We start from the raw sequence: 57,671 nt of genomic DNA on the forward strand, positions 1-57,671 counted from the left end.
TGTCGGTGGCACCGGATGCGCCACTCACGGCACGTCGTCTGCGGCTGGTGACAGGGACTGGGGCGCCGGTCAGTTTCGCAATGCCGGACGTGCCGCGCATCGGTATTGGCGCCATTCCGACGCTGACGTCCCTCTCTCCGATCGTGCTTGAGCAAGGCAAGCCTGCTGCCCTGGTCGTGCGCGGCGCCAAGCTCAAGGGTGTGCTGATGGTCCAGTTCGAGCCTGCCGATGGCTTGGAAGCGGGCAGCGGACTGGTCTGGTCTCAGGACAACCTGGGGGAACTCCTGACGGTGCCGGTCAATGTGGCGCGGGGGGCGCCTCTCGGCCAACGAGTGTTGCGCCTGGTGGTGCCGGGCGGCTCCACCTCCGCGTCGTCGACGGCCGCCAACACGATCACCGTGGTCACCCCGAATTAGGGCCCCTGGGAGCTACGCATGTCTGATTTCCTTCGCATTGACACCTTGACCGCTGCGCTGCGGCTGTCCGGTGCCGACGCCGTTTCTGATTCAACCGAATTTCATCCTGGTACGAGGAGCCTTTCCATGAACCCTTCCACTTCAAAGCCCTGGGCTGCGAGGCATGGCGCCTCGGCTGTTTTTGCAATGGCCACGTTGGCATTGGCGTCTGCGCATGCAGCCGTCAACAGCGGTAGTACCGGTGCGGACGGTGCGCTAAGCCCGACCGTCAACGTTGAGATTCAGTTGCCGCCGTCGGGGGTGTTGAATTACACGTCCGTGAACATCCCGGCCGGTGTGACGGTGAAGTTCAAGAAGAACACGACGAATACCCCCGCCTTCATCCTGGCCAGCGGTGACATCACCGTGGCGGGCACGATCGACGTTCGCGGCGCCGATGCGTCTCCCACCGGGACTTACAGCGACGGTGCTCTAGGGGATGACGGGTTGCCGGGTCTTGGCGGACCAGGCGGTTTCGACGGAGGACGGGGAGGACGCGACGATCAGCAGCAGCGGCCTGAGGTGATTCGTGGCGGCACGGGCCTGGGCCCTGGGGGCGGCCCCGGTGGCATGGAGGGCGGCGACGGCTGCAACAACGTTGGCTACTTCAAATACCTCGGCATCGGCGGCGGTTACGCCTCCAAGGCCTACCAACCCTACGGGGAAGGCTACTACTGCGGTGCGGGCACGGTGACGGTCGTGGGCAAGGCCTACGGTTCTCCGCTGCTGCAGCCCTTGCTCGGAGGCTCTGGTGGTGGTGGTGGCCGTGGAGGTTTGACCTTCCCGGGTTCCGGCGGCGGCGGTGGTGGCGGCGCCATCTTGCTGGCTGCTTCTGGAACCGTGCGGGTCACCGGCACCATCAATGCCCGTGGCGGCGACGGCGGCGGTCTGTCCGGCGCCAATGTGGGCGGGCAGGGCGCTGGCGGTAGTGGCGGCGCGATTCGTCTGGTGGCTACCACGGTGACCGGCAATGGCGCGATTTTGGCGGACGGTGGTTGCATCAACGCCAGCAACAACCTGCGTCAGAATTGCGGCGCCACGGGCTATGCCGGTCAGCACGGCGGTGCTCCGGGACGCATCCGGATCGAAGCGGAGGCCGTGACCTTCAGCGGAACCTCAAGCCCGGCTTACGTGGCCGATGTACCGAGCCCCATCTTCATTGCGGACACGCCGAGCCTGCGGATCGCATCTATCGCCGGTCAGACGGTGCCGGCAACGCCGACTGGCATTGCGGACGTGACCTTGCCCGGCACCACGACCGGCCCGGTCGAGGTGGTCTTCCAGACCATCAACGTGCCCGTCGGCAACACCGTGCTGCTGCGAGTGGTCCCCGCCTACGGGCAGCCTGTGGAGGCACTGAGCCCTGCAATTGCTGGGACCAGTGCGAGCGGCACGGCCAGCGTTTCCGTGACGCTGCCTGCAGGCCCAAGCGTCCTGCAGGCCACGACCACCTACACGGTGGTGGTGGCCGGCACCCTGGACCTGTCGCACTTCGCTCAGAACGAGGAAGTGGAAAAGGTGGAAGTGACCATCGCCATGGAAGGTGAGGCCAAGGCTCGCGTGGTCACGGCCAGCGGAAAGGCCTACGACGTCTCGTATGCGGCACTGCGGGCCGCCGGATTCCGGGGCTAAGCCACCAGGCGCTCCTCCACCCCCAGACAAGTACTCGGTTTCAGGAACCCGTGATGACGAGAGAACGCCCTCATCAGCCGTCGGCTGTGTCGCGCCTGCCTGGCTGCCTGCGGCAGATGGGCGCGCTCTCGCGTCTGGGGGCTTTTGTGGGTGGCATGAGCGTCTTCACGCCGCGTCGTGGTGGCGTGCGCCGCCTTGTGGCGGCGTTCACGGCAGCCTCTCTTGTGCTGGGGGCCATGCCTGCCCGCGCGGCCGATCTGCAGATCGATGAAGGCGTGGTGGTCAAGTTCGGCCCCGATGCTCAACTGGTGGTGCGTGACAAGCTCACCGGTGGCAAAGGTGTCACGCTGACCAGCCAGAAGGACGATCTGAACGGTGGCCAGACGGGTGCCACCCCGCAGACCGCAGCACCGGGGGACTGGCGCGGCGTACGTTTTGAAAAGTCCGCAGGCAACTACGGACTCCTCTCCCTGACTGACTGGGCCATCCGCTTTGCGGGCGCGGAGCAGCAACCGGCACTGACGCTGCGTGCGCTCAACCCCACGCTGCAATACCTGCAGATCACCGACAGTTTCACCGGCCTTCGCCTGGTGGAGGGCGCATCGCCCGCCATCACCGGCTCCAGTTTCCTGCGCAACCAGACCGGCATCCTGGCCGAGGGCAATAGCGCACCGACGATTGCCAGCACGCAGCTGGTGGGCAATACCGCACTCGCGATTCAGAACACCACTCCTGCCACACCCATCCTGGCCACCGGCAATTGGTGGGGGCATCCGAGCGGCCCGCGTGAGGTCGCTGGCAATCCGCAAGGGCAGGGTGATGCGGTCTCCAGTGGCGTCACTTACAGCGGCTACCTCGCCAATGCGCCGCTGATTGCACCGTCGATCCGACTGGCCGCACCAGCCTCCTATTTCGAGCAACGGACCGTGACGCTGGAGATTGCCTGCGTCAACGCGACCGAATACCGCCTGGCTGAAGGCACCGGTTTCGCCGGGGCGAACTTCCAGCCCTTGAACAATGGCCGGGCCACCGTGGACTTCACCGTGTCTGAAGGCGACGGTCGCAAGCCGATCGGGGTGCAATTCCGCAATGCCGGCGGCACCGTCACCACGGCTATGCTGGCGGATGGCGGCGTGCTGATCGACACCCAGGCGCCTGGGGTGGCCATCAATACGCCTGCCGCAGGCAGTGTGGTGAGCGGCCCCATCACCGTGGAGGTCACGGCCACCGACGCCTCCGGCATTGCCGCAGTGCGCATCTATCTGGATGACCAGTTGGTGGCCACTCGGACCAGCAGCCCTTACACCTACGCCTGGACGCTGGATGGCACGGCCGACGGCAGCCATGTGCTGCGGGTGGTGGCTCAGGATCCTGCCGGCCGCACGACTGAACTCAGCCGCAGCGTGACCGTCAACCGGGCGCCGGTGCTGCCGGACACCGAAGGTCCGCAACTGAGCGCACTGACCGTGGGCGGTAGCGTGCTCGCCAACGGCGCCACACTCACCCGCAACACCACGCTCACGCTGCAGGCCAGCGACCGCAGTGGTGTCTCGCGTGTGGAGGTGCTGCTGGACGGCAACGCCCTGGCCACCGCCAACGGCAGCGGCACGTACAGCGCCACCCTGGACATCAGCCAGGTGCCCAATGGGGCCCATGTGCTCGCACTCCGGGCCACGGACTCGCTCAACAACGTGTCGACCAGCAGTTTCAATATCGTTGTGGCGCATGCCGTGCCGGACGCACCGGTGATCAGCAGCCCGGCCACAGGGATCATCACACGCACGTCCAGCCTCGGCGTGACCGGCTCGGCCGCCCCCAGCACCAGCGTCCAGTTGATCCAGAACGGTCAACCGGTGGGCAGCGCTGTGCCGGTCGGCAGCGATGGTCGCTTCTCCAGTACCGTCACGCTGGTGGCGGGAAGCAACCGGCTGCAGGCCACGGCCAACGATGTTTGGGGCACCAGCGCGCCGTCTGCGGCCGTGCTGGTCACGCTGGATGTGACCGTGCCCGCCAGCCCGGCCAATCTGACCGCAGCGGCGCAACCGCAGGGCAAGATCCGGCTGTCGTGGACCAAGTCCACCGACGCCAATGTGGTCGGCTACGACGTGTATCGCGCCGCCAATGCCTTCACCGGCACCGGTGAGGCCGTGAAGGTCAACAGCAGCCCGGTGACGGTGGCCGCCTGGGACGATCTGCCGACGGTGGATGGTGTCTGGTATTACCGCGTCGTCAGCCTCAATGCCGCAGGCACGGCCTCCGAGCCGACCAACCAGGTGCAGGCCACCTCGGACAACACGCTGCCGCGTGCGCTCTCCATCGTCTACACGCCGCTGGGCAAGGTGGATGCGGCCACCGGGCGCATCGGCCAGGGCCGGGTGAATCTGGTGGTGACCGTGAGCGAGAGCCTGCAGGCCACGCCTTACCTGTCCGTGGTGCCACAAGGCGGCAGCCCGATCACGGTGGAACTGGCCAAGACCGGCCCCACCACCTACGCGGGCAACTTCCTCATCGATGCCAACACGCCATCCGGTCTGGCCAACGCCTTGTTCTCGGCCAGGGATCTGGTGGGCAACCGCGGCACCGACATCGATGCCGGCGCCACGCTGCAGATCGACACCGATGGCCCGGCCTTGTCGGCCATTACCCTGGCGCCGTCCTCCCCCATCAAGAACGACAGCGCTCAGCCGGTGCAAGCCACCTTCAGTTTCAGCAAGGCGCCGAAGAATGGTGTGACGCCGACAGTGACCTATCTGCTGTCCGGTCCGCTGCGTTCACCGATCACGGTGGGCGGGCTGACGCAGGTGAACGCCACCACCTGGCGTGCCACCCTCACGCTGCCGTCCGATGCCGGTGCGGCCGGGCCGGAGACGCTGATCTTCTCCAGCCGCGCGCAGGATGAGCTGGACAACGTGTCCACCCGCGTCGTTGCCTTCAACCGCTTCCAGGTTTATCAAGGGGAGCTGCCCCCGCTGGCCGTGCCGTTCGGCTTCACCGCCAAGGCGGTGCCGGGTGGGAAGGTGCAACTGGCCTGGCAGGCCGTGGCGGATGCGACGAGCTACCAGATCTATCGCCAGGGCCCCGGTCAGGATGCGCTCCAGCCGCTCATCCGCGCGGGCGGCGAGGCCATGGTGGACCAGACGCCGCAGGACGGCACCTACCGCTACGCCATTGCGACCGTACGTCAGTCCAATGGACAGGAGTCGGTCTCGGGCCAGAGTGCGGTCGTTGAAGTGGTGGCCAGTGCCACCGCGCCTGGCGCGCCGCAGAACCTGCAGCTGCAACTGACGGGGCAGGGCATCGTCGCCAGCTGGCAGCCGCCGCTGGCCAGCACCGTGACCAGCTACAACCTCTACCGGGCCAGCGGCACCGTCATCACCACGGTGGCCGGTCTGACGCCGCTGAAGACGGGCATCAAGCAGCCGATCGCGCTGGACCCGGCCCCGTCGCCGCAGCAGGGCGCCTACGTCGTGACCGCGTTGGATGCGGCCGGTAATGAATCGCCGATCTCCAATTCGCAGTACCTGAATGCGAGCCTGCTGCCGGTGTCCAACCTGCGCATTGAGCAACTGGGCAACGAGCTGCCGGTGCTGCGCTGGAACGCGCCCAACGGGAACGTGGCCGGCTATCTGGTCTATGTGGGGCCGGACAACGCGCGGGTGAAGCTCACCAGCAGCCCCATCACGTCCACCACCTTCACCGACACCGGCTACACCAGCGGCGAGCGCCGCTACACCGTGGCCACGGTGGATGCCAACGGCGTGGAGATGCCTCGCAGCCTGGTGATGCCGGCCGTGTCCTCCCAGGTGGTCTCCGGTGTGCCGGTCAAGCGCGGTGTGATGAACAAGCTCCAGCTTCAGGTCAGCAACACGTCTGCCAGCGCGCTGGAGGGGGTGCGAGCGGTTGTGCGCTTGCCGGTGAACAAGGACGGCACGCAGTTCAAGGACCACAAGTCCGATCTGCTGAGCCTGGCGGCGAACGAGACCCGGCTGGTGCCGGTGATTGTGGGCGGCTACACCGACATGCCCTCGTTGGCCAATGCGGACGTGGGCGTGGAAGTCGTGCCGGCCGAAGGCGAGTTGGTGAAGCTCTCGCGCCCGCAGCGGATCGAAGTGGGTGATGGGGGGCTGGTCGTTGGCATGGCCACCGAAGAATTCACTCGCGGCGGGACCGGCAAGCTGCGGCTGACCATCGAGAACACCTCGGAGGTGGATGTTGAACTGCTGACCGCCACCAACAACGGCAACAACGATTCGACGGAGCTGCGTTTCAAGATCGTCGACAACGACGGCAACGTGCTGGCCACGCAGTCCTACAAGCAGGCCCTGGGTGCCAATGTGGTGACGCTGACCAATGGTCAGACCGTGGCGCGGATTCCGGCGGGGGCCAGCTACACCTCGGATGTGTTCGATCTGAATGTGCCGGGCTCCAGCCCGAACAGCATCCGGGTGCGTCTGGAAGTGGACAAGCTGCGCTATCACAGCGGGCAAGAGGACGAGATCGTCATTGCAGGCCGTGGCTCGGAGAAAGTGGTGTCCCTGGTGGATACGGCCTACTACGGCGAGGTCACCCATGTCAGCCCGATCACGTCCTTCGGTGACGAGGATGTGGTGATCACCGGTCGGGCGCTGGATCGGCGTGATGGCAAGACACTCCTGGGCAACACACGTCTGAAGCTGATCCTGAATCAGCAGGGCTTTGAACGCACGGTCAGTCTGCTGACCGACAGCAGCGGTCAGTTCACCTATACGTTCAAGCCGACAGTGACCGATTCGGGCCTGTATCGCGTGTCTGCGGTGCATCCGGACATCACCGATCGCCCCGAGCAAAAGGCCTTCACCATCAATCGGGTGACGGTGACCCCGACGCCCTACAAGCTTGACGTTCCGCGCAATTACCCCTTCAGCATTCCGCTGGTGGCTCAGGCCGGTGCGGGCACCTCGGCCAGCAACCTGCGTCTGGTGCTGGTGGCGGCCAGCCAGCCCACGGGTCAGATGCCCGAAGGCGTGCAGTTGGAACTGCCGGCACCCGTGAGCCTGTCGGAACGCCAGCGCTTGAATCTGCCGGTCGTCTTCACGGCCAACAATGCGGCGGTGGCGAGCGGGTCGCTCATCCTGGATGTGATCAGCGACGAGCATCCGCTCGCCCCGATCGGCAAGGTGACGGTGAACTACACCTTGTCGGAGGCCAAGCCCTTCTTGACGGTAGCGCCGAGCTTTGTGGAGACCGGCCTGGCACAGGGCAGCAGCCAGATTGAATCGGTGGTGGTGCAGAACAAGGGGCTGCAGGATGCCATCAACCTGAGGTTCAGCCTGACGCGGCCGGATGGCTCGGCGGCGCCCTCCTGGGCGACCATCACCAGCACGCCGGACGGCACGATGGCCGTCGGCGACCAGAAGAGCATTGACCTCGCCTTTGCGCCTCCGGCCAGTGTGGCGGAAGGGGTGTATGAATTCCGTCTGTCTGTGGTGGGCGACAACGTGCCGCAACAGTCGATCAGCGTGTTTGCCAGCGTCACCCAGAGCGGGCAGGGCAACGTGCTGTTCAAGGCCGCGGACATCTACACGGCGACAGTCGGCAAGGACGGCAAGCTGATTGCGGGTCTGGCGGGTGCGCGCCTCACGCTGCAGAACGAAGAAGTGGCGTCGGTCACGTATGAGCTGACGACGGACAGCGTGGGTGAAGCGCTGTTCCAGAACGTTCCGGCGGGACGCTACAAGTTCCGCGCGTCGGCCAACAACCATCAGGAGATTGGTGGCCGCGTGATCATCAAGCCGGGCATTACGCTCAACCAGTCGGTGTTCCTGCAATACAACCTGATCACGGTGGAATGGAGCGTGCGTGAAATCACCATCCAGGACCGCTACGAGATCACGCTGAATGCCACCTTCGAAACCGACGTGCCGGCGGCCGTGGTGGTGCTGCAACCGGCCAGCGTCAACCTGCCCAAGATGAATGCGGGTGACGTTTATTACGGCGAGGCCAGCCTGACCAACTTCGGTCTGGTGCGGGCGGACAACGTCAAGCGTCAATTGCCGGCGAGCGATGCCTTCTTCCGCTATGAATTCCTGGTGGATGTGCCGGACACCTTGGCACCGAAGCAGCGCGTGACGATTCCGTATCGCGTGATTGCCCTGCAGCCGCTCGATCAGGCGGCCACCACGGGCACGGCCAGCGGCGGCGGCTGCTACAGCTACAGCGCGCAACTGGCGGTGTCCTGCGATTTCCAATGCGCCAACGGGCAGCAGTCCAGCTGCGGCTCTGCCATGTCCTGGTTCTCGGTCAGCAATAGTTCGTGCCCGGCGGGTGGGGGCGGAGGCGGCGGAGGCGGAGGAGGAGGTGGTGGCGGCGGTGGTGGTGGTGGCGGCTGGGGGGGCTCCGGGTCGAGCACGCCGATCAAGATGAAGGGAAAGAAGTGCGTGTTCATTCCAAAGGGCGGAACGCAATGCGATTGACGCGCCATTTGACGCAGTTGTTGGCCACCTGCTTCATCGTTGTGACTTGCCTGGACGCAGGCGCGGCCGAAAGTACTCAAGCGTTGACGGTGACGGCACCGAATGGCTACGCCAACCTCCAGGTCCTTGACTTGTCGGTACGCACCACAGCGGGCGCTGCGGTGTGGACGCGTGCCTGGAATGGCCAGGAGTGGAAATTCAATCCTCATTGGGAAAGTCTTTCTCAAAGCTGGAGCAACCTGACTGGCAGCCAGACCGAGGACAGCAGCGGAAAGCCCAGCACGGGTTTGGCGGCCAGCGCAGGAGGCGGCGGCTGCTGGGTGTGGGTGGACGAGGATTGGCAGCCCACCCACGCGGCCGTGGACGTGAGCACCGGTCTGCGGGACGCGGGCCCCATGATTCCCCTGCGGAGCACGCCATTCAATCGGGAAATGCCGGCCGAGGGGAGTGACTACGCGCCCGGCATGCGCGTCAGCGTGGACTATGCGTCCCTGTGCGCGGGCAGTGGCGCAGCCTCCGCCATGGTGGAGATGGAGGGCATTCGGCGGATCAACGAACTGCACCTGGGGGAAGCCAGTCGCTTCTCTTTCAACAACCGCACCACGATCGAAAAGCGCCCGGTTCAGCAGTTGCCTGCGGTGTCACTGTCTGCGCTGACGTCCGGTCGGCTGGCGCTGATGCCCGGCACCAATGAGAAAGGTTTTCGCTGGCTAGACCGGACTGGTTCCTGGATCGACTACAACACGCGCGGTCAGGTGGTAGCCTATGGCGACCGCAACAACAACACCATCTGGCTTGCCCGGGATGCACGAGGCATTTTGCAAGGGGTGGTGGATGGCAACGGGCGAGTGATGTTCACGCTGCATTACAGCGGAGAACTGCTGACCGAGGTTCGGGACTATCCCATTGACGGCCTCACCGGAGACTTGCCAGCCCGGACGGTGAAGTACGCCTACGATGCACGTAACCGCTTGACGAAGGTGACGGATGCTCGTGGTTATGTCGTTCTCTACGATTACGACATTGCCAACCACATCGTCAAAATCACTGACCAAGAGGGGCGCGTTGAATCGCTCACCTACAGCGGCGATACCGTTGCCACTCGTGTCGCGCCTGACGGTGGAATCACCTCCTACCAATTCGACTACGACGAAGTCAACAAGCAGTTCGTCAGCAAGATCACCGGTCCCGAGACGTCGGCGGGCCGCCGGGTTGAAGATCTGACCCACAACCGGGTGGGAAAGCTGGTGCGTCGATTGGTCAACGGCCGCACGGAGGCCGAGATTCAATACGACACAGGTGCCCGTAGCGAAAGCCTGACGAACGCGCGCGGATTCACCACGCTCATCACTCGCAATGAGTTCGAACAGCCCGTCGAGGTGGTCAACGAAGACGGCACCGTGCGTCGCTACCAGATTTCGGCTGTCGACCTGTCCATCACATCCTCTACGGACGAAGCCGGCGTTCGGACTGTCTACGAGCGGGACTCGAGGGGCAACCTGCTTCGTTCGATTGAGGCCGCTGGTACTGCGGATGAGCGGATCACTGAATATCAGTTAGACGCTACGGGTCGCCCGAAGATGGTGACTCGAAAAGGGCGTGTCGAGACCACGGGTACGGTCACAGGTGATGCGGTATGGCAGTTGTCCTACGACGATCAAGGTCTGGTCCGCCAGACCATCGATCCGATGGGGAGAGTCCGGCAGTATGTTCATGACCGTGCCGGGAACACCGTGAGCTACACCAATCCCGCAGGCAAGACCACCCGTTTCGAGGTGAATGCCACGGGGCAATTGGTCAAGGTCACCAATGCCTTGCGAGAGGTGAAGCTCCTGGAGTATGACAAGGTCGGAGATCCGGTAGCGTCTGTCAATCGCCTGGGCAAAACGGTCCGTGCCGCTTACGACAGCATGCGGCGTCTGGTGCGTTTCACGACGGAGGTGGGGGGTGTTTCGAGCACCAGCTATAACGCTGAAGGGCTTCCCATTGAAGAGACGGATGAGGACGGGCGCAAGACGACGCTGCAATATGACACGCTGCTTCGAGTAACGCGGGAAGCGGACGAACTCGGCAACGTCACCAGCTTTGATTACCAGGTGGCGGATGGATCTTCCAGCGGCTTGCGCGGCAGCCTTGGCATGCCCACCGAGATCCAATATCCGACCTTTACGCGCCGTACCCGCTATGACGCCATGGAGCGTCCGACCAGCGATACGCTGCTCAATCCTGGAAGGCTTGGCACCGAAGGATTGGTCACCAGCAGGAGCTACGACGCCAGAGGGCTGGTCAGCAGTGAAACCAATCCCGAAGGAAAGACGCGCAAGTTCGTCTACAACGCCTTTGGTCAGATTCTTCAGGCCACTGACAGTCAGGGAGCCGTGTCGCAGGCGGTGTATGACGTGCGCGGCAACCTTATTCAGTTTACTGACGCCAAGGGCAATCGCACGCGTTATGAGTATGACCTGACAGACCGCCTGGTGACTCAGATCATGCCGTTGGGGCAGCGGCAGCAGTACACGTATGACGCGGTAGGAGATCTGGCGAGCTTCACCGATGGTCAAGGGCATCGCAGCGAATACGAGCGCGATGCGCTGCAGCGCATCAAGAGGACCAAGCACTACTCGGCTGCGAACGTCCTGGAGAAGACAGCGGAATTCACCTGGGACGGGGAGTCAAACCTTGTCTCCTGGACCGAAACTGACCACGGACGTGCGCAGACCACAAGCGCCGCGTACCTCTACGACGACGCCAATCGTCGGCTGAGTGAAACCGTCACGTATCCGGCAGGGCATTCGTTGACCTATCGGTACGAATACACCCCTGCTGGCAAGAAGTCCGCCCTGGTGTGGGCGGACGGCACCCGTATCGAGTACGGCTATAGCCCCCATGGTGAGCTGGATGCCGTGACGATTCCGGGCGAAGGGGTGATCAGTGTCAATCAGTTCAAATGGGTGGCGCCTGCCCAGGTGACCCTGCCTGGCGGAACCCGGCAGGAAAGAGAGTACGACGGCCTGTTGAACCTGGAGGCGCTCAAGGTGCGGGCGCCCAGCCAGCAGGTGACGCTGGATCTCAAAAACACCTTTGGTCGGGTTCAGGAACTGAAGGAACGCGCACGGACCGACACGGCGGGTGAGATCAGCACCAGTACAAACGGCCTGTTTGCCTACGACAGTGAGACCCGGCTGACCCAAGCGCAGACCACGGGTGGGGCGCTGGGGACCGCCACCGAAACATTCACACTGGATGCGGTCGGGAATCGTGTCGCTCACAGCCAGGTCAGTGGCGCCTGGACCTACGACGGCAACAACCGGCTGGTGCAACGAGGCACCGATGCCAACGCAACCCGTTATTCCTACGATGACGCGGGCAACCTGACTCAGGTCGAAGGCGCCAGTGGCGTCATCGTTCGCTATCGCTACGACAGTCAGAACCAATTGTCCGAGGTGACGGATGGCCGTGGACGCCTGGTTGCGCGCTATGGCTATGACCCATTGGGACGCCGTCTTTGGAAAGAACAGTTTCGCAGCCGTTCCGGCGACGCTTTGTCTCCTGCCATCCGTACCAGCTATCTCTATTCGGATGAGGCACTGATTGCCGAGGCCGTTGAGGACATCAGCTTGGGCGCCGACGGCTCCGTCACCGCCATCGGAACGGCGCAGATCCGGACTCAATACGGCCCCACACCGGATAGCGACTTCGGTGCAGACGTGTTGTTTGTCAAAACTCGGGGCAGCGACGGGCAGGATCTCTTTGCCTACTACCACCATGACCAGCTTGGCGCTCCCATTCAGGCAACGAACAAGGCTGGGGAGGTGGTCTGGTCGGGGGACTACAACGTCTTTGGCGAAGCGCGCATTACGACGCCCTCAGGCGGTGCGGGCTCCGTGACCATCGTGTCGAATTTGCGTCTGCCAGGTCAGTACTACGACGACGAAACCGGACTGCATTACAACTACTACCGCTACTACGATCCCTCGTTGGGCCGCTACACCCAGGAAGACCCCATCGGGCTGATCGGTGGGCCGAACCGCTACATCTACGTGGGTGGTGATCCGCTGAATGGCATCGATCCCTACGGGTTGTTTGACATCACCAATCCGGCAGATTGGCCGACGGTGCCGGACGAGGCGGTCGACGCGATTGCCGGTTTTGGCGATGGCATGTTGGAGGTTGTGACCTTTGGCATCTGGGATGGAGACTGGGTTCGCCGCAAGCTGGACATCGGTTCGGTGGATGTATGCTCGAGCAACTACGGCATCGGCAAGGTCGTGGGTGAAATCACCGCCATGGTGGTACTGAGCAGGGCGCGAAATCCGTGCAACAGCTTCGCCTCAGACACCCTTGTTCACGTTCGCCCTCGCTCGGAAGACGCGCTGGCGATCCGTGGGCAGACGGAGCTGAAACCAATATCGGAACTGGTGGTTGGTGATGAAGTTCTGGCCTTCAGCGAATGGAAGCAACGCGGCGATATCGCGGGTGCCGATAACAGGTTGTCGTACGAAAAGGTGGTGGATGTCTTCACCAGCTATCAGAAGCAGCAGATAGTTCGAATCCACACAGAAAACGGCAAGTTGCTCACGGCGACGGCCGGTCATGCGTTCATGACCGACGAGGGCTGGCGCGACGCGATTCTGTTGAAACGTGGCGGGAAACTGCTGCTCAAGGGCAGTGGGGAAGGGGATTCCGACCGCTGGACGACGATCACCGAGGTGGCCTTGGACTGGGCTACCCTTCCGGTATTCAACCTTGAGGTTGCCAATGCACACACCTTCTTCACGGGTGAGCAGGGCGTCCTGGCGCATAACGGGCAATGCCGTTTAAAGGGCGGTGGCGGGCGAAAAGGCCCAGCAAAGGGGGCGAAGAAGAGCGGCGGGGAGTCTGACAAGGCAGCTCGAGGACGCGAAGCACACAAGAACTACGAGAATGCTTTAGGCGAAGGGTACGAATTCAACAAGGCGCTGCCGAGTGGGAAACGCCCCGATGCCGTCGATTACGAGAATCGCATCGTTCGCGAACTCAAACCCGACAATCCCCGTGCAATTCAGCGTGGAGAAAAACAGGTTGAAGGCTACAAGAAGGAGTTGGAGCAAATGACAGGTGAGAAGTGGACAAGTTACGTCGACACATATCGGCAATGATGGACAAGACCAACTTCAAGAAGGGGCTCGGCTGCGTGCTCAAGTCAGCTGGCTTTGCAAGCAAGAGTGGATCCTGGTATCTGAGCGGCCGTGATTCTATTGTTGTGCTCAATCTTCAAAAATCGGATTTTGATGAAAAGTTCTATTTGAACTTTGGCGTGTGGTTGAAGAGCCTGGGCGCTGTTGAATTCCCCGCAGAGAACAAGTGCCACATTCAGGCTCGTTTGACTTCATTGTTTCCCGGTCATGCCGAGGCTATTGATCGAGCATGCATGGCGGGTGGCAGTAAGGAAGACTCCGCCACGTTCGCCGAGTTCTTGGAGAGTGAATTCGTGCCCTTCTGCAATGATTGTTTGCGGATCGAAGGTCTGCGATCAAAACTCGAAGCAGACGTGTTCAAGAGGGCATTGATCATGAAGACTGCGAAGGACGCTTTGACCCAAGTGTGAGGGGTTGCTTGCTGTATTTTCGTGAATCTGGAGATGGGTTTGCATTGATTCACCTATGTTGGTGAATTCGCTCTTTTCCAGACCTCTGGTGAATTTGTTTTTCAAATATTCAACGTCATGGCCTTGATGAATACTCTACGTTCGCATGTACAAAAAATCGGCGCCCGTGCGAGCATCGCCACGGCGTTGTTAACGGCCGGCCTGCTGTTGCTGCCGACCTTCGGCCACGCCCAGGAGACGGTGTGCGCCCGGGTCAAGATCGAGATCAAGCAGGAACTGACGCTTGAGCGTCAGGCCTTTGATGCTGAGATGAAGATCAACAACACCACGGACACCGGCGTCATTGAGGCCGTGTCCGTCGTGGTGAAGATCACTGACGAGGCCGGAACACCCATTGCGGTCACCGACAACCCGAATGACACGTCGGCCAAATTCTTCCTGCGTGTGTCGAATCGGGAGAACATCAGCGACGTGACGGGGACGGGTAGCGTCCTCCCGCAGACCACCGCCCGCATCAACTGGCTGCTCATCCCGGCGCCCGGCTCGGCCGGTACCTCGCCCGCAGGCAAGAAGTATCTGGTGGGCGCCACACTCAAATACCGCTACGCCGGGGAGGACCAGACGCTGGATGTCTCCCCCGACGTCATCACCGTCAAGCCGCTGCCCCTGCTGACGCTGGACTATTTCCTCCAGCAGGACGTCATCGGCGACGACCCGCTCACCACCGAGATTGAAGCGGTGGAGCCCGCCACACTGGGCGTACGTGTCAAAAACAATGGCTACGCCACCGCCAAGAATCTGAAGATCGATTCGGCCCAGCCCAAGATCGTTGAAAACAACCAGGGGCTGCTGATCAACTTCAAGCTCACCGGCAGCTATGTGGACGACGCGCCCACCCAGAACACCTTGCTGGTGAACTTCGGGGACATTGCGGCCAACACCAGCAAGATGGGCCGCTGGTTGCTCGAGACCTCGCTGGCCGGCAAATTCACCGAGTTCACTGCCACGTTCAGCCATGCCGATGAATTGGGCGGCGCCCTGACTTCCATCCTGCAGGCCACGAATGCGCATTTCCTGATTCGCGACGTGCGCGTCGACCTGCCTGGGCGAGACAACGTCCGCGACTTCCTGGCGCGTGACGGTGACGTCATCCGCGTCTACGAGTCCGACAGCACCGACACCGTGGTCACCGACCGCAGCGGCGTGGCGCAAATGTCCGCCAGCACCAATGGATCCGGCAATGCCGTCTACCGCATCGCCTTCCCGGCGACGGCAGGTTTTGCCTATGTGAAGCTGCCGGACCCCTTCAATGGCACCAAGGCCCTGGGGGCGGTGCAGCGTTCCGATGCCAAGCAACTGCTGGCGGAAAACGTGTGGTTGTCCAAGACCCGCAACCTGGAACTCAAGCGCTGGGAATACTGGGTCAACATCTTTGACGTCAACACCACCGGCAGCTACGACACCGAATTCCAGGCGCCACCCACGGCCACGCTGCCGCCAGTGATCCAGTTCATTCCGGACCGGATTCTGGATGAAGAGCAGCAAGTGTCCTTCCTGGTGGAGGCCAGCAGCCCGTCGGGCAAGCCGGTTGCGCTGACGGCCGCTCCGCTGCCCGCAGGTGCCACCTTCACGCCGCAAGCCACCGACCCGCTGGCGCCCACACTGGCCCGCGCCATCTTTGACTGGAAGCCTGCCAAGGGTTCGGCCGGCAGCTATCTCATCACCTACACGGCCAATGACGGCACGCTCAGCAGCAGCCGCTCGGCCATCATCAAGGTCAACAGCGCCTCGCCGCCACCGGGCCCCGGCACGCCGACCATCGAGTCGCCGCAGTCCGGCGCCCAGGTCACGCGTCTGCGTCCGATCCTGTCGGTGATGACGTCCACCCAGTCCAAGGACCCGACCACGCAGGTGCAGTTCGAGATCTACCGAGACGAGGGCATGACCCAACTGGTCGAGACCGGGCTGGTGAGCAAGGCTGGCGCCATTGGCGGCACCCAGCAGGCCACCACCTGGCAGCCCGCTGCGGACCTGACGGACAACACCCGCTACTGGTGGCGTGCCCGCGGCTTTGACGGCACGCAGACCTACAGCCTGTGGGCCTCGGCGCAGTTCTTCGTCAACCTGTTCAACGATCCGCCGGAAACCTTCAACCTGACGTCGCCAGCGCCCAATGGCGAAGTGGCCAGCGTGCTGCCGGTGCTGAGCTGGACCAACAGCACCGACCGCGATGGCGACGCCATCACCTACGTCGTGCGTGTGTATAGCGATGCGGCCCTGAGCCAGCGTGTGGCGCAGTCCGAAGCCCTGCCGGCCGGTGAGAGCGGCACCACCAGCTGGACCGTGCCTGCAGCGCTGACCAACCACGCCACCTACTACTGGCAGGTGGAGGCACGTGATGCCCTGGGGGCTGCGACCACCAGCGCGGCACGGCCCTTTGTGGTTAATACGGGCAACACCGCGCCGACCACGCCCGTGCTGGTCAGCCCGGCTGCGGGTGGCATCAGCCCCAGCGCCACCACCGTGCTGACCATCGAGAGCGGCACCGATGCCGAAGGGGATCTGATCACCTACATCTTCGAGCTGGACACCGTCTCGACCTTCGACTCGGGCAACAAGCGCAGTTCCGGTGCCATCATCCGCTCGGCCGGTGCCACCACCAGCTGGACGGTCACGGGCCTGGTGGAAGACACGCGCTACTACTGGCGCGTCAAGGCGCAGGATGGCCGTGCGGAGACGGCGTGGGCGGGGGCCTCCTTCGTGATGAGCACCACCAACAACCCGCCGACCACGCCCACCATCCGCAACCCGGGCAACGGTGCCTGGTCCAGTACGCTGCAGCCGGTGCTGGAGGTGAATCCTGCGACCGACCCCGAGGGGCAAGCGCTGGTGTATTGGTTTGAGATCTATGACGATGCGCAGCTGACGCATCAGGTCTGGCGCGGCACGACGACCACCACTTCGCTGGTGCCCGGTGTGGAGCTGAAGGACAACACCACCTACTGGTGGCGCGTGATGGCCTTGGATCCGCAGGGCGGCAGCAGCCCGATGACCCCGGCTGCGGTCCTGTACGTGAGCACGTCGGCCTACCAGCCGCCGAGCATCCAGATCACGTCGCCCGCCGACACCCTCACGGTGACACCGGATGCCAGCGGCCAGCGCATCGTGACGCTGAACTGGACCACCACCAACCCGAACATCGAGTCCAACGTGGCGCTGTACTACTCCACCACGCCGGGAGACTTTGCCGGCACGCTGATCGTGGGCGGCATCCGCTACACGGCGGGAACGCGGACGGACAGCTATCGGTGGGATGTGAGCACGCTGGCAACGGGCACCTATTACATCTACGGTGTGGTGTTTGACGCCCGTGGTGCGGCCCAGGCCTATGCGTCCGGCGCGGTCATCGTGCCGAGCAGCGGCTCGGCCGGTCAGGTGCTGGTCTCGCCCAACACCTTGATGACCAACGAGAACGGCGGCACCGGCAACTTCCAGGTCCGGCTGGCCAATGCGCCGACCTCGGATGTCACCATCGGCCTCAATGTCTCGGATGCGAAGGAAGGTTCGGTCACGCCGAGCAAGCTGGTGTTCACGCCGGCCAACTGGTCGACGCTGCAGACCGTGACCGTCACCGGCCTGGATGACTGCACGGCCGATGGCGACAAGACCTTCAGCGTGGTGCTGGCCAATGCGGTGAGCCTGGACCCGAACTACGCCGGTGTGGTGGGCTCGCCAGTGACCGTGACCAACAAGGACATGGGCAGCCGGGCCACCACCACCTACGCGCAGTTGCAGGTCTGCAAGTACGCGGTGAAGGAGACCCAGTCGTCCCTGGGCTGGCATTACGTGTACACGTCCGAATGGACCAACACCGGTCCGGCGATTTCGAAGGGCAGTTCGTCCTTCTATTGCTGGGCCAGCCGAGGCGTGACGCCCCCGGGCATCACCATGGAAGACACGGTGACCTCCTTTGGCGCCATCGCCACCGGCGAGACCATCAAGGTGACCAATACCGTCGGTTTCCGCAGCACCACCCGGCTGGTGGACCCCATCGGCTTTGTCCGTTCCTGCGCCTGGTGGTTGGCAACGCCGACCCTGGCGCCCTGAAGCAGTTGTCCTGAATGTGCGGTATGAACTCTGGTGATTTCTCTCTCCGTTCTCCTCGTCGTTCCCGCGGCTTCACGCTGCTGGAACTGCTGGTGGTCATCGTCATCATCGGCCTGCTGGCGGCGTATGTCGGGCCGCGATATTTCTCGCAGCTCGGCAAGTCGGAGCGCAGCACGGCCAAGGCGCAGATCGAAGGGCTGGGCAAGGCGCTGGATGCCTACCGCCTGGACACGGGGCGCTATCCCACCACCGAGCAGGGCCTCAATGCCTTGTACGTGCGCCCGGCCGATGAACCCAAGTGGAACGGACCGTATCTGCAGAAGGCCGTGCCGATGGACCCGTGGGGAGCACCCTACCTCTATCGGTCACCGGGGCAGGGCGGGGATTTCGACCTGTCGTCCAACGGGAAGGACGGCCAACCCGGCGGCGAAGGTGATGGCGCCGACATCACCTACCGCTGAGACGTTCATGAAGTGGAGCCCAGGGTGAGCGCCGATCGACCCAGCGCCGCCACAGCGCCGCGTGCCTCGCCGGGCAGCGCGGCGCTTGGCATTCGTACCCGCCTGAAAGTGCGCGGGGCGGATGGTGCTGTCCGTTGGATCGAACAGGCCGATCGGAGCGAGGCGGAAGCCGTGCGGGCAGCCGTGGGCCAGGGGCTGAAGGTGCTGGCGGTGGAGCGCAGCCCACTGACCGAGGCAGCGCCCAAAGGCGCGCGTTTTGGCTTGCTGCTGTTCAGCCAGGAACTCTTGGCGCTGCTGGATGCCGGCCTGAACCTGACCGAGGCGCTGGCCACGCTGCATGCCAAGGAACGGCAAGCGCTGACGCGTGAGGTGCTGGGCCGCGTGCGGCAGCAACTGGAAGAGGGGCGCAACTTCTCCGACGTGCTGTCGGCCATGCCGCAGCATTTCCCGGAGGTGTATGCCGCCACCGTGCGCGCCGCTGAGCGCACCGGTGACCTGCCGCAGGCGCTGGCGCGCTACATCGCTTATCAGATGCAGTTCGACGTGATCCGCAAGAAGCTGGTGTCGGCCGCCATCTATCCGGTGATGCTCTTGGCGGTGGGCGGATTCGTGGCGCTGTTCCTGCTGGGGTACGTGGTGCCCCGGTTCAGCGCCGTGTATGAATCGTCCGGCCGGGAGCTGCCCTGGATGTCAGCGATGCTGCTGGGCTTTGGCCAAGCCCTGTACGGCCATTGGCAGATCGCTCTGGCCGGTGCCGTGGGCCTGGTGGCACTGCTGGTGGCGGTGTTCAGCCGGCCAGCGGCGCGGCAGTCGCTGCTGCAGGCGGTGCTGTCGCTGCCGGGGGTGGCCGACAAGGCCCGGGAGTTTCGTCTGGCCCGCTTCTATCGCGCCGTGAGCCTGCTGCTGGCCTCGGGCATTGCATTGCCACGCGCCATCGGCATGGTCGGTGGCCTGCTGGGGCCTTCGGAACAGGCGCGGCTGGCACAGGCGCGATTGGCGATCGAGCAGGGGCAGTCCTTGTCCACGGCTTTGCTGGCGGTGAATCTCGCCAGTCCAGTGGCGGAATCCCTGATCAAGGTGGGCGAGCGATCCGGACAATTGGCAGACATGCTGGAGCGCACCGCCCGCTTCCAGGATGAGGATTTCGGACGTTGGGTGGATTGGGCTTCGAAGTTGATTGAACCGATGTTGATGACGGTGATGGGTGTGGTGATCGGCGCCATCGTGGTGCTGATGTACATGCCGATCTTTGATCTGGCGGGGAGCCTGCAATGAGCGTCGTCATACCTGAGCTGCCGCCCCAGACGGCCCCGGTGGAGGCGCTTTGCACCACCGCAGCGGAGGCGCTTTGCATCACGCCGGCGCTGGTGGCCCGTGCCCGTGCCTTGCCTGGTGCCCATGAACAGACGCTGGTGCATCGTCTGCAGGAAGTGGCAGCCACAACACCCGAGCTGTTGACGCGGGCCCTGGCGGACAGCTTCGGTTATGCCGCGCTGGTGATGAGCCGTCTGCAGGCCATGCGACCGCTGTTTGACCAGATCCCTTATCCCGAAGTGATGCAACGGCGGGTGGTGGTGGCGGAGGAGGCGGGGCAGATCCATCTGGTGCTGAGCAATCCCTTTGATGGCGAAGCGGAGACCTGGGCCTTGCGCCGACTGGCCGCGACCGTGCCACAGGCCTCGCCCATCATCAGCCTCTGCCACCCGGACGATCTGCAGGCCTATCTGGCCCAGCAGGAGCGTCTGTTGCGGGCCATGGACGGATTTGACGGCGACACGGCCGCCGGCAGCGGCGAAGAGGTCGCTGCCGTCATCACGCTCGCAAGCATCAACGACAACAGCAGCCCGGTGGTGCGGCTGGTCAATTCCACGCTCTACGACGCGCTGAAACTTCAGGCGAGTGACATCCACCTCGAATGTGATGCCGGCGCGTTGCATGTGCTCTACCGGATCGACGGCGTGCTGGTGCCCATCACGCAGGTGCAAGGCCAGGACATGGCGGAGCAGATCATTTCCCGCATCAAGGTGATGGCTGAGCTGGACATTGCGGAGCGCCGTGTGCCGCAGGATGGTCGCTTCAAGGTGCGGGTCAATGAACGTGAGATCGACTTCCGCGTGTCGGTCATGCCCAACATCTTTGGCGAAGATGCGGTGCTGCGGCTGCTGGATCGCCAATCGCTGACGGAAGAAGCGCGCTCCCTGCGGCTGGACCACCTGGGGCTGGATGCTCCGACGATGGCGTCCATCCGCCGCCTGGCGGCCAAGCCGCACGGCATGTTGCTGGTGACGGGGCCGACGGGCTCCGGCAAAACCACGACGCTGTATGCGGCCATCACCGAGATCCATACCGGGCGGGACAAGATCATCACCATCGAAGACCCGGTGGAATACCGCCTGCCCCGGGTGCTGCAGATCCCGGTCAATGAAAAGAAGGGGCTGACGTTCGCGCGGGGGCTGCGCTCCATCCTGCGCCACGACCCGGACAAGATCATGGTGGGGGAGATCCGTGATGGCGAGACCGCGCAGATTGCGGTGCAGGCCGCCCTGACGGGTCACCTGGTGTTCACCACGGTCCACGCCAACAGTGTGTTTGATGTGCTGGGCCGCTTCCTGCACATGGGCGTGGATGGCTATAGCTTTGCCTCGGCGCTCAACGGCATCGTGGCCCAGCGGCTGCTGCGGGTGAACTGCCAGCATTGCGCGGCACCGGTCACGCCGTCGACGGATGCACTCGCAGAAGCGGGGCTGCGGGCCGAGGATGTGCAGGGCTGGACGTTCAAGGCGGGCAGCGGTTGTTCGCACTGCCGGGGCGCCGGCTTCAAGGGGCGCCGGGCCATCGCCGAAGTGCTGGTGCTGGACGACGAGCTGCGCGAAATGATTGCCGAGCGGGCGCCGATTTCGGCGCTCAAGCAGCGGGCTGCGGCGCGCGGACTGCGGCCGATCACCACGGCGGCGCTGGCCTGGGTGGCGCAGGGCGAAACGACGCTGGAGGAGGTGGCTCGTGTCGCCGGTTGAAACGTCTGCTGTGACGGCTGATCCAGCGCCCGCTGCGTCCGCTGCGCCCGCTGCGGCAGCGTCCGGCGGACCGGGCGTGTTGTTGCTGTCTTTGGGCGCTACCCGCCTGGAGGCAGCGGTGCAGCGCGGTGATGCATGCCAGATGCTGCCCGGCGTGGTGATCACGCCGGCGCTGGCCGGCGAAACAGGCGCCTTCGGCCCGCTGCTGACGGCGCTGACGGCACTGCGTGTTTCATTGCCCACCGACCTCATCGAATTGCGGGTGGTTGTGGCCGAGCGCTGGCTGGGGACGGCCAGCCTGTTGTGGAGCAACGATCTGAACCATGCGGCAACAGCCGGCCAGCAGGCCCGCCTGGCGCTGATCAGCGCCGGCTGCGAGATGGGTGCCGGAGATGTGCTGCGAATGGATGATGCCCGTTATGGGGCGTTGCGCTGGGTGGTGTCTTATCCCGACGTGCTGCTGGAGGGCTTGCGGAGCCTGGCAGGTACGCTGGGCGCGGAACTGACGTCGGTGCGGCCGCTCGCTGCAGCGGCCTGGGGGGCTCGGCGCGCATTGGGCGTGGCCCGACAAGGCGCACTTGCGCTGTGTGGACAAGGCTGGGTGGCCGTGCTGTCCGGCACCGGGCGGCTCACGGAGGTGCACTCGCAGACCTTGACGGACGGGCAATCGCCCATCGCAGCGCTTCAACGCTTGTGGGCACGGCTGCAGTTGCGGGACCCCGCATTGGCAGCACTGCCTTCGTTGCCGATGCTGCAACTGGATCCCATCGACGCTGCATCGTCACAGGGGCCGCAGTCCTCCGTCCTTGTCGCCACTTCCGCAGGTCCTTCTGCAGAGACTTCTGGTCTGTCAGGTGCCTTGTGGCTGGCTCAGACGTCCTTGACGGCCACCGCATCGCTGGATGCGATGCCCGCGCCACGCCCCCGTGGCTGGCGGCCCTGGTGGCCGGCCGCGGCTTCTGCGGCCGTCGCGGTGGTGCTGTCCGTCGGCGCATGGCAGTCGTTCTCGGCGGCGTCTGCGGCACGCGCCCAATGGGCTGCCGCCCAACGTGCCACGCCCGCAGCGACCGCGTTGTCTCCCGCATGGACGCGCGAGGAACTGGCCCGGGTGAGGGTGGTGAACCAGGCGGTGCGTGAGCTCAACCTGCCCATTGAAGCCTTGCTGGCGGCACTGCAGCCGCCCAGGGACCTGCCGGTGTCGGTCCTTGGAGTGGACGTGACCGGGACGGCGGATACCGGGACTGGCACGGCGGGTGTTTCCACGCTGCGGCTGCAGGCGGAAGCGGGCAGTGCCGTCGACATGGCGCGCTATGTGGCGTTTGTGGGCGACCGTCGGCCGATGATGGGCGCTTATCTGGTGCGTCATGAAGTCCAGGCTGCGGCGGATGGTGAACGCCGGTATCGATTCACGGTGGAGGCCACATGGCGGGACTGAATGCCGTGACCGAATGCCTGCACGCCGTGGTCTGGGAAGTGAAACGGCAGGGACGTGGGCTGTTGCGTCGGGTGGGTTTGCCCGGTGTGGCCACGGGCGCGCTCCTGCTGCTGGCCATCGGCGCAGTGGCGGTGGACCGCCATGCGCTGGTCTCGCTGGAGGACAGCCAGCGGCTTCTTCAGCGACTGCCGGCAGAACGCGTGCAATTGCAGGCCACCGCCGTCCGGCCAGAAGATGAAGGGCGCCGTCGCCTGGCGGCCTTTGATCAGGTCTTGCCGGCCCATGACGAAATTCCTCAGGCCGTGGGGGATCTGCTGATGCTGGCGGAGAACGAAGGGCTGCTGGTGGAGAAGGGCGACTACCGGCTGCAACTGGAGCCGCAGGGCGGCTTCGTGCGCTACCGCATGACGCTGCCGGTGAAGGGCGATGCCACGGCCGTGCGCAAGTTCATGCTGGACGCCTTGCGCAGCCAGCGTACCCTGGCCTTGGAGAGTGTGCAATTCAAGCGGGAGGCGGCCACCAGCCGCGTGGTGGAAGCTCGCATCCAGTGGGTACTGATGGCACAGGCCACCACGGCACGTGCGCCCACTCGCCCGGCCACGCTGCAGGCGCTGGCGGGAGGAGATCCGCGATGAAATGGACCTCTTCGCGAGTGATGGTGGGCGGCGCACTGGTGGCTACCTTGATTGCCGCCTGGTTTGCGCCGGATCCTCAGACGGGGGAGCTGGCTTTGTCCGACAAGGCGCGTGCGGCCTCCACGCGTGGTCATGACGGCACCACCAGCGGCATCAACGGCGCCATCAACGGCGCCATCAACGGCGGCCCCCCCACCGGTGCGGGCTCGGCCAGTGCCACTGTGAGCAGCAACACCCGCTCCGGGGCCGTGGCGATAGCCTCCAACGCCCAGGACACCAGCCGGATGGGCGCCGCAGAGCCAGTGCAGGTGCTGGCCCTGCGTCCGCGTGACGGCCAGGCCGTGGAAGGCCCCGCCGAGGCTGGCTGGTTGGGTGTGGCGCGCGCCCGCCCGGTGCCAGCACCGGTGCGGCCCGTGATCGAGACACCGCCCCCGCTGCCCGCCGGCCCGGCGGCCGCACCCGCATTGCCCTTCCGTGCCTTTGGGCGTTATGTGGATGGTGGTGAGGACGTGGTGTTCCTCATGATGAATGACCAGAACCTGGCGGTGCGGGTGGGGGACACCATCGCCGAGCACTATCGAGTGGAGCGTCTGGAGGGACAGACGCTCACGCTGCGCTATCTGCCGCTGGACCTTGTCCAGACGCTGGATGTGGGCGGAAAGAATTGAAAGACATCGGGAACATGAAGAAGTCGAGAAATGCCGGTGGATGGGCCTGGGTGGAGCTGGCCCCGATGGTGCTGGCCCTGCTGGTGGGCTGCGCCGGGTCCAAGTCGTTCCAGGAGGGGACGGATCTGATCAATGCCGGGCAGGAGGAGCAGGGCTTGGCAAAGCTGGAAGAGGCGGTGCGCGCCGAACCCCGCAATGCCGAGTACCGGATCGCGCTGGCCGTGCGGCGAAGCTCCGCCATCAACCGGCTGCACCTGGTTGGCGATGCCGCGCTGCGCGAAGGGCGTCTGACCGATGCCGAACGCGCCTACGCCCAGGTGCTGGCGCTGGACCCGGCCAACGCCATGGCCCGGCAAGGGCTGGATGCGCTGGTGGTAGAGCGGCGGCATAGGGCGGTGGTGATCGAAGGTGAAGCCCTGCTGAAAAAGGGCGGCGAAGCCGACATCCAGGAGGCCTTGGACAAGTTGCGCCCGGTGCTGTCGGAAAAACCAGCGCAGCGCGAGGCACTGAATCTGAAGGCACGGCTGGAAGCTGCGAAGGCCAAGTTTGTCCGCCCGGAAAGCCGCCTCGCAGCGGTGTATCGAAAGCCGATCACGCTTGAATTCCGGGACGCACCGCTGCGTTCGGTCTTTGATGTCGTGGCCAAGGTCTCCGGCCTGAACTTCTTCTTCGACCGCGAAATCCGGCCCGACCTCAAGGTGACGGTGCTGGCCAAGAACACCTCCATCGAAGACGCCATCCGTTTGCTGCTGGCCACCAACCAGCTGGAGCAGAAGGTGCTCAACGAAAACACCATCCTCATCTATCCCAACACGCCGCAGAAGCTGAAGGACTATCAACCGCTGGTGGTGCGCTCGTTCTACCTGACGAATGCCGATGTGAAGGCGGTGTCCAACACCATCAAGACGCTGGTGAAGACCAAGGACCTGGTGGTGGACGAACGCCTGGGCATTCTGATGATGCGCGACACGCCCGAAGCAGTGCGGATGGCCGAGCGCATCGTGGCGCTGCAGGACCTCAGTGATCCGGAAGTGATCCTGGAAGTGGAAGTGATGGAGATCAAACGCACGCGGCTGCTGGAGCTGGGCATTCAGTGGCCGAGCCAGCTCAAGCTGGCGCCGATCACCACGGACAACGCCCCATTGACGCTGTCTCGCCTGAAAAACCTGCGTGGCCCGGACATCGGTGTGACGGTGGGCGACACAATGATCAATGCACGCAAGGAAGACTCCGACGGCAATGTGCTGACCAACCCGCGCATCCGCGTGCGCAACAAGGACAAGGCCAAGGTCCTGATCGGTGACCGCGTGCCGGTGATCACGACCACCAACACGGCCACCGGCTTCTCCTCGGAATCGGTGAACTATCTGGATGTTGGCTTGAAGCTGGAAGTGGAGCCCAACATCTATCTGGATGATGAAGTGGCCATCAAGGTCAATCTGGAGGTGTCCAGTCTGGTGCGGGAAGTGACGAGCAAAAGCGGCACCTTGTCCTACCAGATCGGCACGCGCGGCGCCTCCACCTCGCTGCGTCTGCGGGACGGAGAAACCCAGATCCTGGCTGGCCTGATCAACGATGAAGATCGCTCCACGGGCGCCAAGGTGCCGCTGCTGGGCGAACTGCCAGTGGCCGGCCGCCTGTTTGGCAGCCAGAAGGACGACAAGCAGCGCTCCGAGATCATCCTGTCGATCACGCCTCATATCGTGCGCTCGCTGCGTCGGCCGGATCTGTCGGCAGCTGAATTCGCGTCCGGCACGGAGAGCAACATCGGCGCGCAGGATTTGCAGCTATCGATCCTGCCGCCTGAAAGCAAGGGGCCGGATGGGAAGCCCGTGGTGGCCGCTGCGGGCCCGACGGCCACATCCGCTGCTGCTGCTGGTGCATCCTCTGGCGCTGCTGCGGCACCATGGCCGACCAGCACCGTGGCAGGGCCATCGGCGGGCACCGCCGGTGCGTCGACCAGCCTGGTCCCGGCGCCGCTCCCCGTGACGCCAAACCCTGCGGACGCACCTGCGGCCAATGCCGGTCAGATCCGACTGCAATGGCAGGCACCCGCGCAGGTCAAGGTGGGGGAACAGTTCAGCGCGGTGCTGCGCCTGACCAGCCAGGGTCCGGTGCGCGGCATGCCGGTGCTGGCCGGTTTTGATCCGCAGGTGCTGCAGGTGGTGAGCGTCACGGAAGGCGACTACTTCAAGCAGGGCGGGGCGGCGGTGAACTTCAGTCAGCGCGTGGACCCGGCGCAAGGCAAGGTGTTTGCGGCCGCTGTGCGGCAAAGCGCGGACAGTGGCATCAACGGCACGGGCGGTGTGTTCACCGTGACCTTCAAAGCCATCAAGGCGGGCACGGCGCGGCTGAGTGTGATGTCGGCGACGCCGGAGCCGCAGGGCGCCCCGTTGGCGCTGCCCATCGAGCATCAGATCAAGGTGGCGCAGTGAAGCAGCAGCGCGGATTCACCTTCATCGAGCTCATGATGACCCTGGCCATCATGGGCGTGCTGGTGCTGGTGGCGGTGCCGATGGCGCAACTCTCGGTGCAGCGCGACAAGGAACGTGATCTGCGCCTGGCCCTGGCGCAGATCCGCGACGCGCTGGATGCCTACAAGCGCGCCGCCGACCAGGGCCGGGTGATGGTGCGGCTGGGGGAGAGTGGCTATCCCAAGAGCCTGGAAGATCTGGTGGAGGGGGTGCCGGACCAGCGCAGCCCGTCACGGCAGAAGATGTACTTTCTGCGTGCTCTGCCGCGCGACCCGATGAATCCGGATGTGGACCGCAAAGCCGCAGACACCTGGGTGACGCGCAGTTATGCCTCCCCGCCGGACGACCCGCAATCGGGAGAGGACGTGTTCGATGTCTATTCCTCATCGGACGCGGTCGGCCTGAATGGCGTGCCTTACAAGCGATGGTGAGCGGCATGAATGAACGCACCCCATCCATGCGGCGTCTTGCCGGCTTCACGCTGATCGAGCTGCTGGTGGTGATGGCCATCGTGGCCTTGTTGCTGACGATTGCGGCGCCGCGCTATTTCGGGTCGCTGGACAAGTCCAAGGACGTGGCGCTGGCCGAGAACCTGAAGGTGATGCGGATCACGCTGGACCGCTTCTATGCTGACAAGGGGCGCTACCCCGACACACTGACGGAGCTGGTGGACCAGCGCTATTTGCGGCAGGTGCCGACCGATCCGGTGACCGGCAGCGATGCCACCTGGGTGCTGGTCCCGCCGAAGGACGGCGCGCAGGGCGCGATCGCGGATGTGAAAAGCGGGGCGACGGGCCGTTCCCACGATGGCCGGGGTTATGAGACGTTCTGACCTCCATGCCCCACGCGTGCGCGCATCCATGGCGGGCTTTGCCTACCTCTGGACGCTGCTGCTGGTCGCCTTCATGGGCATCGGCCTGACCGTGGCTGCCGAGGTCCACACCACGTCGGCCCGTCGCAGCCAGGAGCGCGCACTGCTGAATGTGGGCCATCAATTCCGCACGGCCATTCAGCGCTACTACGAAAGTGCCCTGGTGGCCGGCCAGCACCAATATCCGGCTTCGCTGGAAGACCTGTTGCGAGACAACCGCGTGCCAGGCATCCAGCGCCACCTGCGCCAGGTGTTTGTGGACCCGATGACCGGCAAGGCGGAATGGGGTGTGGTGCGCGTGGCGGGGCGGATCGTGGGGGTTTATTCACTGTCGGAACAAGTGCCGGTGAAGGTGGACAACTTCGATGCGGAGGACATGGCGTTTCGCGGCAAGAAGAAATACAGCGAATGGGTGTTTACCTATCCCGTGGACCTGCTGCTGAGAGATCCGGCGAAGCCCGCAGCGCCAGGGCAGGGCGCCAGCGCGCCCTTCATGGGGGCCAGCGAGGCGGCATCGTCACCGGTGGGAACACCCCTTGGCGGTTTCATCTTTTCAAGTGGTGGCGCCAGCGGATGAGCGGGAACATGAGGGTCATGCATTGGGTCAAGATCGGACTGCTGTGCTGCGTCAGCGGGTCCGCGCTGGCCGCTTCTGAATTGACTGCTGCGATGCCGGAAGCGCTGAAAGGCATACCGCCGTCGGGTCTGTCCTGCCAGCGAGATGACGTGCAACGCGGTGCCAAGGGGCAGCCCTTGGCACCGATCGCACGGCGCGGGGCCGATCTGAGCTGCATGCTGGAGCCGGCGCAGTGGCCGAGCTTTGCCGGCAAGAAGACGCCGCTGATGGTCGACATCCGCTCTGCAGCGGAGTTTGAAGCGGCGCATGTGGATGGCGCGTTGAACGCCTCCGTGGTGCAACTCAAGGTCAAGCCCTATCTGAAGGACCGCGCAGTGGTGCTGATGGGTTCTGGAAAGGCCGAAGAGGAGCTCTACATGGCTTGCGCCGATCTGAAGGCCCAAGGGTTTGCTCAGGTGCGGGTGATGCGCGGTGGCATGGCGCGCTGGAAAGGTTTGGGCAAGGACCTGGTGGGGCGCACGGGCGCGGATGCCGGCGTGCCTGAATTGAAGGCCGCCGAGCTGTGGCAGGAACAGCAATTCGAGGCCAACCTCGTGCTGGTGGCACCGTCGCATGCATCGCTGATGGCGCAATTGCCGTCCGCCATCGCTGTTTCGGCGCTGACGGCACAGGCTGTGCAGGCGGTGGTGGAACGCCGACGCAAAGAGACCAGGAACGCGCCCCTGGCTGCTGTGGTGATCGTGGGGGATGCGACGGAGCCCCAACTGCGGGCCCTGGCCTCAGCGTTGCCCAGCGTGCCGCTGCTGAGTTATGCGGCGCCGGCCAGCAGCTATCTGGCCGAGATGCGCCAGCAGCAGGCGGCCTGGACCGCGTTGGCCAAAGGCCCCAAACAACTGCCATGTGGACGATGAAGGGACGCGACCGCATGGACTTGAACCGCCGCGATTGCTGGCTGGGTCTGGCTGGCTTGGCTTGGCTGCCGAGAGGGCTTGCCGGGACATCAGTGCCGGGAATGTCAGCGGACGTGGCAGCGGACGTGGCCCGGGGACGCGAGGCCTTGGCGCCTGCTGCCACACGCCAGCTGCGGTTCACGCTGACCTTGAGAAACCCAACCGGGCTTGCACTGACGGATCAGACGGTATGGCTTTACCTGCCCATGAAGGACACCACCACTCAACATCTGGCCAATGTGCGGGTCAGCATGCCGCACGAGCTGAGCCAGGACTCGCTCGGCCACAGTGTGCTGCGGTTGTCTCTGCCCACCGTGGGGCCGTTCACGTCCAAGGTCGTGACGGTGCAGGCCGAGCTGGCGCTGCGGCAGGAAGCGATGCGTGTGACGCTGATCGACCCGTCGCCTTGGCTGAAGGCCGAACGGTGGATTGAATGCGACGACGCCGAGGTTCGGGCACTGGCCGCGACGCTCCAGAGAAGCACGCAGAGCGAGACCTTGGACGCCATTTACGACTGGGTCAGCAGTCAACTGGTTTATGCCGGCTATGTGGCCGACCCGCTGGGGGCGCGACTGGCGCTGCAAAAACGCTGGGGCGATTGCACGGAATACGCCTATCTCTGCTGCGCTTTGGCCCGTGCCCGTGGCATTGCAGCGCGACCGGTCGGTGGCTACGTGGTGAACGGCAGTGCCGCGCCGCGTGCGGAGGATTATCACGATTGGACCGAGGTCTACCTCGACGGGGCCTGGCGCGTCATGGATGCGCAAAAGCGTTGCTGGCGGCAGCCGGCCGAGGACTACATCGCTTTTCGCGTTCACCAACCGGTGGCGACAAACGCGCTGGGGCTGGCGGCGAGGTTCAAGGTGGATGGGAGTCTTGATCTGCGGATGTGATCGGCTCGAATGAATCGGGCTGTGTCATTGAATGAATAAAACCAAGTGATTGAGGATCTCGTCGTCATCTTCACACCTAGGTTTTGGCCTCGACTTGGCAGCTGAATAGCTGGCCCAACCAAAAAAGAGGGATGTGACGATCACGTCACATCCCTCTTTGTCTATGGCGAAATTCCCCAGCGGAAGGCCGAACACCTTCAGTGCGAATGCCTCGGCACTGCCGACCCTCGGCATCCGCGCAGGAAGTCGAAATCGCAGCCTTCATCTGCCTGCAGCACATGCTGCACATACAGCTTGCGGTATCCGCTGGCATCGGCGGGATCAGGCTGCTGACGAGCCGCCCAGTCTTCCAGACGTGCCTGCAATTCGGCGTCCGAGATGTCCAGATGCAGCCGATTGTTGGCGCAATCCAGCTCAATCCAGTCGCCTTCGCGCACCACGGCCAGCGGGCCTCCCGCCTTGGCCTCCGGCGCCACATGCAGCACCACCGTGCCGTAAGCGGTGCCGCTCATGCGCGCATCGCTGATCCGGACCATGTCCTTGATGCCTTGCGCCAGCAACTTCGGCGGCAGCCCCATGTTGCCCACTTCTGCCATGCCGGGATAGCCGCGCGGGCCGCAGTTCTTCATCACCAGCACGGAGTCCTTGTCGACTTCCAAGGCCGGGTCCATGATGCGCGCCTTGTAGTCGTCAAAGTCCTCAAACACCACCGCACGCCCGCGATGCTGCATCAGCGCCGGAGTCGCGGCCGAGGGCTTCAGCACGGCGCCGCGAGGCGCCAGGTTTCCGCGCAGCACGCAAATGCCGCCGTCGGCAATCAGCGGCTTGGCAATCGGGCGCACCACTTCATCGTCGTAGATCGGCGCGTCATGGCAGTTTTGCCAGAGCGTCTTGCCGTTGACGGTCAGCGCATCCTTGTGGGGCAGCAGGTCCGCCTCACCCAGGCGGCGCAGCACCGCCGGCAACCCACCCGCGTAATAGAACTCTTCCATCAGGAAGCGCCCGCTGGGCAGCAGGTCCACCAGCGTGGGTGTGCCTTTGCCTACACGCGTCCAGTCTTCCAGCTCCAGCGGCACACCCACGCGGCCGGCAATCGCTTTCAGGTGAATCACCGCATTGGTGGAGCCGCCAATGGCCGCATTGGTGCGGATGGCGTTTTCAAAGGCTTGGCGGGTGAGGATCTTGGATAGCTTCAGGTCTTCCCAGACCATTTCCACAATCCGCATGCCTGACAGATGCGCGAGCACATAGCGCCGCGCGTCGACCGCTGGAATCGCGGCATTGTGGGGCAGGGAGGTGCCCAGCGATTCGGCCATGCAGGCCATGGTGCTGGCCGTGCCCATCGTGTTGCAGGTGCCCGCAGACCGCGAGTGCCCAGCCTCCGCCGCGATGAAGTCGTGCATCGAAATTTCGCCGGCCTTCACTTGCTCATGCAGTTGCCAGACGGCCGTGCCCGAGCCGATGTTCTTCCCGTTCAGCTTGCCGTTGAGCATGGGGCCGCCGGTCACCACGATGGTGGGCAGGTCCACACTGGCTGCGCCCATCAGCAGGGCAGGGGTGGTCTTGTCACAGCCCACCAGCAGCACCACGGCATCCATGGGATTGCCGCGAATCGACTCTTCCACATCCATGCTGGCCAGATTGCGGGTGAGCATGGCCGTGGGACGCAGGTTGGACTCCCCATTGCTGAACACCGGAAACTCCACCGGAAACCCGCCCGCTTCAAGAATGCCGCGCTTCACATGTTCGGCGAGCTTGCGGAAATGGGCATTGCAAGGCGTCAGTTCCGACCAGGTGTTGCAGATGCCGATGATGGGCTTGCCTTCGAATTCGTGGTCTGGAATGCCTTGATTCTTCATCCAGCTCCGGTACATGAAGCCGTTCTTGTCCTGAGTGCCGAACCATTCGGCGGAACGGAGCTTCCGGGTTTTCTTAGCCTCTGTCATGGGTCCTTCTGAAGGTCTTTGGGGTCCAGCCCCGTTGGGGGCATGCTAGGCAGGCCCTCGATGCTGGGCAAATCAAAAGTTTCGCCGCGTTGATATTCAAAACGATATGGCGACGCCTGCGAACGGAGGCACAAACGGTGACATCTGCCGCAAGCCTCGGGAATGAACGAAGCCGCAGGCCCGGGCTGCGCGGAATGCCGGCCAGGGGCGGGTTGTCCCCGACGGCGTTTTGGAGGCCTTGCTCTATTCTCGCGCCCACACCAACAAGCAAGCCGTCGTTTCCCCGTTTGAAACTCACGCTGATTTAGCGCTAAACAAGGCGTTGAAATCAACGCGGACTGAACGGGTTCGAACGCACGAGCTGCCGGACAGACAGGAGACACATGAAGCTCATTGAGAGGCAGCGGCCAGCCGCCGCCGTGGCCCATGCCGCCATCGTGGCGGCCGCCGTTCGTTCGTTGGCCAGTCCGTGGCCCCACCAAGCCGCCGCAGGCATCGGCATGGCCGTGCTGTTGAGCGTGTTGACGCCATCGGCAACCGCAGCCATCCCCGCTGTGGCGGAGCCCCGCGCACAGATCGAGACACAGATCGAGATCAATTCAGTGGGATTCCCCATCGCAGCCGCCAAATGGGCGGTGGTGCCGGAGGGGCCGGCACGTGGTTTTGCCGTGGTGGACCAGCAGGGCCGCACCGTTCTGAAAGGCCCGTTATCGGCGTCCGCCACCTGGTCATTGGCTGAGAGGACGGTCAAGCTGGCCGACCTGTCAGCGCTCCGCCAGCCGGGCACCTATCAGTTGCAGGTGTCCGGTATGGGGCGTTCCGCTCCGTTCGTGGTGGGTGATTCGGTCTACACGCCGTTGACGGCAGCCGCCATCCGTGCCTTTTATTTCAACCGCGCCGGTATCGACATCACGCCCGCGCTGGGCGGTGTCTATGCCCGTGCCGCCGGTCACCCCGACACGCGGGTCCTCATTCATGCCTCTGCGGTAGGCCCGCAGCGTCGGGAAGGGGAAGCCACCAGCAGCCCCAAAGGCTGGTATGACGCGGGCGATTACAACAAGTACATCGTCAATTCCGGCATCAGCACCTACACGCTGCTGGCGGCTTATGAGCATTTCCCATCGTTCTACCGGGACCTGAAGGTCGGAGTGCCAGAAACCGGCAATGGCCTGCCCGACCTGCTCAATGAAGCCCTATGGAATCTGGATTGGATGCTGACGATGCAAGACCCCGCCGATGGCGGCGTTTACCACAAGCTCACCAATCTCAAGTTCGACGGCATGGTGATGCCGGCTGCTGCGACCACCGATCGGTATGTGGTGCAGAAGACGACCGCCGCCACACTCGATTTTGCTGCGGTCATGGCGGCCGCCAGCCGGGTGCTGGCCCCGTTGGACGCGCAGTCCCCGGGGCGTTCCGCCCGCATGCGCTCTGCAGCCATCGCCGCCTGGGATTGGGCCCAGCAGCATCGGAATGTGCTCTACCAGCAGCCCGCCGATGTCGTCACTGGGGCTTATGACGACACCCGCCTGGACGATGAATTCGCCTGGGCGGCTGCCGAGCTGTTGGTCACGACCGGGGAGCAGCGCTTTCTGGATGCCATGCGCCTCGGGCAGGTGCCGATCAATGTGCCGTCGTGGAGTGACGTACAGGGGCTCGCCTGGGTCACGCTGGCTCAGCACCAGAACCGGCTGCCGGCCGCCGACCGGGTCATTGTTCAGCAACGCATCCGGACCCTCGCAGTCACCCTGGTGCAGCGGTGGAAACAATCCGCCTGGCGGGTGCCGATGCAAGCGGAGGACTATCGCTGGGGCAGCAATTCAGAAGTGCTGAATCAAGCCCTGATGCTGATCCAGGCCGCGCGACTGATCGACGCGACGCCGACATCCCCTGCAGACGCGGCAGCGCGGCAACTGCGCCGCGACGCCCTTGCTGCCGCGCAGGCCAACCTGGATTACGTGTTGGGCCGCAACCCGTTGGGGCGCTCCCAGGTCACCGGCTTTGGGCTTCGCCCGCCCATGCATCCCCATCACCGCCCCTCGGAGGCAGATGGCATCACCGACCCGATCCCCGGCTTCCTGGTGGGTGGGGCGAACCCCGGCCAGCAGGACAAGGCCGAATGCCCCGTGCCGTACCCGTCGTCGCTCACGGCCTTGTCCTGGCTGGACCATCTGTGCAGCTACGCCAGCAATGAAGTCGCCATCAACTGGAATGCACCGCTGGTCTATGTGGCGGGCGCGCTGGACGTGTTGGGGCGGGCCGATGCCGTGCCATCGCGCAAGCCTCCCCTCGACACCCGAGGCCGGCCGGTCAACCAAAGCTCCCCTCATCCAGACACCCAGAAAGGTCGCCCATGAGCGCCGATCTCTCCACCACCAGCCCGAGCCACGGTAGCCCCCAGTCGGCGTCAGGCATCGCTGCGGCACAGTCCGCGCCACCCGCGCCGGCCACTGCTACCGACGATCCTGCCCCCGGCAAACGCCACCCGCTCACCTGGGTGCCATCGCTCTACCTCGCCATGGGCCTGCCCAATGTGCTGGTGGGCGCCGTGGCAGCGATCCTCTACAAAAACATGGGCATCTCCAATGAGGACATCGCCCTCTACACCTCGCAGATGTACCTGCCGTGGGTGCTCAAACCATTGTGGTCCCCCTTGCTGGAACCCTACCGCACCAAGCGCTGGTGGGTGATCAGCATGCAGTTCCTGATGATGGCTTCGCTGGGCCTGGTGGCCTTCAGCCTGCCGCTGGAGGGCTTCTTCCGCGCATCCCTGGCCTTCTTCTGGATCACCGGTTTCGCTTCTGCCACCCAGGACATTGCCGCCGATGGCGTCTTCATGACCACCATGCCGCTGCGCGATCAGGCTCGTTATGCCGGCGTGCAGGGCATGTGCTGGAACCTCGGCGCGGTGGTGGCCTCCGGGCTGCTGGTGTCGCTCACCGGCTGGCTGCACAAAGACCTGGGCTGGTCATGGGTGCACTGCTGGATGGCGGTGATGCTGGGGGCTGCCGGCATGATGGGCGGATTTGGCCTGTGGCACCTGCGCGTATTGCCGCCAGGGGCCCCGTCGGCGGTGCAGGGGCAGGACTTGCGCAGTGCCATGGTGTCGCTGCGGGAATCCTGGATCACCTTCTTCCAGAAGCCCTCCATCTGGATGATGCTGGCCGTTGTGTTCTTTTATCGCTTCGGGGAGGGCTTCATCGAGAAGTTTGGCCCGCTCTTCCTGCTGGACCCGCGTGACGCTGGCGGCCTGGGGCTGGACAACGCCGCGCTGGGCCACATCTACGGCACCGTGGGCACCGTGGCGTTTATTGCCGGGGCCTTCCTCAGCGGGTTCATCGTGGCCCGCATGACGCTCAAGCGCACGTTCTTCCTGCTGGCCATTGCCCTCAACCTGCCGCACCTCACCTACTACTACCTGAGCCATGGCATGCCGGACAACGTGATGTTGATTGGCGCCGTGGTCGCCATCGAGAAATTCGGCTACGGGATGGGCTCGGTGGGCCACATGCTGTACATGATGCAGCAGATTGCGCCGGGGCCATTCAAGATGACGCACTACGCCATGGCGACAGGCGTGATGGCGCTCACCAAGTGGGCCACCGGCAGTGTGAGCGGCTGGGTGTATGCAGCGGTTGGCCAGCAATACGCCTCCTTCTTCGGGCTGGTGCTGCTCTTCTCCATTCCGCCCATTGTGTTGGCCTGGCTGGCGCCATTTCCGGTGAAGGCGCACGACCCTTCGGATGGCACTGGCGCGCCCGGCGGTCATTAGGGAGAACACTGAGAAACCTGCATGGCGCGACCTCATAGCGCCCACGAACGCGGGGTGATGCTCAAACGGGTATCACCCCGCGTTGAAACTTTATCGAGGCATTTCCTGCGTCGGCGGATGATGCAAAACCGGGCAGAACATCGATGAACAGGGGTGGCACGCCCGTTGCCATGCCCCGCACAGGGCTGAAGTATTCATGGGTTGTTCATGATGCATTCAGTTTTCATTCATGCGATGCTCACCCACCTTCGGCAGCCTTGCGAGAGAGGCGGGCCGACGGGCACTGATTCCTAAAAGCACACAACGGAGACCTCATGAAAAAAGCAATGCTGCCGCGCCGCGGCGCCCTGGGCCTGCTGACCTCGCTGGTGGCGGCCTTTGGATTGGCCGGGATGGCCAGCCAGGCTGTGGCTCAGGACAAAGGTCTGATCGGCATCGCGATGCCGACCAAGAGCTCGGCCCGCTGGATCGCGGACGGTGACAACATGGTCAAGGCGTTCAAGGACAAGGGCTACCGCACCGACCTCCAATACGCTGAAGACGACATCCCCAATCAACTGGCTCAGATCGAAAACCTGATCACCAAGAAGGTGAAGGTGCTGGTGATTGCGTCCATCGACGGCTCGGCGCTGTCCAGCGTGCTGCAGAAGGCCGCCGCCGCCAACATCAAGGTGGTGGGCTATGACCGTCTGATCAAGGGCACCAAGAACATCGATTACTACGTCACCTTCGACAACTTCCAGGTCGGTGTGATGCAGGGCCAGTCCCTGATCGACAAGCTGGGCCTGGCGCAGGGCAAGGGCCCGTTCAATATCGAGCTCTTCGGCGGCTCGCCGGACGACAACAACGCCACCTTCTTCTACGACGGCGCCATGTCGGTGCTCAAGCCCTACATCGACAGCGGCAAGCTGGTGGTGCGCAGCAAGCAGATGGGCATGGGCAAGGTGGGCACGCTGCGCTGGGATGCTTCCACGGCCCAGGCCCGCATGGACAACCTGGCCAGCGCCTTTTACGGCAAGGATCGTCTGCATGCCGTGCTGTCTCCGTATGACGGCATCAGCATCGGCATCCTGTCCTCGCTGAAGGGCGCCGGTTATTGCAGCAAGACGCTGCCGTGCCCGGTGGTGTCCGGCCAGGATGCGGAAATTCCGTCGATCAAGTCGATCATCAAGGGCGAGCAGGCCAGCACGGTGTTCAAGGACACCCGCGCCCTGGCGACCGCTGCCGCCGGCCTGGTGGACGACATGCTCAGCGGCAAGCAACCGGCGGTGAACGACACCAAGACCTACAACAACGGCGTCAAGGTGGTGCCCAGCATTCTGCTGAAGCCGGTGGCTGTGGACGCCACCAACTGGAAGCCTGTGCTGGTGGACAGCGGCTACTACAAAGAGAGCCAGCTGCGCTGATTCCACCCCGCACGGAGGTCCTAATGGCTGAAGCGATCCCCATGCCTGCGGCGCGTGCGCCGGAGGCTGCCGCGCCGCTGCTGGAGCTGCGCGGCATCACCAAACGCTTTCATGGCGTGACCGCGCTGGAGAATGTGCACCTCAAGGTACACCCCGGCGAGATCCACGCTCTGGTGGGCGAAAACGGTGCCGGTAAATCGACGTTGATGAAGGTGGTCAGCGGGGTCTACCCGCACCCCGACTATGACGGCGAGATTCATTTTGAAGGCGAGGAGCGCCGTTTCGGCGGCATTGTCGACAGTGAATCGCTGGGCATCATCATCATCCACCAGGAGCTGGCCCTGGTGCCGCAGCTCTCCATTGCGGAGAACCTGTTTCTCAACCATGAGCCAGCCCGGCTGGGCGTGATTGATCGCATGGCCATGTTCCGCCGTGCGCGGGACCTGCTGGCCCGTGTCGGGCTGCGCGAGTCGCCCGACACGCGGGTGGCGGACCTGGGCATTGGCCAGCAGCAGCTGGTGGAAATCGCCAAGGCCTTGGCGAAATCCGTGCGGCTGCTGATTCTGGACGAGCCCACCGCCAGCCTGAATGAATCGGACAGCGAAGCATTGCTGGACCGGTTGATGGAGCTGCGGGCGCAGGGCATTGCCTGCATCCTCATTTCGCACAAGCTCAACGAGATCACCCGCGTGGCGGACCGTCTCACCGTGCTGCGCGACGGCCGCTCCATCACCACGATGGACTGCCGTCATGAACCGGTGAGTGAAGAACGCATCATCCAGGCCATGGTCGGCCGCGATCTGGCGGACCGGTATCCCCGCCGGACGCCCAAGATCGGCGAGATGCTGTTTGAACTGAAGGATTGGCGCGCCTTCCATCCGGTGCAAGCCGGGCGGGAAGTGGTGCGCGGCATCAATCTGACGGTGCGCCGCGGCGAGATCGTTGGCATTGCAGGCCTGATGGGGGCAGGGCGTACCGAGCTCGCCATGAGCGTGTTCGGTCGCAGCTACGGGCGCCGTGTCTCCGGCACCGCCTTGATGGATGGCCAGCCGGTGGACGTGTCCACCGTGCCCAAAGCCATCAGCGCGGGTCTGGCCTATGTCACCGAGGACCGCAAGGGCCTCGGTCTACTCCTGAATGAATCGATTGCCTGCAACACCAGCCTGGCGAATCTGCCCGGCGTCTCGCGCGCCGGGGTGCTGGATGCCGGGCGCGAACATTCGGTGGCGCAGGACTATCGCCGCCAACTGGCTACCCGCTGCCGCGACGTGGCCCAGCAGGCGGTGCATCTATCCGGCGGCAATCAGCAGAAGGTGGTGCTGGCCAAGTGGCTGTTCTCCAAGCCCCGGCTGCTGATCCTGGACGAGCCGACCCGCGGCATTGACGTGGGTGCCAAGTTCGAGATCTACAGCCTCATCGCACAACTGGCCGAGAGCGGCTGCGGCATTCTGATGATCTCTTCAGAAATGCCCGAGCTGCTGGGCATGTGCGACCGGATGTATGTGATGAATGAAGGGCGCATGGTGGCTGAATTGGATGCCGCCGAAGCCTCACAGGAAAGAATCATGGGTGCCATCGTTGGCGCCCGGGAGTTACTCCATGCATGACCCACTGACGGCACCGATCAACGGTGCCCCCCCCGTGCGTACGGCCCCGCCGCCCGCGCCTCGCGGCCCTTCGCAGGGCGGCATCGCTCATTTCGTGAAGCGTCATCTGCGTGACTACGGCATGCTGATCACGCTGGTGGCCATCATGGGCCTGTTCCAGGTGCTCACCGACGGCACCTTGCTGCAGCCGCTGAACCTGACCAACCTGGTGCTGCAGAACAGCTACATCGTCATCATGGCGCTGGGCATGCTGCTGGTGATCGTGGCGGGGCATATCGACCTCTCCGTGGGCTCGGTCTGCGGCTTCATCGGCGCGTTGGCGGCGGTGTTGATGGTGAATTACAACTGGCCGCCCTTTCCGGCGGCCATGGTCTGCCTGGTGGCGGGGGCCATCATCGGTGCCGCCCAGGGCTGGTTTGTGGCTTACCTGGGCATTCCGTCCTTTATCGTGACCCTGGCCGGCATGCTGGTCTTCAAGGGGTTGGCGCTGGCGCTGCTGCAGGGGCAGTCGCTGGGCCCATTCCCGGACTCGTTCCAGGCGCTGAGCGCCGGCTTCCTGCCGGAACTTTTCAATCAGGAAGATCCGTGGCCCACCACGCTGGGCCTGGGTCTGCTGCTGTCGGTCACCGCCGTGGTGGTGGCATGGCGACATCGCAGTGCGGGCCTGATGCACGGCATGGATGTCGAGCCTGGCCCGATCTTCCTGCTGCGCCAAACCGTGATTGTGGGCGGCGTGCTGGCCATGAGTTGGCTGCTGGCCTCCTACAAAGGCCTGCCGACGGTGATGGTGGTCATGGTGGTGCTGACGCTGGTGTATGACTTCATTGCCGGCCGGACCACGCTGGGCCGCCGCGTGTATGCGGTGGGCGGCAATGAAAAGGCGGCGCGCTTGTCCGGTGTTCGCACTGAACGGGTGGCCTTTCTCACCTTCGTGAACATGGGCGCATTGGCGGCGCTGGCTGGGCTGGTGTTTGCGGCGCGTTTGAACACCGCGTCTCCCAAGGCCGGTCTTGGCTTTGAGCTGGATGTCATTGCCGCATGCTTCGTGGGCGGAGCGTCGGCCTCGGGCGGCGTGGGCAAGATCATGGGGGCCGTGATTGGCGCCTTTGTGATGGGCGTGATGAACAACGGCATGTCCATCCTGGGCATTGGCATTGATTACCAGCAGGTGATCAAGGGCCTGGTGCTGCTGGCCGCCGTGTTCGTGGATGTCTACAACAAGCGGAAGTAAGTCGGGCTTGAATTCAGGAAATAAAGCGGACACATGATGTCCGCTTGGTCATCTGGCTTGCAAATCTTCTCATTGCGTCAATGCGGCAACAGTGCGCCGTGGACGGTTCACAATGGGCACACACCCTCTTTTCAATGATGTGAACTCGTCATACCCTTGTCATTGATATTTCAAGATCAATGAGCCGCTGCTTCTGCAACGTCAGCGGCTTCCAGGCCTTCTCCATCACCCCTGACCTGGCATTGGGCGATCTTCAGCCGTTCTTCGGAAATACGACGCTCTACACCGTGGTTGTTCAGGCCACCATTCCGTTGTTCGCGGCCGTCCAGTTCGAGGCGATGGGCCTTCGGTCCTATGTGTGCTATACGGACCAGATCAAGGAGAAAAATGGACACTGATGCTGCGAAATGGCCGGCGTGGCCTTGGCCCATCCATCTGAAGGCGTCACTGGTGGGGGCGGTGGTGGCGTCATTGTCCGCATGCAGCTTCCCGCAGCACATCACGGTCATTCGCCAGGCCGAGGCGCTCAGCGTGGAAGGTGCAGTGGTGCCTGCGCAGATCATTCCGCCGTTCGACACTGAGGCCGTGTTCAGGGTGAGGGAGACCAAGCTGGTCGTGGAGGCCACGGGCCGTGCGCAGAAGTCATCCACCACGCGTCTGGGTTATGTCTTGCCCATCACGGAAAACGCATCGGATGTGGAGACGCCGGACCGTGCTCTAGCCATCTCCGTCGAATTGACCGCGGCACCGGACCAGGCAGCGGATCTCCTGGTGAGCGGGAGTGTGCGCGACGGGCAAGGCAAGCTCTACGCTCCTGCCACCATTGCCTGGAAGGAGGGGCTCTGCGGTCCCTATTCCCGTTTTGGTGACGACCTCCATCCGTTGTCGAACGGTCAACTGTATGTGGAGCCCGGTAAAAAGGGCTGTCTTTATCTGGGTTATGCCGTATCGCCTCGTATGAGTGAGGTCTTGAAGCTGAAGTTGGGATCACTGACTGTCGGCACGGCCGGGGCGCCGCAGCGGCTTGAAGTCACGCTTCGGCCTGTGTTGTCGCGCCAGTTCAACGGTTAGCCGTTTCTTTGGTGCAGGCCGCGTGCCCCTTCTGCACTAAATTTTGAAAGCGCGCGCCCTTGGGATGCCATTCACCGACGCGGGTGACAGCTCGCCATTTGGCAAGCGATTCAGTGACACGGCCTCAGGGAATGTTCCTCAAATCCAACATTTGGTTTCGACCCTGGGCGGTTTCGTGAATACTCGCAGTCACTCCACGTAGTGACTGGCTCGCCCGTCGGGTGGCCGTCCATCATTTCCCCATGTCGCAGCATTACCCCAACGACGCCGGCCAGAGCGCCGTTTCTTCATCATTTCACCCTTGTGCTCGGTCCGAGCCAGGCGTTGTTGCTGCCAGCACGCTGGCCGTATTCGCAGCACTTGTCGCACTCGGCCCCCTCTCGGCGCCCGCTCATGCCGACTCCGGCATCACGCTGTACGGCTCCTTCGACGTCGGTGTGGACCAGATCAAAAAGAGCCAGGGCAATGTCCAGGGTACCTTGTTCAGCGTCAGTGGCGGTCGTCAACTGACCAATGAAGTGGCCGCTCCAGCGACGTCGACCTCCCGCATGTCCACCAGCCTGACCCGGCAGTCCTACCTCGGCTTCAAGGGCAATGAGGATCTGGGCGGCGGTTATCAGGCCAAATTCCAGCTCGAAGGCGGTTTCACGCCAGACGCCGGGACCATCAGCAATGACGGCCGCTTCTTCGGCCGCGTGGCCTGGGTGGGCCTGACGACGCCCGTCGGGGAATTCCGCCTGGGTCGCCAGGCCGCGCCGATGCTGGTGGCCTACTACTTCAACAGCGTTGAGCGGCTTGGCTCCACCGACATCCTCGGCGCTGGTGTGACGGTTAACAACCTGCAGGTCTATCAAGACAATATGGCCAGCTACACCCTGGCCAAGGGCCCTTGGCTGGCACAGCTGTCCTACACCCCCAACGGCGGCGTCGGCACCCGCGTGAGTGCGTCCCGCTCACCCGCTTCCAATGCCAATACCGGCCAGATCATCGGCGGCGCCAATGCCGGTACCGAAGACGGCTCCGGCCGCGGCAAATCAGTGGGAGCGATGGTCGTCTATACCGAATCCGACCTCACGCTGGTGGGCAGTTATCACCGCAATCACTTCGGTGTTCCGTTTGGCATTGCGTCGGCGCAGGGCTACGTACCGCTGTTCAATGTCGAGCGTTTCACCAGCTACATGGTCGGCAGTAAATACCGGATTGCCAGCACCGGAACGGAGTTGGCCGGGAATTTCTATGGCGCCCAGTTCAAGGAATCGGGCAACATCGACCCACGCATCACTTCCATCAGCTTTGCGGTGAAGCAGGCGGTCCGCTGGATCGACCTGATCGCCCAGGTCAGCGACAACCGCTTCAACAATTTCACCCACGGAAAAAACCTGGCCTACACGTTGGGAGCGGAATACAACCTGTCCAAGCGCACCGCCGTCTATGTGCGTTATGCGCAGGTGGAAGACAAGCGGGGCGATATCGTCCGCAGCCCGCTGAACCCGGCGCTCACGCTGGCGGGCGGCCCGACGACGCTGCTGCTGCCGATGGGCGCGCTGGAGATCCCGGTGCTGTCCGGTGCGGGCACGCAGATGGACGCCACCACGCGACTGTTCGGCCTCGGGCTGAGGCACGCGTTCTAAGCACGCAGGCGCGTCAGGTGATGGGAAGGGCGCCCGAGCGCGGCGCCCCCAGCGTGGCACCGTCCACCAGCTCGGTGGGCAGCACCACGTTCGTGATTTCGGGGGGAGGGCCTTCCCCCAGCTTGGCATCCACACTGGCCACCAGCAACCGCGCCGCGCGTTGACCGAGGTCTCGCAACGGCTGACGCACGGTCGCCAGCCGTGCGGACCGGGCCAGTTGGGTGTCATCGAAACCCACCAACGAAATCTGATGCGGCACCTGCAGCCCCCGGGCGGACAGCACGTCCAGGCACCCGATGGCGATGGAGTCGTTGCCTGCAAAGATGGCGTGCGGCAATTCCTCGCCGCGATGGCTGTCCAGCCACTGCTCCAGCCGGCGTCGCCCGGACTCGGCGGTGAATTCCCCTTCCACCACATGGTTTGCGGGCGGCTCCATCCCGGCGAGCGCATGGGCCCGGAGATAGCCCTGCACGCGGCGCCGGGCGCCCAGGGAATGGTCGGGCCCGGCCAGATGCAGGATTCGACGATGGCCCATGCCGAGCAGCCGGGTCACCATGGCCTGTGCACCGGCCTCGTCGTCCGGCTCCAGGTTGATGACGCCTGGGATCAGGACGTTGCTATGGATGGACAAGATAGGCGTGTGATCCGGAAGCCGCTGGGCTTCCTGTTCGTCCAGCTGCGGTGCCAGCAGGATCAGCCCATCAATACGCCCATCGCAGAGCGCCGGAATCCGGGCGGCCTCGCGGTGCCAGTCCTCCAGGGCAAACACGGTGGTGTTCTGGCCCAACTCGGCGCCGGCCTCCATCACCCCGCTGAAGACCTCCAGAAAGTACTGGTTCAGTTCTTCGCGCTTGAGCGTCGTGGCCAACCCCAGGGTATTCATGCGGCGGCTGGTGAGCGCGCGTGCGGTGGCGTTGGGGCGGTAGTTCAGCAACCGGGCCGCTTCCAGGATGCGCTCACGGGTTTCGTCGCTGATCCGGGCGGAGGTGCGCGCGCCGTTGAGTACGGCGGAGGCCGCCATCGCCGACACCCCGGCAGCCCGGCCTACATCGGCCAGGGTGGCGGCATGGCCGGGTTTGCGGGGCTTGGCGGACGTGTTCATGGCAAGGGCAGCGCGGACTCGCGCGCAATTCTCCGGGGTCTGGCCCCGGAGCATGCCTCAAACTGTGCGGCGCGCGGCAGTCACGCAGCAGCGCAAGCTCATGGACGCGTCACTTCCGCAACAACGGCCCCCGGAGAGGAAGCGCTCAGGCCCCGCAGAACCGGTTCACCAGGTTCTCCAGGAACTCCTGCCGACCCGACCGGGGCGCCACGTCCACATTCCGGGCCAGCACCTGGTCGGCCAGCTGTTCCAGGCTGCGACGGCCCTCCAGAATGTCGCGGCCCTCGGGCTGCGCCCAGCCGGCATACCGTTGCTGCAGCGCCTCGGCCAAGCGGCCGTCCTGGATCATCTGTTCCGCCACCAGCAGCCCACGCGCGCAGACATCCATGCCCCCGATGTGGCCATGGAACAGGTCTTCCGCGTCCAGAGACTGGCGGCGTACCTTGGCGTCGAAGTTCAACCCGCCACTGCCCAGACCGCCCGCCTGGAGGATGTGATACAGCGCGAGGGCAATCTCCGGCACGTTGTTGGGGAACTGGTCGGTGTCCCAGCCGAGTTGCGGGTCGCCGCGATTCATGTCGATGCTGCCCAGAATGCCCAGCGCGGCAGCCACGGCAATCTCATGCTCGAAGGAGTGGCCGGACAAAGTGGCATGGTTGGCCTCGATGTTCACCTTCACCTCTTTTTCCAGCCCGTAGCGGGTGAGGAAGCCGTAGACGGTGGCGGTGTCGAAGTCGTATTGATGCTTGGACGGCTCACGCGGCTTGGGTTCCAGCAGGATGGTGCCCTTGAAGCCCTTGCGATGCTTGTAGTCCACCACCATGGAGAGGAAGCGGCCCAGTTGGTCGAGTTCCTGCGCCACCTTGGTGTTCAGCAGGGTTTCATAACCCTCCCGGCCGCCCCACAGCACGTAGTTTTCGCCGCCCAGGCGCAGGGTGGCGTCCATGGCGTCGCGTACCTGCAAGGCCGCCATGGCAAAGATCTCAGGGGCCGGATTGCTGGCGGCGCCAGCCATGAAGCGGCGGTGGCTGAACAGGTTGGCCGTGCCCCACAGCAGCTTGACCCCGGTGCGTTGCTGGTGTTCACCCAGCACGTCGACCATGCGCATCAGATGCTCATGGCTTTCACGCGGGGAGGCGCCTTCGGGGGCGACGTCACGGTCATGGAAGCAGTAGTAAGGCACCCCGAGCTTGCTGAAGAAATCAAAGGCCGCATCGGCCTTCATGAGCGCCAGTTCCATCGGTGACCCGCCCTGGAACCAGGGGCGCTCGAAGGTGTTGCCACCAAACGGGTCGAGGCCGTTCCAGCAGAAGCTGTGCCAATAGCACACGGCAAAGCGCAGGTGCTCCTCCATCCGCTTGCCCAGCACGACGCGGTCCTTGTCGTAATGGCGGAAGGCCAGCGCTTCGTTGGCGTCGGGGCCTTGGTAGCGGATGGGCGCGATGGAGTCGAAGTAGCGGCTCATGGTGGGTGTCCTGGTGAGGCCTCGGGGACGTGGCTCAGAGACCGTGGGTGGAAGTGGCGATCAAGTCGAGGTTCAGGTCGACATTCACGTCGGGGACGAGACCGATGCGTTAATGGGCCCGGCCAGTGGGATCGTCGGCCGGGGAGGGGAGCGGCGGAAGGTCGCGCTGCTGTTGATAAAAGGCGCGGAAGCGGGCAAGGCGGGCGGCGAGCACCTGACTGCGTTGCGGGCGAGGGCTGAAGCGGTCGCTGACCGGCGGGCGCGGACACACCTGGGTTTCCTCCCCCCCATCCGCCATCCAGGCCAGCCGGGCGGCCCCAAGGGCACCGCCGGCATCAGCGTCAGCATGGCGCACGATGTCCACGCCCAGCACGTCGGCCATCAACTGGGCCCAGTAGGCGCTGCGCGATCCGCCGCCTACAAAGGACAGCTCCTGCACGCGGGTGCCGGCCGCCTGCAATGCTGCAAGGCCATCGGCCATACCAAAGGCCACACCTTCCAGCACCGCATAGCCGCCATGGGCGCGTGTGCTGTCGTGCGTGAGACCGTGCAGGACGCCGCTGGCAAACGGGTCGTTGTGCGGGGTGCGCTCGCCCGCCAGGTAGGGCAGGAACAGAGGCGCGGTGGCCAACTCATGGTCCGGCAGCGCCTGCACCTCGGCCAGCAGGGCGGCTTCATCGGCCACGCCACTGAAACCGCAGAACCAGCGCAGGGCGCTCGCGGCCGAGAGCATCACACTCATCTGATGCCACCGGCCGGGCAGGGCATGGCAAAACGCATGCACGGCCGAAGCCGGATTGGGCCGGTAGCGATCATTCACCACGAACAAGACCCCCGAGGTGCCCATCGAAAGGAAGCCTTCGCCCGGGCGGGTCGCGCCGATGCCGATGGCACTGGCGGCGTTGTCGCCGGCGCTGCCCGCCACGATGACCTCTGCGGACAAGCCCCAGGCACGGGCCACCTCAGGGCGCAGGGTGCCGCCGGGCTGGTTGCTTTCCACCACCCGGGGCATCTGGTCACGGCACAGGCCGCACGCGGCCAGCAAGGTGTCCGACCAATCACGTGACGCCACGTCCAGCCACAACGTGCCGGCGGCATCGGACGGGTCGGTGACCTTGTCGCCGGTCAGCAGCAGGCGCAGATAGTCCTTGGGCAGCAGCACGGTTGCCGTGGCGCTGAAGTGCTGCGGCTCATGTTTTTGCACCCAGAGCAGCTTGGGCGCCGTAAAGCCGGGCATGGCCAGGTTGCCGGCAATGTCGGCCAGCGCTGGCGCGGCACGGGTGAGGTCCGCACATTCCGCAAAGCTGCGACCGTCATTCCACAAGATGGCAGGACGCAGCACACGTTCCTGATGGTCCAGCAGCACCGCGCCATGCATCTGGCCGGACAGCCCGATGGCACGCACCTGCGCCCAGGCTTGCGGTGCTGCCGCGCGCAGGCTGGCCACGGCCTGTTCAGTGGCGGCCCACCAACTGGCGGGGTCCTGTTCAGACCAGCGCGGATGTGGCCGCTGCACGGTCAGCGGCGCGCTGGTGCGGCCGCAGGCCTGGCCATCGGCATCAAGCAGCAGCAGCTTGACTTCAGAGGTGCCCAGATCAATTCCGAGATACATCAGACGGACTCCTCGGTCGCGTGGTCGGTGGCGGTGTTGCCGCGCGCGGCCCCGGCCTGGGGCAACTGCGGACGGGTGATACGGTAGCGGGCCAGTGCAGCGGCCCCGGTCGCCACTGCATCCGCGCCGAAACGGGACGTGCGGACGCGGGGGGGCGCCATGCCTGCGGCGGTGGCGTAGTCATGGAGGGTTTCCAGCGCGGGCGCCAGAAACGGGGCGCCCAGTTCCACCACCGTGCCGCCAAGCACGATGCAGGCGGGGTCGTAAGCGGTTGCCAGGTTCTGGAGCAGCACACCGAGGTGGCGGCCAGCCGCGGTGACCGAGCGTGTGGTGGAACGGTCCTTGTCCAGCAGCCGAGTCCGCAAGGCAGCAAGGGCCGCCGCTGCGGAGTCTTCGCCATCGTCAGGACGTGTCAAGGCGCGCAGGCTGATCAGCGCCTCGGCGCAGCCGCGCCGTCCACAACTGCACGGCGGCCCGTCGATCTGCAGCACCATGTGCCCCACTTCGCCTGCCAGCCCCCGGCTGCCGGTGAGCAGGCGGTCCCCCACGATCACCCCCGCACCCAGACCCTGGTTGATGCTCACGTAGAGCAGGGGGTCAAGAGCTTCCTCGGACGGATTGAATTCCATCTCCCCGATGGCGGCGACATCGGCTTCGTTCTGCAGGTGAAGCGGTACATCGGCCAACGGGGAGTTGGCCAATCGATCGCCCAGCCAGGCGCCCACGGGCAGATCTCGCCAGCCGAGGTTGGGCGCCACATGCAGCACCCCTCGGGCCTCATCAACGCCGCCAGGCAGACCGATGCCGATGCCGATGACCTCCTGATGGGGCGCGAGTTGGCCGCGCACTTTCAGCAAGGCCGAGGCCAGGACACCGATGCAGGCCTTTGCCGATCGGCTGGCGCCGTAGGTGCAGAGCGTGCGGGCGCGGATCTCGCCGGTCAGCGAGGTCGCGACCACGCGGACGCCCTCGATGCCGACCTCCGCGCCCAGCAGCAGCAGGCGGTCCGGATTGATGAACAGGGGGGTAGGGCGGCGCCCCAGGTCGCCAGTGGCCACCACCACGCTTTCCATCAGCCAGCCTTGGGCGATCAGTTCTCGGGTGAGGCTGCTGATGGTGGATTTGGTGAGACCGACCTCTTGCGCCAGATCGGCGCGGGACAGGCCCGGCCGCGCACACAGCTGGCGCACCAGCGCCATGCAATGGATGAGCTTCAGCCGCTGCTGGCTGCTGCCGTTGTCAGTCTGCACCTTGTCTCCTGTGCCCGCTATGGTGCGAGCTGGGAGCATATTAGTTCGGGCACTGCACGAATGAATCCAGGGGAACTACCTAGTCTGCTGTCCCGCAAAGACATGCGCAAAACGCAATCGATGGATTCGCGCCCAGGGCGCGGCGCGCGGGAGACCGGCGTGGAGCGTGAAGCTGGGCGTGAGGACGGGCGCAGGATGGGCGCAGGATGGGCGCTGGATCGAGGTCTGCGGGGTGGGTGCTTTGCGCGCCAGAAACATTGGCTTAAGGCGGTTCTAACACTGGGGGAGCACTCTTCAGTCACGGCAGCGCTGAAACCTTTTTCTCTCTCTCAGCGGTGTCTACAGGAGTACGACATGAGCAAGACCTCCCCGATCCTGGCCCTGATGGCGGCATTTGCCGCAGCGTCCGCCCAAGCGGCGCCGATTCAGGATGATGAACTCACGAGCCGCGAACAGCGCCGTGCCCAGCTGCAGCAGCAGTTGCGCGATGTGCGTGTGGAGCTCTACTGCAGCCATGAAGACCATGCGCTGCAGATGATGCGAGAAGCGCGCCAGGCGCTGGTGGCTCAGCATGACGATGTCGCCGAACGCGGCGTCGCTCATCTGGACCGCGCGATCTGGGCCGTGCGCCACGGCGACACGCAGCAGGCGCTGAACCTGCTGCAGGACGCGCACCGCCAAGGCTGAGCCGGGTTGCCGGAAGGCCACTCCGCTGCAATCGCGCGGTTCGATGGGCTGCGCGATTGCAGTCGCTCTGTGTGACCCCCGTTTCGGCGGGACGTCTGGACTCGGCAGAAGCTTGGCAAGGTGTTGCGCTTCAGATGTGAGAACGCCTACGTTGAGCCTGAGCGATATTCGCCCCGTGTGATGCTTGACGTGTCCCTCACCCTGCCGGCCCACGGCTGGCCATGTCCCCCATCCGGTCCGCCTCGGATTCCAGTGAATGGTCGTCATTCACCGGCACCCCACCCACTTCCATCGTGGGCGCCACACGCCCTTGGCGTTGCTGCACCACATGCCAGGCCTCGTGCGGCAGATGTTGCTCCTGGCCAGGTGCGAGATGAATGTCATTGCCCTGCGCATATGCCAATGCATTCAGTTGGGCTGGCTGGCTGGAATTCGTGTGTACCCGCACGTCCGACAGATCCATGCCGGACATCGATTCCAGCCCCGACTTCAGCGAGTCCGGCATCCCCGTGAGATTCGGCGCTGCCGGCGCTTCTTCCAATTGTGCCGCACCGCCAAAGGCGCTTTCGATCATGCGACGCTGCGCCGCCTGGCGCGGCGAGCCGTCCCATTGCGCAGACCATTCGCCGCCGGCCTCCGCCTGCCGCTGTAGCGGATCCAGCCCGGCGGCGGCCCGCTGCACGGCTGAACGGCCGTCGGCGGCTTGGTGTCCAAAGGCATCGTCGGGATGAGCCATGGTGCTTGCTCCTGCATGAGAGAGGTGGGTGGGCGGGCTAGAGCTCCGGCGCCCTGAACTGAAGGAAGATGTAGATAAAGGCAGCCACCGCCAGCACCAGGGCCACCAGCGGCACATACGGTGATTCACGCAGTGGTGCAAATGCGGGGTCGCAGGTCAGCAGCATCAGGCACAGCGCGGCGGTGATGAAGGCCACCACACCCAGCACCAGCAGATAGATCATCCCCACACGCCGCACCCGGCAGTTGGTGCCATACAGCACGGCCGCCACGATGCAGCCCAGCAGCAGCGTCTGCGCCAGCAGCCGCAATGGCAACCGATTGGGGCACACCCAGGCACAGGCCTTTTCCCGTGTCGTCTGCGGACTGATGAAATACTCCACCAGCGACGGGATCACCTGGTTGCCCATGCCCACGTCCGCCAGCGGCAGCGGCCACAAGGTGACACCCCCATAGTTCCATTCCAGGTAGGGGAAGTCCCGTGCCATGTTGGAACTGACATTCACCGGTTGCGCCTCGGGCGAAGTGGCATGCACCACCACCGGCATCATGCTGTCCAGAAAATCAATGCGACGCACGCCCGTGACCTGGGTGGTGAGGTCGATGTTGCGACGGATGATTTTTTTCTTGGTGTCCGGGTCCCCGCTCATCATCACCAGATACTGCACGGTGACGTCGCTCTTGCCGGTGTAAAGCGGCTCTCTGGACCCGTCCGGCGTGGTCCGGTGTGCCGTGTTCCAGGGGGGCTCAGCACGAAGCTTGAGGTCCATCAGCCAGCCGTAGTTGTAGGGGCCGCGTTCGCCGAGCTGGTCATCCGGCACCACGATGTTGAGGTAATACGGTCGCACCCGCTTTTGCATTTCCTCCAGCACCGCATTGGTGAAGCCCTTCAGAAACTCGGTGTAGCGCGTGGCTTCCTGCCCCTCGGTGGGTGTGTCCTCGAAAAACACGGTGAGCCCGCCAAACACCAGGCTGCCGGAGTCGGCACCGGGCTTGAGCAACAACCGGTTCATCCAGGTCTGCGGGTCCTGCCGCTGCCGATCAATCATCTGCACCGCCGCCTGCGCAGCGGTCTTGATCATGCGTTGCACCTCATCGTCGGGGCGGTTCAACAGGCGCGACCAGGACCGCCGGTAGATCACCAGGTCCATGGCCACGTCATAGCGTTGCGCCTCGCGGGAGAAGCCGGACACCGCACCGTCCCAGTCCTGCGGCTGGTCGAAGCTGCCATCGTCCTTGAGCACCACGCCCATGTACTGCAGGCGGGTGAACAGATTGAAGTTGATCGGAATCGGCTGCTCCTGCGCCCGCCAGAACGGGATCACCCCCACCACCTGATTGCCCTTGTGGCCGGGCGCGCACTGGCAACCGTCCGCCGCCAGCATCAAGGGACGGGACTGACCGACCGGATGCGCTTTCATGGCTGCCTGCACCGCGTCTCGCAGGTTGTCCTCGGCCAGCAGCGAGTCAAAAAAGACGTCCAGCGGCACGGCCGATTGGTCCGGTCGGCGCTCATTGCGCTTGGGCGCGGCCGTGGCGGAAGTGGCGGGCCGCTTGGCCGCCGGCAGCGGACAGGTGGTCGGCGCCGCGACTTTCCGCTTGGCGGCCAGTTCGGCCACGCGCAGCAGGTAATAGCGGCATCGCTCTGCCTCCAGCGCACCAACAAACATCGCGCGGGTGGGATATTCAACCCCGACCACTGCCGACAGAATGCCCCGCAGCTGCGCGGGTGTGGGTTTGTCCGGGGCGATCAGCGGCGGCTCGGTGAGCGTGCTGCTGTCTTCCTCCACATCCGCCCGCAAGGCGGCCAAGGCCGGGAGCGGCGGCGAGGGCGCCACGGCGGTACTGGTGGGCTTGGCCTTGTCTTCTTCAGTGGGGGGGACCAGGTCGTCCAGGTCCTTCGCTGTCAGCAGGTAGGTCACCGGCACATCCGACTGGATGTCTGCAGCGCCGTCGGCCTCCTGCAGGCTGATCGACTGCAGGCGCGGTGGCGTGGCGGGAGCCACCGGGGCGGAGGGCGGCGCCACCGCTGGCGCGGCGCTGGCCGGTGGGAGGACGCGCAGGACGTAGTGCTGTTCCTGCTCCATGCGCGGCGAGGCGCTGTCGTAGGCGCGCAGCGTGAAGCTGAAGTTGCCCACGCGGGTGGGCCTGCCGGAGACAAACCCGTCGTTGCCAAATTGCAGCCCAGGGGGCGGAGTACCTTCAATCTCGATGTGGTAAGGAGCCAGGCCGCCTTCCACCACTTCACGGCGCTTGTACTCGGTGTCCACCCGACCGGCGGGCAGCGGCACCGTCACATAGACCAGGCGCAAGTCAGCGCCCCGGGCTGCGGATGGAGCCGCCGACCGGGGCACGGCGGACGCAGCGGTTGCAGCGGTTGCAGCGGTTGCAGCGGTTGCGGTGGTTGCGGTGGTTGCGGTGGTTGCGGTGGTTGCGGTGGTTGCGGTGGGCGTGGTGGTTGCGGTGGTTGCGGTGGGCGTGGTGGGCGTGGTGGGCGTGGTGGCGCCAGCGACCTTAGGAGCCACCGATGCTGCCGAGGTTCCGGTTCCGGTTCCGGTTCCGACCACCGGGGCCGGCACCGCTCCTGGCTTGCGCTCCGCCGGCGGCAGCGGAAAGCTCACGGCCGCGTCCTGTACCGCCGAGGCAGCAGCGGCCATTGCCGCCGAAGCCTGTGCCTGGGCCGCGCTCGCAGCGGCGGCCACGGCGGCATTGACCACGCTGGCTGCGGCGGAGGCCGCCGCCTGGCGCAACTCCGGGGCATTCAGATCGATGGACTTGCTCTTGGCCGGCGGGCCCATGCTGGGCGGACCCGCCATCGCCTGCAGGGCCAGCGCAACCACGCCGGCACACACACCGGCCAGAAAGATGCGCCAGCGGCGGCAATGCTCACAAGGGCCGCTCCGGGCCGCGGCTTCCGTCGGGCCGATGGCATCGGCCGAACGCGGGTCTTGCCTGCGTGGGTCGATCATGCGGGGATCTCGAAGTGCCATGGCTACACCACCCGTCCTTCCTTGCGAAGTTCCTTCGCAATGCCCAGGCGCAAATCGGCCTGGGTGATGTGCTCACGACCCGCCTGCAAGGCAATCAGCGCTGCAAAACGTCCGACGTTGGCAATCGCGCCCCCCGCCAGTTCATGCCGATCCGCCAACTCCCGCAGGTCGACGCCGGGCGCCAGACGGCCGGTGGGCCGCAGCAGGCCTTCCCACAATTGCAGCCGCTGGTCGGCATCTGGCATCGGGAAATGCACCACCGACTGGAAGCGCCGCGCAAAGGCCTCGTCGATGTTGCCCTTGAGGTTGGTGGCCAAAATCACGGTGCCCGGAAAGTCCTCCACCCGTTGCAGCAGGTAGGCCACTTCCTGGTTGGCATGTCGGTCGTTGGAACTGCTGGTGGCGGTGCGTTTGCCAAACAGGGCATCAGCTTCGTCGAAGAACAGGATCCAGTCCCGGTGCTGGGCCTGGTCAAACACCTGCGCCAGATTTTTCTCGGTTTCACCGATGTATTTGGAGACCACCATCGACAGGTCAATACGGTAGACATCCGCCTGCACCGCCTGGCCGATCAGCGTGGCTGTCAGCGTCTTGCCGGTGCCCGGCGGGCCGAAGAACAGGCTGCGATAGCCCGGCTTGACCGCACGGGCGAGCTGCCAGTCCCGCATCAGCTGGCGGCCATGGCGGGCCCAGGTGGTCAGGGTCTGGACCTCGGCCAGCGCATCCGCATCCAGCACCAGGTCGTCCCAGGTGAGGCGGGTGGTGATCAGCCGGGCAGGGAAGCCCGCGCTGAAGTCCGGCTTGCGGGATTGCCCGGTGGTGAGCCGGGCCAGAGTTTCGCCGCTGATCTGGAGTGCGGCGCTGAACCACGGCTCCCCCGGTGCGTCATGATCCAGCCGCACCAGCCCTTCACGCCGCAGCGGGCCGTCGTCATCCAGGCGCTGGCGCAGTTGCGTCCGGCGGGCCAGATCTTCATCGGCGATGAGGAACGCGGCCGTTTCGGCGGTGGGCAGGAATCCTCCGTGGGAACGGCCTTTCCAGCCGCCGAATTCGCTGAAGCCACGGTCCAGATTGCGGTTGCGCACAAAGAGCAGATCCAGCAGTGACGGGCGCAGATGGGGCGCCAGGGCCAGCGCGAGGATCAAGCGCTCGTCCGCGTCCAGGGTCAGTTCCTGATGCAATTGATGGAGGGCGCTGTCCACCGGGAGCCGGGGCGGCAGCAGGGTGGGAAGCTGCAAGACCGACGGCGTTCCCCGGGCGCCTGCACCCGGTGCGGCGGCATCGCCCAGCGAGGCCGAATCCCGGGTCGCCAGCCGCAAGCCTGCGGCGGCGGTGCCACGCTGGCCCCCCGGCATCGTGTCAGCACCGTTGGTGCCAGTCGCCTGTGCGGGTTCGGCGGCCTCTGCCATCTCCCCCGCGCCGAAATGCCGCGCCAGCCGCGCCTGAACCACCCGCTCCAGCCAGCCCAGTTCCAGTTCAAGTGCCTGCGCGTGGCTGTCCGCGTGGCTCACTGGTTCAACGCCAGTCCACATGCAATACCCTTTCCATCCATCCAAACTTCACCACCGAATAGCCCCAGGGCAGGTGATCGATGAGCATGTCGAAGGGCCCGGAATCGACTTTCAGCCGCCAGCCTTCGTGGTCCGGCCCCAGGCCCCCGGCGCGGCGCAGGAAGGTCTGCCTGAAGCCGTTCACGCTGGTGCCCCCCAGCACGCGCCAGTGCTGCACCACGGCGGTCAGCAGCCCTTCGATCACGTCTCGCTCTTCGGTGGTGAGCGTCCATTCCCGCGGCAACGGCTCGCCCATGGGCAGGCCGCACAGCAGTTTGTTGAGGCCCAGTTCATGCTCCATGGCCTGCTGCCGCAGCGGCTGGCCACCGCCGTCCTCTGGCGTTTCAAGCACCAGCGCCTGCAGCAGCAGGGCACCGCGCCTGGCTGCGTCGGGGTCTTTGAAGCCCTTGATCGTGGCCAGCCCCACCCGTTGAAAGAGGTGGGGCAGGTAGGGGTGCAGCAGCACCAGGCCGGCATTGCCCACCGCCTGCAGATCCGGCACAGCCTCCGTGGCCAACATCGGCATCGTTGGAGCGGGGCTGGCAGGTGCCTGATCACGCGAGCGCCAGCGCAAGCCCAACTTGCGGGCGGCTGCGGACAGCACGGCCGATGCCTTGGACACCACTTTGTCGAACCAATGCCGGGGCGCTTGCGGGCCATCCGGCATCACCAGGCTGAGGTGCTCGCGGACCTGCGCGGTGTAGCGGATGGGCTCGAACTGGGTGGTGTCGCCGCGCAAGGCCTGGTCCAGCGTGGCCTGCCAGAGCCAGGTGCGACGCTCCTGCGTCTCGGCGGTGGTGGCCGGGGCAGCGGTCAGCACGGTCTCGATCCATCGCTGCACCTCCTGGTGCAGCCGGGTGTCCATCCACAGCGTCAGCAGGGATGGGAGCCATTGCGCCGGCAGGACGCGATAGAGACGCTGGCGCTGGCCGTCCAGCCGTGCGGCCGCTTGCAGGGTCTCCCGCAGCCAGACCGGGTCGTCGCGCAGCAGTAGCAGCCACACGTCGCCCAGGGCCAGCAGCGGGTCCGCACCGGGCTGCACATGGGCCCCCACGGTCAGCGCCACCTTCAACTGCTGGCGTGCGCGGGTGATGGGGGTGCCGTGTGGGGCACCTTCGGCCGACAAGGCTTCCTCCAGCACCACCTCCCACAGCGGCATCAGACCCGTCGGGGCCTGGCCGTGCAGGCCATGGGCCGACACCATGGACAGCAGCCGCTGGGCATGGGCCGGCCGTCCGGGCATCAGGGCCTGCACCAGCGCAGCCAGCCATCCGCGATCAAATTGCAGCACCAGCCGCCGCATCAGCTGGGCCCGGTCTTCTTCCTGGCGCAGGGCCGCGAGAAGGCTGGTTGGGTCACGCTGCAGAAGCTCCTGTGCCAGCAGTCGAGGGTCCTCGTGACGGGCCTGCCAGGGCCAGCGGCCGTGCCGCAGAAAATGCAGCAGCCAGGCCAGCCGCGACTGGGTACGGCTGCGCACACCGCTGGGGCGGCCGCCGGCGCCGGCAGGGCCGCGCTGGTCGTCCAGCGCCTTGCGGGCGACGCGCGGCAACTCCCGACTCCAGAATGCCTCCCAGTCAGGGCCTTCCACCGGGCCCAGGTCCAGCGTGAGGGAGGACAGGGTCCAGACGTCCCCATCCGTGCAGCTCTCGTGGAAGCATTCGTCCAACACTTGATCCAGCAACGCCAGGCCGCTGTGGCGCAGCCAGTTCGACCAGCGCGACTCCGCCTCTTCGGGCGACACACCTCGAATGTCCGCCTCGGCACGCAGTTGTTCAATGACATGGAGATCAGCCATGGCCGGGCTCCGGGTCGGGCGCGGTCGTGTCCGGGCGCGTTGACGGCGGCGGGTTGCTCGCCGCAGCCCAGGTCTTCATCAGCCTCAACAGCCGGACCGCTGCGCCATCGGTGCGGGCCTGGGCGCGGGGATCGTTGCTCGCACTGGACAGGGCCAGTCGGGTCTCCAGCCACTGCTCATACAGCTCCTCAAATTGGTGCATCTCGCCCAGCGACAGCCACTGCAAGCCCAGCGCCAGATGCGCGGGCGTGTTGAGGCGAAGGGTCTCTTGTGCGAAGTGGCGGAACGATGCCTGAGCGGTGCGGGTGGTCCAGCGCGGCATCACCACCGTCACTCGCAACTGATGGAAATCCTTGGGCAGCGCCAGTGCTTCATGCTCCGGCGACCGGGCCCGCACCGGGCGCAGCAGCACATGCTCCACCACATGCATGCCTTCGCATTCCTGATCCAGGTGCAGCATGAACAATCGCAGGCTGGAGGCGGCACGGCGTGCGGCATCTTCTGTTGCGAAGCTGCCAATCACCCACCAGCGGCCCTCCTCATCGGGCCCCAGCACCAGCCGATACCCGGGGCCGGCCTCCGGCTGCGGCAGCGAGAACAGCGTGGCGTGGGGGGCTGGGTCGGCCTGCAAGGTCGGGCTGTCCGCAGGTGGCACCTGCAGGTGCAGGGTGGGCGGCGGCGTGACCGGGGCTGCCCCGGGGGGGAGGATGCGGTAACGGTCGGCCCGTGCGGCCGTGCGGGTCAGCGACACGGGCAAGGGCTGGCGTCGCAGCCATCCCATCTGGCGCAGATCCTCCTGCACTTGACTGCGGGTCGTGGGGCGGACGCTCGTGCCTGCAGCCGTGGCGCGGTCGGCGAGCTCCGGGGGCAGTTGGGCCAGCCCCACGGAGCCGGAGGTCAGCGTTGCGGGCGCGAGGCCGCTGGCGGCGGTATCTCCGGCAGAGTCGCTGGCAGCGTCGCTGGCAGCGTCGCTGGCAGCGTCGGCCCGCCCATCGATCATCACCCGGTGGTCACGCGGCACACGGGTCAGCGGCCGGTCGTGCCAGAGCCGGAAGCCCAGCAACAGGCTGGCGCGGTGCTGCAGGCCGCTGCAGTTGTCCGTCTGGCCCCAGCTCGGGCGGCCCAGGTCCACCGCCGCCGCGCGATTGCGCGTCAGGTCGATGATGTCCCGCAGCCAGGCAGCCTTGTTCTCCAGCAGCAGGGTGTCCAGTTCTTCATGCAGCAGATGCGAGCAGAACTGGCGCATGCTGTTCTGGGTGTAGGTGTCGCCGTGCAGGGCGAGCAGATGGTCCAGGGCGCGGCGCTTCTGCGCGGTGCCGCGGTTCAGGCGCTGCAACTGGGCCTGTGCAATGGCGTCGGGGTCCGCCAGGTACAGCGCGTTGATCCCCGGCACCTGGGCCTCGGTGATGGGCTGGTTCCATAGCGACTGACGCGCACCGCGGTCCACTGAGAACAGGGACCGCATGGCCTGCAACTGGGCCAGGCCCTGGGCAATCAGCTGCTCCTGAATCACCAGATAGGCCTTGAGCTGTTTCGCCTGCGCATGCACCTGGGGCGCGGCGGAAGCCGGCACGCCGTGGCGACCCACGCCATAGATGCCGGGCAGATGC

37 protein-coding genes (2 of these 37 cut by a window edge) are annotated in these 57,671 nt (G+C 64.9%); 27 read left to right on the forward strand and 10 right to left on the reverse strand.

The window, feature by feature from the left end; genetic code table 11:
* The 18 genes from OU995_RS17845 to OU995_RS17930 form a co-directional block, all read left to right on the forward strand.
* A protein-coding gene (locus tag OU995_RS17845; protein ID WP_267831355.1) for an IPT/TIG domain-containing protein crosses the window boundary here: on the forward strand, positions 1-416 show its end. Its footprint begins 3,250 nt before the window's first position; only the last 416 of its 3,666 coding nucleotides appear in the window; its start codon lies beyond the left edge, outside the window; its stop codon occupies positions 414-416.
* Positions 417-542: 126 nt separating this feature from the next.
* Positions 543-2,087, forward strand: coding sequence for a hypothetical protein (locus OU995_RS17850; RefSeq protein WP_267831356.1), 1,545 nt, complete (start codon positions 543-545; stop codon positions 2,085-2,087).
* Between the two features lie 53 nt (positions 2,088-2,140).
* Complete coding sequence (locus OU995_RS17855) at positions 2,141-8,539, forward strand: Ig-like domain-containing protein (protein ID WP_267831357.1); 6,399 nt, start codon at positions 2,141-2,143, stop codon at positions 8,537-8,539.
* An 8-nt stretch (positions 8,540-8,547) separates the two neighbouring features.
* Complete coding sequence (locus OU995_RS17860) at positions 8,548-13,677, forward strand: RHS repeat-associated core domain-containing protein (RefSeq protein ID WP_267831358.1); 5,130 nt, start codon at positions 8,548-8,550, stop codon at positions 13,675-13,677.
* Positions 13,674-14,126, forward strand: a complete 453-nt coding sequence (locus OU995_RS17865; RefSeq protein ID WP_267831359.1) for a DUF4304 domain-containing protein — start codon at positions 13,674-13,676, stop codon at positions 14,124-14,126. Before OU995_RS17860 ends, OU995_RS17865 begins: the two co-directional genes overlap by 4 nt.
* A gap of 126 nt (positions 14,127-14,252) precedes the next feature.
* Positions 14,253-18,233 carry a hypothetical protein gene (locus OU995_RS17870; protein ID WP_267831360.1) on the forward strand — a complete coding sequence of 1,327 codons (3,981 nt, stop codon included), beginning with the start codon at positions 14,253-14,255 and terminating at the stop codon, positions 18,231-18,233.
* A 23-nt stretch (positions 18,234-18,256) separates the two neighbouring features.
* On the forward strand, positions 18,257-18,694 hold the full coding sequence (gene gspG, locus OU995_RS17875; RefSeq protein WP_267831361.1) for a type II secretion system major pseudopilin GspG: 438 nt from the start codon (positions 18,257-18,259) through the stop codon (positions 18,692-18,694).
* A gap of 24 nt (positions 18,695-18,718) precedes the next feature.
* A complete protein-coding gene (locus OU995_RS17880; RefSeq protein WP_267831362.1) occupies positions 18,719-19,969 on the forward strand; it encodes a type II secretion system F family protein in 1,251 nt (416 codons plus the stop codon).
* Positions 19,966-21,708: a GspE/PulE family protein gene (locus tag OU995_RS17885; RefSeq protein WP_267831363.1), complete on the forward strand. Its 1,743-nt coding sequence runs from the start codon at positions 19,966-19,968 to the stop codon at positions 21,706-21,708. Before OU995_RS17880 ends, OU995_RS17885 begins: the two co-directional genes overlap by 4 nt.
* Positions 21,695-23,143, forward strand: coding sequence for a hypothetical protein (locus tag OU995_RS17890; protein WP_267831365.1), 1,449 nt, complete (start codon positions 21,695-21,697; stop codon positions 23,141-23,143). The genes OU995_RS17885 and OU995_RS17890 overlap by 14 nt, the downstream gene beginning before the upstream one ends.
* The gene (locus tag OU995_RS17895; protein ID WP_267831367.1) at positions 23,131-23,778 is read left to right on the forward strand and encodes a hypothetical protein; all 648 of its coding nucleotides are present in this window, start codon (positions 23,131-23,133) and stop codon (positions 23,776-23,778) included. Before OU995_RS17890 ends, OU995_RS17895 begins: the two co-directional genes overlap by 13 nt.
* On the forward strand, positions 23,775-24,446 hold the full coding sequence (locus OU995_RS17900; protein WP_267831368.1) for a hypothetical protein: 672 nt from the start codon (positions 23,775-23,777) through the stop codon (positions 24,444-24,446). The genes OU995_RS17895 and OU995_RS17900 overlap by 4 nt, the downstream gene beginning before the upstream one ends.
* A gap of 14 nt (positions 24,447-24,460) precedes the next feature.
* The gene (locus OU995_RS17905; protein WP_267831369.1) at positions 24,461-26,881 is read left to right on the forward strand and encodes a cohesin domain-containing protein; all 2,421 of its coding nucleotides are present in this window, start codon (positions 24,461-24,463) and stop codon (positions 26,879-26,881) included.
* Complete coding sequence (locus OU995_RS17910) at positions 26,878-27,351, forward strand: type II secretion system protein (protein ID WP_267831370.1); 474 nt, start codon at positions 26,878-26,880, stop codon at positions 27,349-27,351. Before OU995_RS17905 ends, OU995_RS17910 begins: the two co-directional genes overlap by 4 nt.
* 5 nt (positions 27,352-27,356) lie before the next feature.
* On the forward strand, positions 27,357-27,752 hold the full coding sequence (locus OU995_RS17915; RefSeq protein ID WP_267831372.1) for a type II secretion system protein: 396 nt from the start codon (positions 27,357-27,359) through the stop codon (positions 27,750-27,752).
* Positions 27,739-28,368: a type II secretion system protein gene (locus OU995_RS17920; RefSeq protein WP_267831373.1), complete on the forward strand. Its 630-nt coding sequence runs from the start codon at positions 27,739-27,741 to the stop codon at positions 28,366-28,368. The genes OU995_RS17915 and OU995_RS17920 overlap by 14 nt, the downstream gene beginning before the upstream one ends.
* Positions 28,369-28,376: 8 nt before the next feature.
* The gene (locus OU995_RS17925; RefSeq protein ID WP_267831374.1) at positions 28,377-29,279 is read left to right on the forward strand and encodes a rhodanese-like domain-containing protein; all 903 of its coding nucleotides are present in this window, start codon (positions 28,377-28,379) and stop codon (positions 29,277-29,279) included.
* A gap of 101 nt (positions 29,280-29,380) precedes the next feature.
* Positions 29,381-30,211, forward strand: coding sequence for a transglutaminase-like domain-containing protein (locus tag OU995_RS17930; protein WP_267831376.1), 831 nt, complete (start codon positions 29,381-29,383; stop codon positions 30,209-30,211).
* A gap of 197 nt (positions 30,212-30,408) precedes the next feature.
* On the opposite strand, the gene OU995_RS17935 is transcribed toward OU995_RS17930, so the two are convergent.
* Complete coding sequence (locus OU995_RS17935) at positions 30,409-32,157, reverse strand: IlvD/Edd family dehydratase (RefSeq protein ID WP_267831377.1); 1,749 nt, start codon at positions 32,155-32,157, stop codon at positions 30,409-30,411.
* A gap of 383 nt (positions 32,158-32,540) precedes the next feature.
* Here OU995_RS17935 and OU995_RS17940 point away from each other — a divergent pair, with 383 nt between their 5' ends.
* The 8 genes from OU995_RS17940 to OU995_RS17975 all read left to right on the forward strand — a co-directional run bounded on the left by OU995_RS17940 (position 32,541) and on the right by OU995_RS17975 (position 42,875).
* On the forward strand, positions 32,541-34,514 hold the full coding sequence (locus OU995_RS17940) for a glycoside hydrolase family 9 protein (protein WP_267831378.1): 1,974 nt from the start codon (positions 32,541-32,543) through the stop codon (positions 34,512-34,514).
* Entirely contained in the window at positions 34,511-35,929 is a 1,419-nt protein-coding gene (locus OU995_RS17945; RefSeq protein WP_267831379.1) for an AmpG family muropeptide MFS transporter, read from the forward strand. The genes OU995_RS17940 and OU995_RS17945 overlap by 4 nt, the downstream gene beginning before the upstream one ends.
* Positions 35,930-36,321: 392 nt before the next feature.
* Complete coding sequence (chvE, locus tag OU995_RS17950; RefSeq protein WP_324288761.1) at positions 36,322-37,335, forward strand: multiple monosaccharide ABC transporter substrate-binding protein; 1,014 nt, start codon at positions 36,322-36,324, stop codon at positions 37,333-37,335.
* A 23-nt stretch (positions 37,336-37,358) separates the two neighbouring features.
* Positions 37,359-38,942, forward strand: a complete 1,584-nt coding sequence (gene mmsA, locus OU995_RS17955; RefSeq protein ID WP_267831380.1) for a multiple monosaccharide ABC transporter ATP-binding protein — start codon at positions 37,359-37,361, stop codon at positions 38,940-38,942.
* On the forward strand, positions 38,935-40,173 hold the full coding sequence (mmsB, locus tag OU995_RS17960) for a multiple monosaccharide ABC transporter permease (protein ID WP_267831381.1): 1,239 nt from the start codon (positions 38,935-38,937) through the stop codon (positions 40,171-40,173). Before mmsA ends, mmsB begins: the two co-directional genes overlap by 8 nt.
* Before the next feature lie 179 nt (positions 40,174-40,352).
* Complete coding sequence (locus OU995_RS17965) at positions 40,353-40,571, forward strand: hypothetical protein (RefSeq protein WP_267831383.1); 219 nt, start codon at positions 40,353-40,355, stop codon at positions 40,569-40,571.
* Positions 40,561-41,244 carry a hypothetical protein gene (locus OU995_RS17970; RefSeq protein WP_267831384.1) on the forward strand — a complete coding sequence of 228 codons (684 nt, stop codon included), beginning with the start codon at positions 40,561-40,563 and terminating at the stop codon, positions 41,242-41,244. The genes OU995_RS17965 and OU995_RS17970 overlap by 11 nt, the downstream gene beginning before the upstream one ends.
* Before the next feature lie 242 nt (positions 41,245-41,486).
* Positions 41,487-42,875 carry a porin gene (locus OU995_RS17975; RefSeq protein ID WP_267831385.1) on the forward strand — a complete coding sequence of 463 codons (1,389 nt, stop codon included), beginning with the start codon at positions 41,487-41,489 and terminating at the stop codon, positions 42,873-42,875.
* A 13-nt stretch (positions 42,876-42,888) separates the two neighbouring features.
* On the opposite strand, the gene OU995_RS17980 is transcribed toward OU995_RS17975, so the two are convergent.
* The 4 genes from OU995_RS17980 to OU995_RS17995 all read right to left on the reverse strand — a co-directional run bounded on the left by OU995_RS17980 (position 42,889) and on the right by OU995_RS17995 (position 48,304).
* Positions 42,889-43,977 carry a LacI family DNA-binding transcriptional regulator gene (locus tag OU995_RS17980; protein ID WP_267831386.1) on the reverse strand — a complete coding sequence of 363 codons (1,089 nt, stop codon included), beginning with the start codon at positions 43,975-43,977 and terminating at the stop codon, positions 42,889-42,891.
* A gap of 145 nt (positions 43,978-44,122) precedes the next feature.
* A complete protein-coding gene (gene xylA / locus OU995_RS17985; RefSeq protein ID WP_267831387.1) occupies positions 44,123-45,442 on the reverse strand; it encodes a xylose isomerase in 1,320 nt (439 codons plus the stop codon).
* Between the two features lie 109 nt (positions 45,443-45,551).
* Entirely contained in the window at positions 45,552-47,054 is a 1,503-nt protein-coding gene (gene xylB, locus OU995_RS17990) for a xylulokinase (protein ID WP_267831388.1), read from the reverse strand.
* Positions 47,054-48,304 (reverse strand): ROK family transcriptional regulator, encoded by a 1,251-nt coding sequence (locus OU995_RS17995; protein WP_267831389.1) that lies wholly within the window; start codon positions 48,302-48,304, stop codon positions 47,054-47,056. Before OU995_RS17995 ends, xylB begins: the two co-directional genes overlap by 1 nt.
* Positions 48,305-48,658: 354 nt before the next feature.
* On the opposite strand from OU995_RS17995, the gene OU995_RS18000 reads away from it, so the two are divergent.
* On the forward strand, positions 48,659-48,991 hold the full coding sequence (locus tag OU995_RS18000; RefSeq protein WP_267831390.1) for a hypothetical protein: 333 nt from the start codon (positions 48,659-48,661) through the stop codon (positions 48,989-48,991).
* A gap of 196 nt (positions 48,992-49,187) precedes the next feature.
* On the opposite strand, the gene OU995_RS18005 is transcribed toward OU995_RS18000, so the two are convergent.
* The 5 genes in view from OU995_RS18005 to OU995_RS18025 are tightly spaced (at most 37 nt apart) and all read right to left on the reverse strand, a layout consistent with a single transcriptional unit that may run on beyond the window.
* Positions 49,188-49,727 (reverse strand): DUF4157 domain-containing protein, encoded by a 540-nt coding sequence (locus OU995_RS18005; RefSeq protein ID WP_267831391.1) that lies wholly within the window; start codon positions 49,725-49,727, stop codon positions 49,188-49,190.
* 37 nt (positions 49,728-49,764) lie between these two features.
* On the reverse strand, positions 49,765-52,695 hold the full coding sequence (locus tag OU995_RS18010; RefSeq protein WP_267831392.1) for a hypothetical protein: 2,931 nt from the start codon (positions 52,693-52,695) through the stop codon (positions 49,765-49,767).
* A gap of 23 nt (positions 52,696-52,718) precedes the next feature.
* A complete protein-coding gene (locus OU995_RS18015; protein WP_267831393.1) occupies positions 52,719-54,227 on the reverse strand; it encodes an ATP-binding protein in 1,509 nt (502 codons plus the stop codon).
* A gap of 4 nt (positions 54,228-54,231) precedes the next feature.
* Positions 54,232-56,061, reverse strand: coding sequence for a contractile injection system tape measure protein (locus OU995_RS18020; protein WP_267831394.1), 1,830 nt, complete (start codon positions 56,059-56,061; stop codon positions 54,232-54,234).
* Positions 56,054-57,671 carry the 3' portion of a hypothetical protein gene (locus OU995_RS18025; RefSeq protein WP_267831395.1) on the reverse strand. Its footprint extends 1,250 nt past the window's final position, so 1,618 of the gene's 2,868 nt are visible here — the last part of the coding sequence; the start codon falls outside the window, past its right edge; it ends in the stop codon at positions 56,054-56,056. Before OU995_RS18025 ends, OU995_RS18020 begins: the two co-directional genes overlap by 8 nt.

It is taken from the genome of Roseateles sp. SL47 (genome assembly GCF_026625885.1).
Taxonomy (GTDB): domain Bacteria; phylum Pseudomonadota; class Gammaproteobacteria; order Burkholderiales; family Burkholderiaceae_C; genus Roseateles.

Coding starts and splice junctions, on each gene's coding strand:
- OU995_RS17850 (WP_267831356.1), top strand. CDS start 543: ATGAACCCTTCCACTTCAAAGCCCTGGGCTGCGAGGCATGGCGCCTCG.
- OU995_RS17855 (WP_267831357.1), top strand. CDS start 2,141: ATGACGAGAGAACGCCCTCATCAGCCGTCGGCTGTGTCGCGCCTGCCT.
- OU995_RS17865 (WP_267831359.1), top strand. CDS start 13,674: ATGATGGACAAGACCAACTTCAAGAAGGGGCTCGGCTGCGTGCTCAAG.
- OU995_RS17870 (WP_267831360.1), top strand. CDS start 14,253: ATGAATACTCTACGTTCGCATGTACAAAAAATCGGCGCCCGTGCGAGC.
- gspG (WP_267831361.1), top strand. CDS start 18,257: ATGAACTCTGGTGATTTCTCTCTCCGTTCTCCTCGTCGTTCCCGCGGC.
- OU995_RS17885 (WP_267831363.1), top strand. CDS start 19,966: ATGAGCGTCGTCATACCTGAGCTGCCGCCCCAGACGGCCCCGGTGGAG.
- OU995_RS17895 (WP_267831367.1), top strand. CDS start 23,131: ATGGCGGGACTGAATGCCGTGACCGAATGCCTGCACGCCGTGGTCTGG.
- OU995_RS17900 (WP_267831368.1), top strand. CDS start 23,775: ATGAAATGGACCTCTTCGCGAGTGATGGTGGGCGGCGCACTGGTGGCT.
- OU995_RS17905 (WP_267831369.1), top strand. CDS start 24,461: ATGAAGAAGTCGAGAAATGCCGGTGGATGGGCCTGGGTGGAGCTGGCC.
- OU995_RS17915 (WP_267831372.1), top strand. CDS start 27,357: ATGAATGAACGCACCCCATCCATGCGGCGTCTTGCCGGCTTCACGCTG.
- OU995_RS17920 (WP_267831373.1), top strand. CDS start 27,739: ATGAGACGTTCTGACCTCCATGCCCCACGCGTGCGCGCATCCATGGCG.
- OU995_RS17925 (WP_267831374.1), top strand. CDS start 28,377: ATGAGGGTCATGCATTGGGTCAAGATCGGACTGCTGTGCTGCGTCAGC.
- OU995_RS17930 (WP_267831376.1), top strand. CDS start 29,381: ATGTCAGCGGACGTGGCAGCGGACGTGGCCCGGGGACGCGAGGCCTTG.
- OU995_RS17935 (WP_267831377.1), bottom strand. CDS start 32,157: ATGACAGAGGCTAAGAAAACCCGGAAGCTCCGTTCCGCCGAATGGTTC.
- OU995_RS17940 (WP_267831378.1), top strand. CDS start 32,541: ATGAAGCTCATTGAGAGGCAGCGGCCAGCCGCCGCCGTGGCCCATGCC.
- OU995_RS17945 (WP_267831379.1), top strand. CDS start 34,511: ATGAGCGCCGATCTCTCCACCACCAGCCCGAGCCACGGTAGCCCCCAG.
- chvE (WP_324288761.1), top strand. CDS start 36,322: ATGGCCAGCCAGGCTGTGGCTCAGGACAAAGGTCTGATCGGCATCGCG.
- mmsA (WP_267831380.1), top strand. CDS start 37,359: ATGGCTGAAGCGATCCCCATGCCTGCGGCGCGTGCGCCGGAGGCTGCC.
- mmsB (WP_267831381.1), top strand. CDS start 38,935: ATGCATGACCCACTGACGGCACCGATCAACGGTGCCCCCCCCGTGCGT.
- OU995_RS17965 (WP_267831383.1), top strand. CDS start 40,353: ATGAGCCGCTGCTTCTGCAACGTCAGCGGCTTCCAGGCCTTCTCCATC.
- OU995_RS17970 (WP_267831384.1), top strand. CDS start 40,561: ATGGACACTGATGCTGCGAAATGGCCGGCGTGGCCTTGGCCCATCCAT.
- OU995_RS17975 (WP_267831385.1), top strand. CDS start 41,487: ATGTCGCAGCATTACCCCAACGACGCCGGCCAGAGCGCCGTTTCTTCA.
- OU995_RS17980 (WP_267831386.1), bottom strand. CDS start 43,977: ATGAACACGTCCGCCAAGCCCCGCAAACCCGGCCATGCCGCCACCCTG.
- xylA (WP_267831387.1), bottom strand. CDS start 45,442: ATGAGCCGCTACTTCGACTCCATCGCGCCCATCCGCTACCAAGGCCCC.
- xylB (WP_267831388.1), bottom strand. CDS start 47,054: ATGTATCTCGGAATTGATCTGGGCACCTCTGAAGTCAAGCTGCTGCTG.
- OU995_RS18000 (WP_267831390.1), top strand. CDS start 48,659: ATGAGCAAGACCTCCCCGATCCTGGCCCTGATGGCGGCATTTGCCGCA.
- OU995_RS18005 (WP_267831391.1), bottom strand. CDS start 49,727: ATGGCTCATCCCGACGATGCCTTTGGACACCAAGCCGCCGACGGCCGT.
- OU995_RS18010 (WP_267831392.1), bottom strand. CDS start 52,695: ATGATCGACCCACGCAGGCAAGACCCGCGTTCGGCCGATGCCATCGGC.
- OU995_RS18020 (WP_267831394.1), bottom strand. CDS start 56,061: ATGGCTGATCTCCATGTCATTGAACAACTGCGTGCCGAGGCGGACATT.